Origin of the sequence: Agrobacterium sp. SORGH_AS_0440, assembly GCF_031453135.1 — a bacterium.
GTDB classification, from domain to species: domain Bacteria; phylum Pseudomonadota; class Alphaproteobacteria; order Rhizobiales; family Rhizobiaceae; genus Agrobacterium; species Agrobacterium pusense.
The window spans coordinates 968358-1024847 of record NZ_JAVIYR010000002.1 but is presented as its reverse complement, the minus strand read 5'-3'; the positions used below and the strand labels follow the sequence as shown (position 1 = coordinate 1024847).

The 56490-nt window shown below is 60.0% G+C and carries 56 protein-coding genes (2 of these 56 running past the window's edge); 34 read left to right on the top strand and 22 right to left on the bottom strand.

What is annotated here, in order from left to right:
* The 11 genes from QE453_RS14325 to rarD form a co-directional block, all read left to right on the top strand.
* Window positions 1-192, top strand: the 3' portion of a protein-coding gene (locus tag QE453_RS14325) for a type II toxin-antitoxin system RelE/ParE family toxin (RefSeq protein ID WP_309778169.1). Its footprint begins 123 nt before the window's first position; 192 of the gene's 315 nt are visible here — the last part of the coding sequence; its start codon lies beyond the left edge, outside the window; its stop codon occupies window positions 190-192.
* A 5-nt stretch (window positions 193-197) separates the two neighbouring features.
* Window positions 198-1604: a DNA repair protein RadA gene (gene radA / locus QE453_RS14320; protein ID WP_004441018.1), complete on the top strand. Its 1407-nt coding sequence runs from the start codon at window positions 198-200 to the stop codon at window positions 1602-1604.
* Between the two features lie 89 nt (window positions 1605-1693).
* Window positions 1694-2281, top strand: coding sequence for a CvpA family protein (locus QE453_RS14315; protein ID WP_004441017.1), 588 nt, complete (start codon window positions 1694-1696; stop codon window positions 2279-2281).
* 138 nt (window positions 2282-2419) lie between these two features.
* Complete coding sequence (gene purF / locus QE453_RS14310) at window positions 2420-3928, top strand: amidophosphoribosyltransferase (protein ID WP_006700146.1); 1509 nt, start codon at window positions 2420-2422, stop codon at window positions 3926-3928.
* 145 nt (window positions 3929-4073) lie between these two features.
* Window positions 4074-4814, top strand: coding sequence for an SDR family NAD(P)-dependent oxidoreductase (locus QE453_RS14305; protein ID WP_006700145.1), 741 nt, complete (start codon window positions 4074-4076; stop codon window positions 4812-4814).
* A gap of 211 nt (window positions 4815-5025) precedes the next feature.
* The gene (gene cysS, locus QE453_RS14300; RefSeq protein ID WP_309777330.1) at window positions 5026-6411 is read left to right on the top strand and encodes a cysteine--tRNA ligase; all 1386 of its coding nucleotides are present in this window, start codon (window positions 5026-5028) and stop codon (window positions 6409-6411) included.
* A gap of 274 nt (window positions 6412-6685) precedes the next feature.
* Window positions 6686-7054: an endonuclease domain-containing protein gene (locus tag QE453_RS14295; RefSeq protein ID WP_004441009.1), complete on the top strand. Its 369-nt coding sequence runs from the start codon at window positions 6686-6688 to the stop codon at window positions 7052-7054.
* On the top strand, window positions 7051-7527 hold the full coding sequence (locus QE453_RS14290; RefSeq protein ID WP_072494242.1) for a GFA family protein: 477 nt from the start codon (window positions 7051-7053) through the stop codon (window positions 7525-7527). The genes QE453_RS14295 and QE453_RS14290 overlap by 4 nt, the downstream gene beginning before the upstream one ends.
* Window positions 7524-7982 carry a GFA family protein gene (locus QE453_RS14285; RefSeq protein ID WP_142181597.1) on the top strand — a complete coding sequence of 153 codons (459 nt, stop codon included), beginning with the start codon at window positions 7524-7526 and terminating at the stop codon, window positions 7980-7982. Before QE453_RS14290 ends, QE453_RS14285 begins: the two co-directional genes overlap by 4 nt.
* A gap of 3 nt (window positions 7983-7985) precedes the next feature.
* Window positions 7986-8942 (top strand): prolyl aminopeptidase, encoded by a 957-nt coding sequence (gene pip, locus QE453_RS14280; RefSeq protein WP_309777329.1) that lies wholly within the window; start codon window positions 7986-7988, stop codon window positions 8940-8942.
* Between the two features lie 212 nt (window positions 8943-9154).
* Window positions 9155-10063 carry an EamA family transporter RarD gene (rarD, locus tag QE453_RS14275; RefSeq protein ID WP_244405081.1) on the top strand — a complete coding sequence of 303 codons (909 nt, stop codon included), beginning with the start codon at window positions 9155-9157 and terminating at the stop codon, window positions 10061-10063.
* Between the two features lie 52 nt (window positions 10064-10115).
* Here the strand turns inward: rarD and QE453_RS14270 are convergent, their stop codons facing one another.
* Both QE453_RS14270 and QE453_RS14265 read right to left on the bottom strand, forming a co-directional pair.
* Window positions 10116-11876, bottom strand: coding sequence for a penicillin-binding protein 2 (locus tag QE453_RS14270; RefSeq protein WP_244405082.1), 1761 nt, complete (start codon window positions 11874-11876; stop codon window positions 10116-10118).
* Between the two features lie 187 nt (window positions 11877-12063).
* Window positions 12064-12684 (bottom strand): TIGR00730 family Rossman fold protein, encoded by a 621-nt coding sequence (locus QE453_RS14265; RefSeq protein ID WP_006700139.1) that lies wholly within the window; start codon window positions 12682-12684, stop codon window positions 12064-12066.
* A gap of 156 nt (window positions 12685-12840) precedes the next feature.
* Between QE453_RS14265 and QE453_RS14260 the strand changes: the two genes are divergently transcribed.
* From QE453_RS14260 to QE453_RS14235, 6 genes are all read left to right on the top strand, one after another.
* Window positions 12841-14838 carry a LysM peptidoglycan-binding domain-containing protein gene (locus QE453_RS14260; RefSeq protein ID WP_309777328.1) on the top strand — a complete coding sequence of 666 codons (1998 nt, stop codon included), beginning with the start codon at window positions 12841-12843 and terminating at the stop codon, window positions 14836-14838.
* 110 nt (window positions 14839-14948) lie between these two features.
* Complete coding sequence (locus tag QE453_RS14255; protein ID WP_037088933.1) at window positions 14949-16835, top strand: ABC transporter ATP-binding protein/permease; 1887 nt, start codon at window positions 14949-14951, stop codon at window positions 16833-16835.
* A gap of 101 nt (window positions 16836-16936) precedes the next feature.
* The gene (locus tag QE453_RS14250; protein ID WP_309777327.1) at window positions 16937-17698 is read left to right on the top strand and encodes a phosphatidylserine decarboxylase; all 762 of its coding nucleotides are present in this window, start codon (window positions 16937-16939) and stop codon (window positions 17696-17698) included.
* 24 nt (window positions 17699-17722) lie between these two features.
* Complete coding sequence (gene pssA / locus QE453_RS14245) at window positions 17723-18592, top strand: CDP-diacylglycerol--serine O-phosphatidyltransferase (RefSeq protein WP_004440987.1); 870 nt, start codon at window positions 17723-17725, stop codon at window positions 18590-18592.
* Window positions 18593-18761: 169 nt separating this feature from the next.
* On the top strand, window positions 18762-18893 hold the full coding sequence (locus tag QE453_RS14240; protein ID WP_004440985.1) for a hypothetical protein: 132 nt from the start codon (window positions 18762-18764) through the stop codon (window positions 18891-18893).
* A gap of 386 nt (window positions 18894-19279) precedes the next feature.
* Entirely contained in the window at window positions 19280-20572 is a 1293-nt protein-coding gene (locus QE453_RS14235) for a PleD family two-component system response regulator (RefSeq protein ID WP_034496256.1), read from the top strand.
* 217 nt (window positions 20573-20789) lie between these two features.
* On the opposite strand, the gene QE453_RS14230 is transcribed toward QE453_RS14235, so the two are convergent.
* Both QE453_RS14230 and QE453_RS14225 read right to left on the bottom strand, forming a co-directional pair.
* Window positions 20790-21551: an SOS response-associated peptidase gene (locus QE453_RS14230; RefSeq protein WP_045534179.1), complete on the bottom strand. Its 762-nt coding sequence runs from the start codon at window positions 21549-21551 to the stop codon at window positions 20790-20792.
* Window positions 21552-21561: 10 nt separating this feature from the next.
* Window positions 21562-21885, bottom strand: coding sequence for a YnfA family protein (locus QE453_RS14225; RefSeq protein WP_006699408.1), 324 nt, complete (start codon window positions 21883-21885; stop codon window positions 21562-21564).
* A gap of 108 nt (window positions 21886-21993) precedes the next feature.
* On the opposite strand from QE453_RS14225, the gene QE453_RS14220 reads away from it, so the two are divergent.
* From QE453_RS14220 to QE453_RS14180, 9 genes are all read left to right on the top strand, one after another.
* A complete protein-coding gene (locus tag QE453_RS14220) occupies window positions 21994-22410 on the top strand; it encodes an NUDIX hydrolase (RefSeq protein ID WP_037088931.1) in 417 nt (138 codons plus the stop codon).
* An 82-nt stretch (window positions 22411-22492) separates the two neighbouring features.
* The gene (locus QE453_RS14215; protein ID WP_037088929.1) at window positions 22493-22927 is read left to right on the top strand and encodes a TIGR02301 family protein; all 435 of its coding nucleotides are present in this window, start codon (window positions 22493-22495) and stop codon (window positions 22925-22927) included.
* Between the two features lie 105 nt (window positions 22928-23032).
* Window positions 23033-23290, top strand: coding sequence for a hypothetical protein (locus QE453_RS14210; RefSeq protein WP_003501987.1), 258 nt, complete (start codon window positions 23033-23035; stop codon window positions 23288-23290).
* A 14-nt stretch (window positions 23291-23304) separates the two neighbouring features.
* On the top strand, window positions 23305-24072 hold the full coding sequence (locus QE453_RS14205; RefSeq protein WP_309777326.1) for a hypothetical protein: 768 nt from the start codon (window positions 23305-23307) through the stop codon (window positions 24070-24072).
* 119 nt (window positions 24073-24191) lie between these two features.
* Window positions 24192-25040, top strand: a complete 849-nt coding sequence (locus tag QE453_RS14200) for a folate-binding protein YgfZ (RefSeq protein WP_309777325.1) — start codon at window positions 24192-24194, stop codon at window positions 25038-25040.
* Between the two features lie 38 nt (window positions 25041-25078).
* Entirely contained in the window at window positions 25079-25666 is a 588-nt protein-coding gene (locus QE453_RS14195; RefSeq protein WP_112766985.1) for a YfbR-like 5'-deoxynucleotidase, read from the top strand.
* On the top strand, window positions 25663-26181 hold the full coding sequence (locus tag QE453_RS14190) for a tyrosine phosphatase family protein (protein WP_004440958.1): 519 nt from the start codon (window positions 25663-25665) through the stop codon (window positions 26179-26181). Before QE453_RS14195 ends, QE453_RS14190 begins: the two co-directional genes overlap by 4 nt.
* A 76-nt stretch (window positions 26182-26257) precedes the next feature.
* The gene (locus tag QE453_RS14185) at window positions 26258-27079 is read left to right on the top strand and encodes a mechanosensitive ion channel family protein (RefSeq protein ID WP_004440955.1); all 822 of its coding nucleotides are present in this window, start codon (window positions 26258-26260) and stop codon (window positions 27077-27079) included.
* A 157-nt stretch (window positions 27080-27236) separates the two neighbouring features.
* A complete protein-coding gene (locus tag QE453_RS14180; protein ID WP_004440952.1) occupies window positions 27237-27923 on the top strand; it encodes a metal-binding protein ZinT in 687 nt (228 codons plus the stop codon).
* Between the two features lie 184 nt (window positions 27924-28107).
* On the opposite strand, the gene QE453_RS14175 is transcribed toward QE453_RS14180, so the two are convergent.
* From QE453_RS14175 to QE453_RS14165, 3 genes are all read right to left on the bottom strand, one after another.
* Window positions 28108-28926 (bottom strand): ABC transporter permease, encoded by an 819-nt coding sequence (locus tag QE453_RS14175; protein ID WP_004440949.1) that lies wholly within the window; start codon window positions 28924-28926, stop codon window positions 28108-28110.
* Complete coding sequence (locus QE453_RS14170) at window positions 28923-29711, bottom strand: ABC transporter ATP-binding protein (protein ID WP_004440947.1); 789 nt, start codon at window positions 29709-29711, stop codon at window positions 28923-28925. The genes QE453_RS14175 and QE453_RS14170 overlap by 4 nt, the downstream gene beginning before the upstream one ends.
* A gap of 247 nt (window positions 29712-29958) precedes the next feature.
* Complete coding sequence (locus QE453_RS14165; protein WP_107339821.1) at window positions 29959-31002, bottom strand: ABC transporter substrate-binding protein; 1044 nt, start codon at window positions 31000-31002, stop codon at window positions 29959-29961.
* Between the two features lie 288 nt (window positions 31003-31290).
* On the opposite strand from QE453_RS14165, the gene QE453_RS14160 reads away from it, so the two are divergent.
* The 4 genes from QE453_RS14160 to QE453_RS14145 all read left to right on the top strand — a co-directional run bounded on the left by QE453_RS14160 (window position 31291) and on the right by QE453_RS14145 (window position 37404).
* On the top strand, window positions 31291-32850 hold the full coding sequence (locus QE453_RS14160) for a VOC family protein (protein WP_112553572.1): 1560 nt from the start codon (window positions 31291-31293) through the stop codon (window positions 32848-32850).
* A gap of 265 nt (window positions 32851-33115) precedes the next feature.
* Window positions 33116-35911 (top strand): DUF2339 domain-containing protein, encoded by a 2796-nt coding sequence (locus QE453_RS14155; protein WP_309777324.1) that lies wholly within the window; start codon window positions 33116-33118, stop codon window positions 35909-35911.
* Window positions 35908-36552 carry an HD domain-containing protein gene (locus tag QE453_RS14150; protein WP_309777323.1) on the top strand — a complete coding sequence of 215 codons (645 nt, stop codon included), beginning with the start codon at window positions 35908-35910 and terminating at the stop codon, window positions 36550-36552. Before QE453_RS14155 ends, QE453_RS14150 begins: the two co-directional genes overlap by 4 nt.
* Before the next feature lie 9 nt (window positions 36553-36561).
* Window positions 36562-37404, top strand: a complete 843-nt coding sequence (locus QE453_RS14145; protein WP_309778166.1) for an MOSC domain-containing protein — start codon at window positions 36562-36564, stop codon at window positions 37402-37404.
* A gap of 276 nt (window positions 37405-37680) precedes the next feature.
* Here the strand turns inward: QE453_RS14145 and QE453_RS14140 are convergent, their stop codons facing one another.
* Window positions 37681-38415 carry a class I SAM-dependent methyltransferase gene (locus tag QE453_RS14140; protein WP_309777322.1) on the bottom strand — a complete coding sequence of 245 codons (735 nt, stop codon included), beginning with the start codon at window positions 38413-38415 and terminating at the stop codon, window positions 37681-37683.
* 164 nt (window positions 38416-38579) lie between these two features.
* Here QE453_RS14140 and QE453_RS14135 point away from each other — a divergent pair, with 164 nt between their 5' ends.
* Window positions 38580-39797 carry an MFS transporter gene (locus QE453_RS14135; protein WP_309777321.1) on the top strand — a complete coding sequence of 406 codons (1218 nt, stop codon included), beginning with the start codon at window positions 38580-38582 and terminating at the stop codon, window positions 39795-39797.
* Window positions 39798-39810: 13 nt separating this feature from the next.
* Here QE453_RS14135 and recO read toward each other — a convergent pair whose 3' ends face one another.
* The 11 genes from recO to rpoZ all read right to left on the bottom strand — a co-directional run bounded on the left by recO (window position 39811) and on the right by rpoZ (window position 49066).
* Window positions 39811-40575 carry a DNA repair protein RecO gene (gene recO, locus QE453_RS14130; RefSeq protein ID WP_006699397.1) on the bottom strand — a complete coding sequence of 255 codons (765 nt, stop codon included), beginning with the start codon at window positions 40573-40575 and terminating at the stop codon, window positions 39811-39813.
* Between the two features lie 56 nt (window positions 40576-40631).
* Window positions 40632-41009: a response regulator gene (locus QE453_RS14125; protein WP_004440922.1), complete on the bottom strand. Its 378-nt coding sequence runs from the start codon at window positions 41007-41009 to the stop codon at window positions 40632-40634.
* 131 nt (window positions 41010-41140) lie between these two features.
* On the bottom strand, window positions 41141-41893 hold the full coding sequence (locus QE453_RS14120; protein ID WP_004440919.1) for a Crp/Fnr family transcriptional regulator: 753 nt from the start codon (window positions 41891-41893) through the stop codon (window positions 41141-41143).
* 146 nt (window positions 41894-42039) lie between these two features.
* Window positions 42040-42990, bottom strand: coding sequence for a GTPase Era (gene era / locus QE453_RS14115; protein WP_309777319.1), 951 nt, complete (start codon window positions 42988-42990; stop codon window positions 42040-42042).
* A gap of 82 nt (window positions 42991-43072) precedes the next feature.
* Complete coding sequence (rnc, locus tag QE453_RS14110) at window positions 43073-43786, bottom strand: ribonuclease III (protein WP_004440914.1); 714 nt, start codon at window positions 43784-43786, stop codon at window positions 43073-43075.
* On the bottom strand, window positions 43783-44529 hold the full coding sequence (gene lepB, locus QE453_RS14105) for a signal peptidase I (protein WP_003509951.1): 747 nt from the start codon (window positions 44527-44529) through the stop codon (window positions 43783-43785). Before lepB ends, rnc begins: the two co-directional genes overlap by 4 nt.
* A 207-nt stretch (window positions 44530-44736) precedes the next feature.
* Window positions 44737-45141, bottom strand: coding sequence for a holo-ACP synthase (gene acpS, locus QE453_RS14100; protein WP_004440912.1), 405 nt, complete (start codon window positions 45139-45141; stop codon window positions 44737-44739).
* Window positions 45138-45716: a DUF2062 domain-containing protein gene (locus QE453_RS14095; protein ID WP_309777318.1), complete on the bottom strand. Its 579-nt coding sequence runs from the start codon at window positions 45714-45716 to the stop codon at window positions 45138-45140. Before QE453_RS14095 ends, acpS begins: the two co-directional genes overlap by 4 nt.
* A gap of 249 nt (window positions 45717-45965) precedes the next feature.
* On the bottom strand, window positions 45966-46112 hold the full coding sequence (locus QE453_RS14090; protein WP_003496944.1) for a hypothetical protein: 147 nt from the start codon (window positions 46110-46112) through the stop codon (window positions 45966-45968).
* Between the two features lie 197 nt (window positions 46113-46309).
* Window positions 46310-48544 (bottom strand): bifunctional (p)ppGpp synthetase/guanosine-3',5'-bis(diphosphate) 3'-pyrophosphohydrolase, encoded by a 2235-nt coding sequence (locus QE453_RS14085; protein ID WP_004440906.1) that lies wholly within the window; start codon window positions 48542-48544, stop codon window positions 46310-46312.
* Between the two features lie 132 nt (window positions 48545-48676).
* Complete coding sequence (gene rpoZ, locus QE453_RS14080) at window positions 48677-49066, bottom strand: DNA-directed RNA polymerase subunit omega (RefSeq protein ID WP_003521126.1); 390 nt, start codon at window positions 49064-49066, stop codon at window positions 48677-48679.
* A gap of 393 nt (window positions 49067-49459) precedes the next feature.
* Between rpoZ and QE453_RS14075 the strand changes: the two genes are divergently transcribed.
* On the top strand, window positions 49460-50029 hold the full coding sequence (locus QE453_RS14075; RefSeq protein ID WP_004440903.1) for an NYN domain-containing protein: 570 nt from the start codon (window positions 49460-49462) through the stop codon (window positions 50027-50029).
* A gap of 215 nt (window positions 50030-50244) precedes the next feature.
* Window positions 50245-51744 carry a globin-coupled sensor protein gene (locus QE453_RS14070; RefSeq protein WP_309777316.1) on the top strand — a complete coding sequence of 500 codons (1500 nt, stop codon included), beginning with the start codon at window positions 50245-50247 and terminating at the stop codon, window positions 51742-51744.
* A gap of 168 nt (window positions 51745-51912) precedes the next feature.
* Here QE453_RS14070 and smpB read toward each other — a convergent pair whose 3' ends face one another.
* On the bottom strand, window positions 51913-52395 hold the full coding sequence (gene smpB, locus QE453_RS14065) for an SsrA-binding protein SmpB (protein WP_004440898.1): 483 nt from the start codon (window positions 52393-52395) through the stop codon (window positions 51913-51915).
* Between the two features lie 161 nt (window positions 52396-52556).
* Window positions 52557-53441 carry a 4-hydroxy-tetrahydrodipicolinate synthase gene (gene dapA, locus QE453_RS14060; RefSeq protein ID WP_004440897.1) on the bottom strand — a complete coding sequence of 295 codons (885 nt, stop codon included), beginning with the start codon at window positions 53439-53441 and terminating at the stop codon, window positions 52557-52559.
* Window positions 53442-53804: 363 nt separating this feature from the next.
* Here dapA and QE453_RS14055 point away from each other — a divergent pair, with 363 nt between their 5' ends.
* Entirely contained in the window at window positions 53805-55877 is a 2073-nt protein-coding gene (locus QE453_RS14055) for a transglycosylase SLT domain-containing protein (RefSeq protein ID WP_309777315.1), read from the top strand.
* 168 nt (window positions 55878-56045) lie between these two features.
* Here the strand turns inward: QE453_RS14055 and QE453_RS14050 are convergent, their stop codons facing one another.
* Window positions 56046-56490 carry the end of a porin gene (locus tag QE453_RS14050; RefSeq protein ID WP_022555897.1) on the bottom strand. The gene runs 647 nt beyond the window's last position, so only the last 445 of its 1092 coding nucleotides appear in the window; the start codon falls outside the window, past its right edge — the gene reads right to left on this strand; its stop codon occupies window positions 56046-56048.

The window sequence follows — 56490 nt, the reverse complement described above, 5'->3', positions numbered from 1 at the left end:
AAGGTCGAATCGCTAGCGGCGCTCGGCCTGTCCGGCGTCTCACGAAGCAGCTATGGAGCAGGGCTTCGCAGCATCGCCTATCGGGACCGCGTGATTTTCTTCCGCGTCAACGAGAATGAGCTTACGGTCCTGCGCGTCCTCCACGGCCACCAAGACATCTCCGCAGATCATTTCAAACAAGAAGAAAACTGACATAGATGGCCAAAGCCAAGACTCAATTCGTGTGCCAGAACTGCGGCACGGTTCATACCCGATGGGCGGGAAAATGCGAAGGCTGCGGCGAGTGGAATACCATCGTCGAGGAAGACCCGATGGGCGGCATCGGATCCGGCCCGGGCAAGGCTCCCAAGAAGGGCCGACCCGTGACGCTCACCTCACTATCAGGTGAAATCGAAGAAGCCCCCCGCATCCCAACCGGCATCAGCGAACTTGATCGGGCGACCGGCGGCGGTTTCGTGCGCGGTTCCGCCGTTCTGATCGGTGGGGATCCCGGTATCGGCAAATCGACGCTTCTCATGCAGGCGGCTGCCGCCCTTTCGCGGCGCGGCCATCGCATCATCTATGTCTCCGGCGAAGAGGCGGTGGCGCAGGTGCGTCTGCGTGCGCAACGTCTGGGGGCTGCGGAAACCGATGTGCTTCTGGCGGCGGAAACCAATGTCGAGGATATTCTGGCGACGATTTCCGAAGGCAAGCGGCCCGATCTTGTCATCATCGATTCCATCCAGACATTGTGGAGCGATACCGCCGATTCCGCCCCCGGCACGGTGACACAGGTGCGCACCGGCGTGCAGGCGATGATCCGTTTCGCCAAGCAGACAGGCGCGACCATGGTGCTTGTCGGCCATGTCACCAAGGAAGGCCAGATCGCTGGCCCGCGCGTGGTGGAGCACATGGTCGATGCCGTCCTTTATTTCGAAGGTGACCGCGGCCACCATTACCGCATTCTTCGAACCGTCAAGAACCGCTTCGGGCCGACCGATGAAATCGGCGTGTTCGAAATGTCGGATCGCGGCCTCAGGGAAGTGTCCAATCCATCCGAACTGTTTCTGGGAGAACGCAACGAAAAATCACCGGGCGCTGCGGTTTTTGCCGGCATCGAGGGGACACGCCCCGTGCTCGTTGAAGTGCAGGCGCTGGTCGCGCCAACCTCGCTCGGCACACCACGCCGCGCGGTGGTCGGCTGGGATTCGTCGCGACTCGCCATGATCCTCGCCGTACTGGAGGCCCATTGCGGCGTGAAGCTCGGTCAGCACGATGTCTATCTCAACGTCGCCGGCGGCTACCGGATTTCCGAACCGGCCGCCGATATGGCTATTGCTTCTGCGCTGGTTTCCTCGCTTGCCGGTCTTGCCCTGCCAGCCGATTGCGTCTATTTCGGCGAAATCAGCCTGTCGGGCGCGGTGCGCCCGGTCTCGCATACGGGCCAGCGATTGAAAGAAGCTGAAAAACTCGGCTTTTCCGCCGCACTTCTGCCTTCTGCTTCGGCTGAATTGCCGAAAGGCGGCAAGGGGCGCTGGACGGAAATCGAAAGCCTTCCGGACCTAGTGGCCCGCATCGCCGGCTCCGGCAACCGGTTCAAACAGGTTGAGGACGACGAATATTGATCCTTTCGCCAAAGGAAACAGTGGTGTAAGAGGATCGCAAAATTGGCAAGGCAGCGCCTGACAGGGCGTCGCACCTCCGGAGTTGGTATATGCCCATTACAATTTTCGACGGCATCGTCATCGCCGTTGTTCTTTTCTCCGCCATTCTCGCGATGGTCCGCGGTTTTTCCCGCGAAATCCTGTCGATTGCGAGCTGGGCCGGTTCGGTCGCCGCCGCCTATTATCTTTATCCGGTCCTGCTGCCCTATGCGCGCAACTATACCGATGACGACAAGATCGCCATTGCCGGTTCGGCGGGCGTCGTTTTCCTCGTCTCGCTGATCGTGATTTCCTTCATCACCTCGCGTATTGCCGATTTCATCATCGACAGCCGCATCGGCGCACTGGATCGCACGCTGGGCTTCCTGTTCGGCGCGGCGCGCGGCATCCTGCTTCTAGTGGTCGCCGTCGCCTTCTGGAACTGGCTGGTGGATGTGAAGACACAGCCGGAATGGGTGACGCAGGCGAAGTCCAAGCCCTTCCTTGACGGGCTGGTTGGCAAGCTGGAGGCGGTTCTGCCTGACGATATCGAGCCGCAGATCCGCGCTCGCATCCTTGGAAAACCGCAGGAACAGACGACCACGCAGGCGCCTGCCGAAGATGTGCCGGCAACAAATCCGCCGGCAACGAATAATTGACACAGTGTCGCGTCTTGCAATGCATGCAAGGCGCGCTATTTGTGCTAAATATCAAGCACGACACAGACGGACCGACCGGGGGAAACACTCACCGGAATGGTCTTTCTTTTTTCTCGGTAGAGAGCAAGGGCAAGCCGGATGATTGAGCCGCTTTCGCATTCCAAGTTTCCTGAGGCCACTTTCAAGGAAGAGATCGACGGCGATACGCTGCATGAAGAATGCGGCGTTTTCGGCATTCTCGGCCATGCCGACGCCTCGGCGCTGACCGCGCTTGGCCTGCATGCCCTGCAGCATCGCGGCCAGGAAGCAGCCGGCATCGTCTCCTTCGATGGCAAGCGCTTTCATCAGGAACGCCATATGGGCCTCGTCGGTGATCATTACACCGATCCGGCAACGCTTGCCCGCCTGCCCGGCTCCATCGCCATCGGCCACACCCGTTATTCCACCACGGGCGAAGTGGCGATGCGCAACGTACAGCCGCTGTTTGCCGAACTGGAAGAAGGCGGTATTTCGATTGCCCATAACGGCAACTTCACCAACGGCCTGACACTGCGCCGCCAGATCATCGCGACAGGCGCCATCTGTCAGTCGACCTCCGATACCGAAGTCGTGCTGCACCTCATCGCCCGCTCCCGTCATTCCTCCACCGCCGACCGTTTCATCGATGCCATCAGGCAGATGGAAGGCGGTTACTCGATGCTGGCGATGACCCGCACCAAGCTGATTGCCGCGCGTGACCCGATCGGTATCCGCCCGCTGGTCATGGGCGAGCTGGACGGCAAGCCTATCTTCTGCTCGGAGACCTGTGCTCTCGATATCATCGGCGCGAAATTCGTGCGCGACGTTGAAAACGGCGAAGTCATCATCTGCGAGATCCAGCCTGACGGTTCGATCACCATCGACGCGCGCAAGCCCTCGAAACCGCAGCCGGAGCGTCTCTGCCTGTTCGAATATGTCTATTTCGCCCGTCCCGATTCCGTCGTCGGCGGCCGCAACGTCTACACGACGCGCAAGAACATGGGCATGAACCTTGCCAAGGAAGCACCGCTCGAAGCCGATGTGGTGGTGCCCGTTCCCGATGGCGGCACGCCCGCAGCGCTCGGTTTTGCGCAGGAAAGCGGCATTCCCTTCGAATACGGTATCATCCGCAACCATTATGTCGGCCGCACCTTCATCGAGCCGACCCAGCAGATCCGCGCCTTCGGCGTCAAGCTCAAGCATTCCGCCAACCGGGCGATGATCGAAGGCAAGCGCGTGGTGCTGGTGGATGATTCCATCGTGCGCGGCACGACCTCGGTCAAGATCGTGCAGATGATCCGCGAGGCCGGCGCCAAGGAAGTTCATATCCGCGTTGCCAGCCCGATGATCTTCCATCCGGACTTCTACGGCATCGACACGCCTGATGCCGACAAGCTGCTGGCGAACCAGTATGCGGATGTCGAGGCGATGGCGAAATACATCGGCGCCGATTCGCTGGCGTTCCTGTCGATAGACGGGCTTTATCGCGCGGTGGGCGGTGAAAACCGCAATCCGGCGCGGCCGCAGTTCACCGACCACTATTTCACCGGCGATTATCCGACCCGCCTCCTCGACAAGAACGGCGAGGCGATGGGCAGCAAGATTTCCATGCTGGCCAGCAACGGCTGATAATCCCGACAGAACAAGCGGCCACCGGTCTCCGGTGGCCGCTTTTTTCTTGCCTTTTATCAGCCCGCGAGCTGCGGCAATTTAATTGCTTGCAGCAGGCGGCTGCGGCTTCGTACAAGGAAGCGCAATCATTTCGGGGGAGACCATGACTATCGATCTCAAGGGCCGCATCGCTCTCGTCACCGGCGCGTCGCGCGGCATCGGCTATTTCACGGCGCTGGAACTCGCCAGGGCCGGCGCGCATGTTATCGCCTGCGCCCGAACGGTGGGCGGCCTTGAGGAACTGGACGACGCCATCAAGGCCGTCGGCGGCACCGCGACGCTGGTTCCCTTCGATCTCTCCGACATGAAAGCCATCGATGCGCTGGGCGCCAATATCTACGAGCGCTGGGGCAAGCTGGATATTCTGGTCGCCAATGCCGGTGTCCTCGGCGTCATCTCGCCGGTCGGCCATATCGAGGCAAAGGTTTTCGAAAGGGTCATGACCATCAACGTCACCGCCACCTGGCGGCTGATCCGCTCGGTCGAGCCGCTGCTTCTCAAATCTGACGCCGGTCGGGCATTGATCCTGTCCTCGGGTGCCGCTCATAGCTGTCGTCCCTTCTGGGGCGTCTACTCCACCTCCAAGGCAGCTGTGGAAGCACTTGCCCGCACCTGGGCGGCGGAGACGCAGAAGAGCGCGCTTCGCGTCAACAGCATCAATCCCGGCGCCACGCGCACGGCAATGCGCGCGCAGGCCATGCCCGGCGAAGATCCCGCCACCGTGCCGCATCCGTCAGAGGTGGCCGCAGCCATCCTGCCGCTTGCTTCGCCCGATCTCAAAGAGACCGGCAAGCTCTTCCTGGTCCGGGAAAACCGGTTCGTGGATTACCGTCCGCCGGAGTGATGCCGGTCGGCGGGTCAGCCAACGTCACGAGAGAAACGCTTGACCGCGCATGACCGCCGCGCCATAACGCAAGTCATGAAAACGACGATCTGCACCTGCTGCTGAAATAATTTTGCTGGTTCGCCACCGGCCGGCTCGTTTTCGTCTCCCGCAAGGTCTTACAGACAAACGGCCCGGTCAGGACAACTGACTGCCTCTAGGGAATTGCCGCATGTCCTTGCGCCTGAAACTTCACAACACGCTGACCCGCGAAAAGGCGGAATTTGCGCCCATCGATCCTGAAAACGTGCGCATGTATGTCTGCGGCCCGACGGTCTATGATTTCGCCCATATCGGCAACGCGCGACCCGTCATCGTGTTCGATGTTCTCTTCCGGCTGCTGCGCCATGTCTATGGCGAAAATCACGTCACCTATGCCCGCAACATCACTGACGTTGATGACAAGATCAATGCGCGGGCGCTGCGGGACTATCCGCATCTGCCGCTCAACGATGCCATCCACGCCGTGACGGAAAAGACGGCTGACCAGTTCCATGCGGACGTCGCGGCGCTGGGCTGCCTTCAGCCAAGTGTCGAACCGCGCGCGACCGACAATATCGCACAGATGATCGACATCATCGAGAAACTGATCACACGCGGCCACGCCTATACGGCCGGTGGCGAGGTCTTGTTCGACACTCGCTCCATGGCCGATTACGGGCAGCTTTCGAAGCGTCCGCTGGACGAGCAGCAGGCGGGCGCGCGCGTGGCGGTGGATGCCCACAAGAAGAACCCCGGCGATTTCGTGCTGTGGAAGCTTTCCTCCCACAACGAACCCGGCTGGGAAAGCCCCTGGGGCCGCGGCCGTCCCGGCTGGCATATCGAATGCTCGGCTATGTCCGGCCGCTACCTCGGTGACGTTTTCGACATTCACGGCGGCGGGCTCGACCTCATCTTCCCACATCACGAGAACGAAATCGCCCAGTCCCGTTGCGCACACGGCACGCATGTCATGGCGAACGTGTGGATGCATAACGGCTTTGTGCAGGTGGAAGGCCGCAAGATGTCGAAGTCCGAGGGCAACTTCGTGACGATCTACGAATTGCTGCACACGGAGAAATTCGGCGGCCGGAAATGGCCGGGCGAGGTTCTGCGTCTTGCGATGCTGATGACGCATTATAGAGAGCCGATCGATTTTTCGGTAAAGCGTCTGGAAGAGGCCGAACGCCTGCTCGCCAAATGGCCGGCGGCGGAAGCCTCCGATGCCGCGCCGGATGAAACCGTGCTCGAGGCGCTTGCCGACGATCTCAACACCGTTGCGGCCGTGCAGGCGCTGCACGCATTGGCGCACGCGGCCAATACGGACCCATCCAAGCTGCCGGCCTTCGCGGCGAGTGCTGCTCTCTTGGGCGTGCTGCCGAAGAAAACTGAAATGGACGAGGCCATCGTTTCGGCCGTCAACGCTCTGGTGGAATTGCGTCTGGAAATGCTGAAGGCGAAGAACTTTGCAGAGGCTGATCGGTTGCGCGATGAGCTTTCGGAGAAGGGCATTCAGTTGAAGGATGGCAAGGACAAGGAGACCGGGGAGCGGACGACGACCTGGGAGTTGAAGCGGTAGGGCTTGCGTCCAGCGCTTGAGGCTGCGGCTTGCGGTTTACCCCCCTCTGCCCTGCCGGGCATCTCCCCCACAGGTGGGGAGATCGACTCGTTGTTAGGCCCCGCATTTCTCTTCGGTCGAAATGGAGCGACGCAGGCGCGTCATGCCGATCTCCCTCCTTGTGGGGGAGATGCCCGGCAGGGCAGAGGGGGGTATCCTCGCCCACCACAATACGCTTGCGATTTTAAGTTCCCTCAACCAATCTAAGGCGAGGCACTAAACGGCGAGCCACATCATGCCGCATGCAGATGTAGACCCAATGCATCGCAAATACGCGAAGCAGATGCGGAAAGTAATGACGGATGCCGAGCTGAAACTCTGGAACGCAATTCGCGCCCATCGCCTTGAAGGCTTGAGTTTCCGCAGACAAATGCCGATTGCCGGTTTTATCGTCGATTTCGCCTGTTCCGATCATCGACTTATTATCGAGATCGATGGCTCTCAACATACATCCGAGGCAGCATTACACTACGATCATGAAAGAACCGTGCGGCTTGAAAAAGACGGCTGGACCATCCTCCGCTTCTGGAACCATGACGTCCTCACAGACTTAGATAATGTCTGTCTCCACATTATCAGAACGATCCGGGAGGACCGAAGATGACGACATATACCGGCGGATGCCAATGCGGCGCGGTCCGTTTTCGCGCCACTGGCGACCTGAAAGACAGTTCCATCTGCCATTGCCGCATGTGCCAGAAGGCTTTCGGGGCTTATTACGCGCCACTGGTTTCAGTTCGCAATGTGGAGTTCACATGGACGCGCGGCGAGCCGAAACGCTTCCAGTCCTCCAGCGTCGTGAAGCGCGGCTTTTGCCCCGAATGCGGCACGCCGCTAACCTATGAGGCCCCGGATGGCATTGCGGTGGCGGCCGGCGCCTTCGACGATCCCGCCGCGCTGCCGCCAACCATCCAGTGGGGCGTGGAGCGGAAGATCGATTTTGTCGACAACCTCCACACCCTGCCCGCCGTTGCGACCGAGGACGACCTGACGCAGGTCGACTACCTTGCCAATCTCGTTTCTTATCAACACCCCGACCACGACACCGAAAACTGGCCACCGGAGAACAGACAATGAGCGAAACGGGTTTTTCCGGGGGTTGCCAGTGCGGCGCCGTGCGGTTCCATGCGGGCAAGCTCGGCAGGGCCTCCATCTGCCACTGCCGCATGTGCCAGAAACATTTCGGCAATTTCTTTGGCGCGCTGGTCAGCGCCGATCAGGCGCATCTCACCTGGACACGCGGCCAGCCTGCCCTCTTCCGCTCGTCGCAGAAAATCCATCGCGGTTTCTGCAACAAGTGCGGCACACCGCTGACCTATCATTATCCCGGCGGCGTGGAGATCGCGATCGGCGCTTTCGACCATCCCGAGAAGATAGAGCCGCAGGTGCAGGTGAACATCCACAAGCGTATGCCGTGGATCGAGCAGCTCTTCGCCAAACCGGCAGTCGAACAGGGCGTCGATGAGGCCGAGATCACCTCCTACCAACACCCGGATCATGACACGGCCGAATGGCCGCCTGAGGAACGATAAAACATGACTGAAGAACTGCGCGGCTTTTATCCAGAGATCGAACCCTTCGAGACCGGCATGCTCGACGTGGGTGACGGCCACACGATCTATTGGGAGCGGGTGGGCACACGCGGCGCTAAGCCGGCGGTCTTCCTGCACGGGGGCCCGGGCGGCGGAGTGAATCCCACCCATCGCCGGGTATTCGATCCCGATCTTTACGATGTCATCCTGTTCGATCAGCGCGGCTGCGGTCGCTCCACGCCACACGCGGAACTCAAAGCCAACACCACATGGCATCTGGTTGCCGATATTGAACGGCTGCGTGAACTCTGCGGCTTCGAGAAATGGCTGGTGTTCGGCGGCTCCTGGGGTTCGACGCTGGCGCTCGCCTATGCCGAAACCCATCCGGACCGCGTCAGCGAACTGGTCCTGCGCGGTATCTACACCGTCACCCGGCCGGAACTCGACTGGTACTACCAGTTCGGCGTCTCTGAAATCTATCCGGATCAATGGGAAAAATTCATCGCACCCATTCCCGAAGCCGAACGCAGCGAGATGATGCAGGCCTATAATCGCTATCTCACAGGCACTGACGAAACGAAGAAGCTGGAATGCGCGAAAGCATGGAGCCAATGGGAGGGCGCGACCATTGCACTCGTCACCGATCCCGACCGCGTCGAGGATTTCGGTCAAGACAAATACGCGATTGCCTTCGCCCGCATCGAAAACCACTTCTTCGTTAATGGCGGCTGGCTTGAGGAAGGACAATTGCTGCGCGATGCCGGCAAGCTCAGGAATATTCCCGGTGTCATCGTGCATGGACGTTACGACATGCCCTGCCCGCTGAAATATGCCTGGCAGCTGGCCAAGGCCTGGCCAGACGCGGATTTCCACATTATCGAGGCCGCGGGACATGCGATGAGCGAGCCCGGCATTCTCGACCAGCTGATCCGCGCCAACGACCGTTTTGCCGGGAAATAGTATTTATTTCAGCACGTTGTGGCGGCAGGATAAGATGATGATTCACGCAGGGTTTCCTGCGGGGATCATCTACCCGGCGCTGATCAGCACGTTTGAAAGGCAAAGCGCCTCTTATTCATGCAGTTTTTCTCATGAACCCTTCACGGAAATGAATTGGCCGCCATTGTGCCGATCCGTTATAAAACGCCATCCGAACAATTGGCGGTACTCCCATGGCACTCGACAAAACGCTTCCAGCCCAAGAGGGCGGCGACAGCGCGCGCGGTTTTGCTTTCGCGCTTTCCGCATATCTTTTGTGGGGTTTCCTGCCCTTCTACATGAAGGCGGTTGCACATATTTCACCGATCGAGGTCATCGTGCATCGCGTCGTATGGTCGGTGCCGATCGCAGCGGTGGTGCTGATCGTGCTCGGGCGTACGGCTGAAATCCGTACGGCGCTGAGAAGTCCGAAGATGCTTGCGATGGCGAGTCTTACGGCTGCGCTCATCAGCATCAACTGGGGCGTCTACATCTGGTCGATCGGCGCGGGCCGCGCACTTGATGCCGCGCTCGGCTATTTCATCAATCCGCTGTTCAGCATCTTCCTCGGTGCCGTACTGCTGAAGGAAAAACTCTATCCGGCGCAGATCGCCGCCATCAGCCTCGTGGCGGTTGCGGTGGCCATCCTCACCTGGCATGCGGGCAGCCTGCCATGGGTTTCCATCGCGCTCACCGTTTCCTGGGGCTTTTACGCCTTTTTCCGCAAAACCCTGCCCATAGGCGCGACGCAGGGCTTCCTGCTGGAAGTCATGCTGCTGTCTATTCCCGCCGTGCTGGTCATGATCTGGCTTGCGTTCAGCGGACAGGCGCATTTCATGGGCGGCAATTCCGCCGATACCTGGCTTCTGGCGGCAAGCGGTCTCATCACCGCCGTTCCCCTCATTCTCTATGGCAATGGTGCGAAACTGCTGAAGCTCTCCACCATCGGCATCATGCAATATATCGCGCCGACGATGATCTTCCTGATAGCCATTTTCATCTTCAAGGAACCGTTCGACATGGTGCGTCTGGCGGCTTTCGCAATGATCTGGGTGGCGCTTGCGATCTACACCGGCTCAAGCCTGCTGCGGCTCAACCGATGACCAAATCCTTTCTCACTCCTGCTCCCTGAAACGGGAGTGAGGTAACCAGGCGTCAGTAATCCACCAGCAATTGCGGGTTTCCCTCATAGCCGAAGCGCGGTTTGACACCCAGAAGGCCCGCCGTCTGGGCGATGATCTCGCGCGTCATGGGGGCCGCTGTCGAGGCTGCCGTGCGGCCGCCGTTCACGCCGGTCCTTGGCGCATCGATCATGGTCAGCACGACATATTTCGGCTTGTGCATGGGAAAACCGGCCACGAAGGCGTTGAAATTGATGTCCTTGGCGTAACGGCCATTGATCACCTTGTCTGCCGTCCCCGTCTTGCCGCCGACATGAAACCCCTCCACCTGTGCGCCACGGCCGGAACCCTTGATGCCGTTCCAGTTGAACAGGTAACGCATGTCGGCGCTCGTCCTGTCGTTGATGACGCTGCGCGCGAGCGATGCCGCAGCCTCTTTCGAACGCGGCAGGAAGGTCGGAGAGATCAGGCTTCCGCCATTGATAAGGGCTGCAGCGGCCACCGCCGTCTGCAACGGAGTGGTAGCAACGCCATGGCCGAAGGAGATGGTGACGGAATTGATCTTCTTCCAGTTTCTCGGCTGGGTCGGCGTGGCAACGCCGGGCATTTCCGTGTCCATTCTGGTCAGCAGACCAAGCTTCGTCAGGAATTGTTGATGGCCCTCGACACCGACCCTGTCAGCCACCGCCGCCGTGCCGATATTCGATGAAAATTGAAACACTTCCGGAATGGAGAGCGGCCGGTTTCTTCCCTTGAAATCCCTGATGGTGAAGCCGCCCATGCGGATCGGCCGAGACGCATCCACCACCGAATTGAGCGTAATCGCCCCGGCATCCAGACCCATGGCGAGCGTGAAGCTCTTGAATGTGGAGCCCATCTCGAAGGTGGCGTTGCTCATCCTGTTGAACCAGCCTTTTTCATACTCCTTGTCGACGCTGCCATCGGCGAGGGTGCGGGAAGGTTCGTTCGGATCGTAATCCGGGACGGAAGCCATGGCCAGCACTTCGCCCGTCTCCACATCGAGGATCACCGAACCGGCGGCTTCGGCCTGATAGGCACTTTTCGCCTTCACGACCACGTCGCGAACGATGTTCTGTACCCTGAGATCGATGGACAGCCGCACCGGTTCCAGTGGCGTGCCGCTGGCAAGACCCAAAGCGCGCAGATCGGCCAGCCCCTGCTGGTCCAGGTAACGCTCCATGCCGGCGAGACCCTGATTGTCGACATTGACGTGGCCGATAATATGCGAAGCGGTTGGGCCGCCCGGATAAAACCGCCGTTTTTCCGGGCGGAAACCGATACCCGGTATGCCGAGATTGAGAATATCCGCCTGCTGCCGCGGTGTCAGCTGGCGTCGCAACCACTGGAAGCCTGTATCCGAACGCAATCTACGATGCGTCTCGCGCCAGTCCAGATTGGGAATAACGGTCGCGAGTTTTTCCACCACCTCGTCCGGATCGACGATCCTGCGCGGATCCGCATAAAGCGATACCATGTTGAGATCGGTCGCCAGAAGCGTGCCGTTGCGGTCCACGATGTCAGGCCGTGAGGCGATGGCGTTGACGCCGGAATTGATCCATGCGGTGGAAACGGGTTCGGCGAGCCCATATTGAACGAGGCGCGCAGCGGCAACGCCATAGATCGCAATGAAGACGGCGATGACGATTGCAAGCCGCGTCTTTGCCTCCGCCCGGCGGCGGGCGACGGAACCGAAGACGACCTCCCTGCCCCGCAGCGGGTTTCTCTTGATAATGAAATGCGTCCGGCTCTTCAGCCGCATCACGAAAGCAATCATTGTCGATGACACCCACCCGAGGCGGCGGAGCAAAATTCCGCGATAACCAACGCCTGGGAAACGGTGACACAGGATCACTCGCCGGGCCACGAAAAGGACGGGCGGAAGGATGCCGCCGTTAAATCTATATTAATATACATTTAAAATTGTAACGAGCCGCCCGAGCGGCCGTTAACAATCGCCGGGCCTACAGGCGCGAAATCACCGAAGGGTCGCCTTCAGGGTTCTGCTGCGCCAGCGCGCGGTCGATGATGGCGGGCACGATATCCTTCACCTCGTCAATGATGAGCGGGTTGAGAAGATGCGCGCGGTGGATGAAGCCCTGGTCGCGCATATGTTGCACGAGTTCCAGCATCGGGTTCCAGAAACCGTTGATATTGGCAAAGACCATTGGCTTCGCGTGACGGCCGAGCTGCGCCCAGGTCATGATCTCGACGATCTCTTCCAGCGTGCCGACACCGCCCGGCAGGGTGACGAAAGCATCGGAGCGCTCGAACATCATGTGTTTGCGCTCGTGCATGTCCTTGGTGATGACAAGCTCGTTCAATTGTCCGAGAGAATGGCGTGTTGCCTCCATGTCGACCAGAAATTCCGGTATGATGCCCGTCACTTCGCCGCCATTGGAAAGAACGCCGCTGGCAACTGCGCCCATGATGCCCTTGGTGCCGCCACCATAAACCAGGCGAATGCCGTTTTCGGCAATGGATTTCCCAAGCGCACGGCCTGCTTCCATGTGGGCGGGATCACGCCCGGGCTGGGAGCCGCAATAAACGCAGATGGATCGAATCGCTGTATTTTTGTCCGTCATGAAGGGAAGGAACTATGTGCGATGCGGCACGTCAAGAAAATTTGGGAAATCCCTTGCAAATATGGCCTTTTGGCCACTCACCGCTTGTCTGGCGCTAGGTAAGACGCTAGCAATCTCAACTCGTGTGAAAAGCTTGAATTATCCGGAGCACCCAGGATGAAAAACAATAAAGCCGGTTTGCTGGCGCTGATCGTGTTGGGGATTGCATCCCTGCTCATGATCTTTTTCGTCCTGCCGCGGATTTCAAACGACGGCAAGCCGATCGGCGACGCCATCAACGAGGCGGGCAACGCCGTGAAGAACAGCGTGGAAATGGGCGCCGACAAGGCGGGCGACATCCTGTCCGATGCGGCAGAAGAAACCGCCAATATCGCCGACAAGGTCGGCCGTCTGGCGGCTTCCGCCACACAGTCGATCAAGGATCTGACCACGCTTTTCGCCGACAGCAAGGTTCCCTCCGACGCCGATTTCGCAGCGGCGCGCAAGAAGGTCGAGACCTCGCTCAAGGAACTGACGAATATCGAAATTCCCGAGTCGCTGGATGAAACGACGTCGCGGCTCATCACCACGGCCCGCACCGCCGCCGAGCGCACCACGGCCTTCCTGCGCGGCCTGCCTGACAATGCGGCGGCAGCGGCGGCGCAGGTGCGTCGTCTCGCGGGCGTCTTCGCCGGCACCGACGATGGCGCGCCCGAAGCGGCGAAGCCGGCGGCGGCGCCAGCCGATGCCACGCAGACCTCTTCCGGCGCGCCGACTTTCGACGTCCTGCGCGTCGAGCCTGATGGTTCGGCGGTTGTTGCCGGCAAGGCGCAGCCGGGTGCGAAACTTGAAATCCTGAGCAACGGCAAGGTCGTCGCCCAGACGACGATCGACGGCTCCGGCGATTTCGCAGCCGTTTTCGACAATCCCCTGCCGCCCGGCGACCATGAACTGGTGCTGCGTTCGACCGATACCGCCGGCAAGGCGACGCAGTCTGAGGAAGTGGCGACGGTTTCCGTTCCGGAAGGCAAGGCCGGCGAGCTTCTGGCCATGGTTTCAAAGCCCGGCAAGGCAAGCCGGGTCCTCGCCATGCCGGAGGCGGCCCCTCCGGCGCTTCAGCCGCAAACGCCATCACAACAGCCTGCGGCAACGGCTGCGACCAACGCCAATGCTGCCTCCGTACCGCTTGCCGGCGCGGCCGCTGCCGCCGCTCCGTTGACGTCGAGCGTCCAGGTCACTGCCGTCGAGTTCGAGGGATCGAAGATTTTCGTCGCGGGTTCCGCGCCCGCCGGTTCGACGGTTCGCGCGCTGGTCGATGACAGGGAAATCGGCAAGGCCACAACAGAAGCCTCCGGGCATTTTGTCATCGAAGGCGACGTCGATCTCGCCGTTGGCAGCCACATCATCACCATCGAGGAGCTGAATGCCGACGGCACCGCGAAAGTGCGCGTGCGCGTTCCGTTCGAAAGGCCGCAGACCGACCAGGCAACCGTCGCGATGCAGACGCCGTCTGCTTCTTCGTCAGCGGCAACGACCGCAGTGCCGGCCGAAAACCAGAGCACGGCAAGCGACCGCGCCGCTTTCGAAAAGCTGCGCACCGATGTCGCCAAGGCCTTTGGCATCCTCTCCAATCTCTACAGGGACCAGCCGACACCGGCGCTCGATCAGGCAATAGCCGGCCGCTCTGCCGTGGTGATTGCGCTGAAATCGCTTTCGGAGTTCCGCACCGCGGCAGCCACCGAGCCGGACTTCACAGCCTTCGCCGGCGACATCGCCGCCAAGGCGCGCCAGCTGCTGACATCGGTCGAAGCCTGGCCGAATGACGTGGCGGCAATCGGCAAGGGGCTGGCTTCGCTGGCCAGCAGGCTTGCCGAACTCCACATCACCGCGCCGCCCGCTCCCACGCCACAGGCGCCAGCCGGTCCGCAGACCTTCGAGCAGGCGCCGCTGGCCGAAAGCCAGAACAGCGTCATCATCCGCCGTGGTGACACGCTGTGGCAGATTTCGCGCCGCGTCTATGGCCAGGGCGTCCGTTATACCACGATCTATCTCGCCAATGAGGACCAGATCAAAAACCCTGACCTGATCGAGCCCGGCCAGATTTTCGGGGTGCCGAAAGAGGCCCTGCCGAATGCGGAAGAACTTCACCGCAAGCGGTTGAAAGGTGGCTCTTGAGCAACTGAACCGTTGCGGTAAATCCGCAACGATCCTATCTGTGACGCGCGCGGCGGCTTGACCAAAGCCGCCGTCATGCTGTCGGCTTCCGGCAGTGACCGGAGAGTATGATGGCCACGAAGAAAAAAACCATTTCTGCGGATTCCAGCAATCCCACCCAGACGCTGATCAATCTCTGGCCCTATATGTGGCCGGAGGGGCGGTGGGATCTGAAGATGCGGGTGGTCTGGGCCACCGTATACCTTGTTGTCGCCAAGCTGGTTCTCATCTCCGTCCCCTATTTCTTCAAATGGGCGACGGACGCGCTGAATGGCAAGCTCGATATGGCGGGGCTGGTCCCGGCCTTCCTGCTGGGCGCGGTCGCCCTTGTCATCGCCTATAATCTGACGCGGCTGATACAGGTCGGGCTTAACCAGCTGCGCGATTCGCTTTTCGCCAGCGTCGGTCAGCACGCGGTCCGCCAGCTGGCCTACAGAACATTCGTACACATGCACCGGCTTTCGCTGCGCTTCCATCTGGAGCGCAAGACCGGCGGGCTCTCGCGGGTTATCGAGCGTGGCACCAAGGGCATCGAAACCATTGTCCGCTTCACCATCCTCAACACCGCGCCGACCTTCATCGAATTCCTGCTGACGGCAATCATCTTCTGGGCGTCCTACGGCTTTTCCTACGTTCTCGTCACGGTCATCACCGTCTGGGCCTATATCTGGTTCACTGTCCGGGCCAGCAACTGGCGAATCTCCATCCGCCGCGCGATGAACGACAGCGACACCGATGCCAATACCAAGGCAATCGACTCGCTGCTGAATTTCGAGACCGTCAAATATTTCGGCAATGAAGAGATGGAGGCGCAGCGCTTCGATGTCGCAATGGCGCGTTACGAAAAATCGGCGATCTCGATCTGGACCTCGCTCGGCTGGCTGAACTTCGGTCAGGGTGTGATTTTCGGCCTTGGCTCCACCGTCATGATGGTGATGTCGGCGCTTGCCGTGCAGCGCGGCGAACAGACGATCGGTGATTTCGTCTTCATCAATGCACTTTTGCTGCAGCTCTCCGTGCCGCTCAATTTCATCGGTTTCGTCTATCGCGAAATCCGCCAGGGCCTCGCCGATATCGAGCAGATGTTCGAGCTTCTGGAAGTGGAAGCCGAGGTTACCGACAGGCCGGGTGCGACGCCGCTCGCCGCCGGTCCCGGCGCGATCTCGTTCCGCGACGTGCATTTTGCCTATGATGCCGAGAGACCGATCCTGAAGGGCATTTCCTTCGACGTGCCGGCGGGCAAGACAGTCGCCATTGTCGGGCCTTCGGGTGCAGGAAAATCAACGATCTCGCGGCTGCTCTACCGTTTCTACGATATCCAGGAAGGGGCGATCACGATTGACGGGCAGGATGTCCGCGACGTGACGCAAAAGAGCCTCCGTTCCGTCATCGGCATGGTTCCGCAGGATACGGTGCTGTTCAACGATACACTGGCCTACAATATCCGTTACGGTCGCCCTTCGGCGAATGACGAAGACATCACGGCGGCAGCGGATGCAGCCCAGATCAGCGCCTTCATCGGAAAGCTTCCGGATGGCTACGCCACCATGGTCGGGGAGCGCGGGCTGAAGCTCTCCGGTGGCGAAAAGCAGCGTGTGGCGATTGCCCGGACGATCCTCAAGGCACCGCCGATCCTGATCCTCGACGAGGCGACCTCGGCGCTCGATACGCATACGGAGCAGGAAATCCAGAGCGCGCTTGATATCGTTTCGAAAAACCGCACCACACTGGTCATCGCCCACCGGCTCTCGACGGTGATCGGCGCAGATGAAATCATCGTGCTGAAGGAAGGGCTGATCGCGGAGCGCGGCACGCATACATCCCTGATGGCCCAGAACGGTCTTTACGCCTCGATGTGGAGCCGCCAGCGCGAAGCTATCCGGGCAGAAGAGATGCTGCGCCATGTTCGCGAAACCGACGATCTCGGTGTCGTGGACCGCGGCGAACCAGCGCATTGAGGCGCATAAACGCCTGATAACGGCCCCCGCATGGCAAGGGGACCATTGCCGGGCGGTCCGTTTGGCTGTAACCAGCGAGGCAAAATTTGTCGCACGTCCGTATGGATCATGTCGTATCACGACCACATATAGACGCGACAGACAAAACCGGAGCAAGGAACCATATGAATCTGTTCGACACCATTCGCAACACCATCGTACCGATCCACAAGGAAGGTTATGTCTTCGTAGCCGCTTTCTTCGTGGCATCGCTGGTGCTCGGCTGGATCGCCGAACCGCTGTTCTGGGTCGGCCTGGTGCTGACGGCCTGGTGCGCCTATTTCTTCCGCGATCCCGAGCGCGTGACGCCGCAGGATGACGACCTGATCATCAGCCCCGCCGATGGCAGGGTTTCCGCCGTACAGACCGTCATCCCGCCGCTGGAACTGGAGCTGGGCAAGGAGCCGATGGTGCGCATCTCGGTGTTCATGAACGTCTTCAACTGCCACGTGAACCGTTCGCCGGTCCGCGGCCGCATCGTCAATGTTGCCTACCGTCCCGGCCTGTTTCTCAATGCCGAGGTGGACAAGGCTTCCGAGGACAATGAGCGCAACGGCCTCGTCATCGAAACGTCGCATGGCAAGGTCGGCGTGGTGCAGATCGCCGGCATGGTCGCTCGGCGCATCGTCTGCTGGGTCAAGCCAAACGAGCCCGTCGATGCCGGCGAGCGTTTCGGCCTTATCCGCTTCGGCTCGCGCCTTGACATCTTCCTCCCGGAAGGCTTCCAGCCGCGTGTATCCGTGGGTCAGACGGCAATCGCCGGCGAGACCGTGCTGGCAGAGTTCGGTTCCGCCAATGGTCCGCTCCTCAGCCGCCGCGGCTGATGACGATCAGGAAAGACATGCGCCATGGAAACGCCGATCGCCGAACCGCCGCAGAACGGAAAACATGAGGGCAGAAAGGATAGCGGCCGCGGGCCGCGCCTGAGAGAAATTCCCTTTCGCCTGCTTGTTCCCAATCTCATCACCGTTCTGGCCATCTGCGCCGGCCTCAGCGGCGTGCGGCTGGCCATCGAAGGGCGTTTCGAACTCGCCGTTGGCATGGTGCTGCTCGCGGCCTTTCTCGACGGCATAGACGGGCGCATCGCCCGCATGATGAAAGCGACGTCCAAATTCGGCGAACAGATGGATAGTCTGGCCGATATCGTCAATTTCGGTGTCGCGCCCGCGCTGGTGGTCTATGCCTATCTTCTCGATCAGGCACGGTCGATCGGCTGGATCGCCGCCCTCATCTATGTCATCGCCGCGGGTCTGCGCCTGGCGCGCTTCAACGTGATGATCGAACGGCCTGTCAAGGCGCCATGGCAGAACGAGTTTTTCGTCGGCGTCCCTGCCCCGATGGGTGCCATGCTGGTGCTGCTGCCGGTCTATCTCGGCTTCCTCGGCGTCGAGCCGGACAAGCCATTTGCTTATGTCGCTGCCGCCTACACCGTGCTGATCGGTTATCTCCTTATCAGCCGCCTCCCGGTCTGGTCGGGAAAATCAGGCACAAGCCGTATCCGCCGCGATCTCGTGCTGCCGATGATCCTCGTCGTCGTTCTCTATGTGGCCATGCTGATGAGCTTCACCTGGGAGGTGCTGGTTCTCACCGTTGCCGCCTATCTCGTCTTCATTCCCATCAGCGCGCGGCTCTGGCACCGCCGATACGGGACGCTGACGATCGAAGAGGACGCGCATGACGACGGAAATGGCGGCAATGGCCTCGATCGCAGCATTTAAAACCGCAGGTATCATTTTTCTTGCTTCACCTATCTGCGCCGTGGCGCAAAATGTCGCACCCTGAACGGCCGGCTTCGCGTTTTCCGCCTCGAATCCGTCAAGATTAGCCGCGAAAGAAGGGGCTCACACGCATCGCAACGGCGTTTGGCGTGAATTGTGGAGAGAGAAAATGACGAACGAGACGAAGGCACAGCCGCAGGCAAAGCCGGACCTCAAAAGCCACTACCGCCCGCTCGGGCTGAAGGCTGTCGCGGCCGCAGCGCTGATGTTGAAGCGCAAGCCCGCAGCCAAAACCGCTTGAAAATAAACGATTTTTCTTAAATCGGACAGGTCGGCGCGTGATAGGTCAGCTGACCGAAGACGGTCAATCCGGGATAACCGAGCACAACACGGCGCTATGAATGGCGCCGTTTTCTTTTGCTGCCGTCACGCGCCATTCCGGCCAGGACCATGGGACCAATCCGTTATAGTGTAACGTGACTGCAACAAAGCCATGCTAAAGTATTCGACTTCCACGAGACGACTGTACGGACAGTCTCGCATCAATTACTGAGAAATTACAAATTTTCTACTTTAGAGATTCATTCCTCTGCGGTTACCAAGATTTTCAATACCGTGACGTGCGGTGGCGAAAGAATGAAGTTTCGTGGAGACATCATGAAGACGGCCATGGGGGGCTTGGGCGGCATGCAGGATAAAATCCTTCTGATTGAAGATTCCGTTGCTCTGTCCATGCTGCTGAAGACGCGCCTTTCGGAAGAGACGCAAGCCGAGGTGATCCATTGCGACAGCATGGCCGCGGCCGATACCCTGCTGCGCGCCCATGATTTCACGCTGGCGCTGACGGGTCTCAATCTTCCCGACGCTCCGAAGGGTGAAATTCTGGCGCTGCTCTCCGAACGCAAAGTGCCCGCCATCGTCTTCACCGCGACAGTGGATGAGGAGGCACGCAAGCGTTATGCCGAGAAGAAGATCATCGACTATATCGTCAAGGACGGTCACCGTACCGTCGACGCGGTGGTCAAAACCGTCGACAGGATTCTGACCAACAGGCAGTTTTCCGTTCTGGTGGTCGATGATGCGCGGACCGCGCGCTCCGGCCTCGTGGAAATTCTGGAACGGCAGAACTTCAAGGTCAGCGAGGCGCATTCGGGCAATCGCGCGCTGGAAATCCTGGCGCAGGACCCGTCCATCCAGCTCGTCATCACCGATTATCACATGCCCGATATGGACGGCTACGAACTTACGCGCCGCATTCGCGACAGCCGCTCCTCGGAGGATCTGCGCGTGATCGGCATATCATCCTCCACGGACCGGCTGCTTTCAGCAAGCTTCCTGAAGGCGGGCGCGTCGGATTTCGTCTATCGCCCCTTCGTGCCGGAAGAGTTGCAGTGCCGTATCGACAACAACATAGAAACGCTGAAACAGCTCAAGCGCCTGCGCGAACTGGCCGAGCGCGATCATCTGACAGGCTTGCCGAACCGCCGCTCCTTCTTCGAGCGCACCCGTGCACTCATGGACGTTATCAATGACAATGACGAAAATGGCGCCGTCGCCATCCTCGACATCGATCACTTCAAGAAGATCAACGACACGCTGGGGCACGATGCGGGCGACCGGGCTCTAAAAAAGCTGGCGGAGCTTCTGCATGACAAGTGCGACGCGCACCGCCACATTCCCGCCCGTCTGGGCGGCGAGGAATTCGCGGTCTTCCTGCGCGGCCTGGATGCCCACGCCGCCTATGCATTCTGCGAAGAATTACGCGCCCATGTGGAAAAAAGCGGCCGACAATTGAGCGGCAGCAGCCTCGCACTGACGATTTCGCTCGGCGTCGTAGAGATCGAGAAGGGCGAGCCCTTCGACAACCAGTTGAATGCCGCCGATCAGCTGCTCTATCTCGCCAAGGCGAACGGCCGCAACCGCGTCTATTCCGATATCATGATCCAGGAAGGTTTGCAGAAGATCGGGCGGAACGGCTGAGTTTCTTCCGGAACTGAGGCATGGGGAGCGAGCGGATGAGGCTTGTTCTTCTCCCCGCCGGGGAGAAGCCCGCGGCAGCGGGATGAGGGGCAAGTCCACCGTATATCTCTGCCGTAGCCCCTCATCCGACCCTTCGGCCACCTTCTCCCCCTCGGGGAGAAGAATTGGCGGCAATGTCAGAGCTTAGATAACCAGCCTCACACGCTGCGCAAAGACGTCAAAACAGCGACATCTGCCCCTCGTCCTTCGCCGGTTTGATCTTTGCCAGCGGCACGCTTTCCGGCACTGGCTCGATGAGATCGGCGCCGACATTGGCGACCTTGTTGACCTTGTCCGAGACGGGAATCATCTCAAAGAAATCATCCTGAACCGGCCGCATCAGATCGGCGACCTCGCGTGGTTCCTGGGTCTTGCAGTCGAGCCAACGGCTGAAATCCTCAGGCGCGATGACAACGGGCATGCGGTCGTGAATGCGCCCGATGGCGGCATTGGCGGCCGTGGTGAGGATAACGCCGGTATCGACCTCCGAACCATCGGCCGAAGACCATGTCTCCATGAGACCGGCGAAGGCGACGATGCCGCCTTTCTTCGGGCGAATGAAATAGGGCTGGGGTTTGCCGCCCTCTTCCTTCGGCGGACGTCGCCATTCATAAAAGCCGGTCGCAGGCACGAGCACACGGCGATGGCGCATGGCGGCGCGGAAGGAGGCCTTGCCGATTGCCGTTTCCGAACGCGCGTTGATGAGCAGCGGAAAATCCTTCGGGTCCTTGACCCATCCGGGCAGGAAACCCCACCGAACCAGCACTGCCCGGCGATTGGGCAGGTTGCTGCCGCGCTCCTGCCGTTCACCCTCCATGACAATCAGTATCGGCTGCGTGGGCGCGATATTGAAGCGGGCGGGGAAATCCTCTAGCCCGATCAGGTCAAGATAATCGGCAATCTCTTCCGGCGTCGCTTTCAGGACGAAACGTCCGCACATATGTTTCTCCTCAACCCCGCGGCCCGAACAGGATGATGGTGGCCCCTGCGAGACAGACGGCGCCGCCGGCGATATCCCATTTGTCCGGCGCGTGGCCCTCGACGCCCCAGAGCCACAAAAGCGAAGCGGCAATATAGATGCCGCCATAAGCGGCATACGCCCTGCCTGCGGCCTCCGCTGGCACCAGCGTCAGGAGCCAGGCAAAGGCGGCCAGCGACAACATGCCCGGCAACAATATCCACGCCGTTCTGCCAAGTTTCAGCCAGGCCCAGAAGGAAAAACAGCCGGCAATTTCGGCAAGAGCCGCCAACGCATAGATAAGATAGATCTTCATTCCACCGTCTTCTGCCTGCACAATCGAACCGATTCTGGACTATAACATCGGCGCAGAAACCGGAATCGATTTTTCCAGACCGTCCGACCGAGACACGCGAAACCTTACATGACCGTTCGTATCAAGCCCCGCCTCGCCTCCTCCGCCATCGTCAGAAATGGCGACCGGCTTTTGCTCGTGCGCCGCATCAATCCGCCCTCGAAGGACATGTTCGCCTTTCCCGGCGGACGGGCCGAGGAAGGCGAAACGCCGGCCGAGACGGCGCTACGTGAACTGCACGAGGAAACCGGCATTGTCGCACGCCATCCGCAACTTTTCGCGACCTACGATCTTCCCTCGCACGATGCAAATGGGACCCTGACGAGCCATTTTTTGCTCTCCGTCTTCACCGTGGAAACGGATGCCGATCCGCTTGTGACCGTCGGTGATGACGCAGCGGACGCAGGCTGGTACACGCTTGCGGAAATCCGCCGGCTGCCGGCCCCAGAAAGCGTGGTGGATTGCGCCGAGCGGCTGCTAGCATGATTGCCAGCAGGGCAGAATCGCGATTATCTAGACCCGTCCGCCCGCCGGATGTTCACGAGTATGTGTGGGGCAGAATAAAATTTTGATACGACCAACCATTTTCCTGTCTCTTTTCCTGACCATGCTGCCGACCGGGCAAAACGGCGCCGTTTACGCGCAGCCTTCCAAGGCAGCATCCGAGGCACGTCCTGCGGAAACGGCACCTCCCAAACCCGCGCCCTATGACGACAAGCTGGCACGGCTGTCGGAAATATTGGGTGCGGTGCAATATCTGAGAACGCTGTGCCCTTCTTCCGGACCGGAGGACTGGCGCAAATCGATGGGCGACCTTCTGGCTGCGGACACGGCCAACGAACCTGAACGACGTCAGCGCATGACGGCTGCATTCAACCGTGGATACCGCTCCTTTGCGGCCATCCACACCAGTTGCACACGCGCCGCCATCATGGCAGAAGAGAACTACCGTAACGAAGGGGCAACACTCGCTCAGGAAATCGCGTCCAGGTTCGGAAATTAGAGGATTATTAACCTCTTTTCGCCGCAGCCCGTGCCGTTTTGATAAAAGGCTGCTAGTGTTGTTAACAGGGTGGTAAGGACTTGCCCGCCCTGTCGAGGATGAAAAATGCAGACAAGCCGTAACGAAATCGACGATATGATCGTGCATGAAAAGATGCAGGTCGCTCTGGAACACCAGAACGAGGCATGGGCTGACGGCATGGCCGACGGCATCGAGCCGGAGATCATCGCCGATGCTGCAATCGCTCTGGCCATGCGCGAAACCATCCGGATCCACGGCGAGGCTGGCGCGGAAGCAATGCTGGAATCGCTGCGTCAGCGCATGCTTCAAGGCGAATTTTCTCCGCAGCGGGTGATACAGTAAAGCCGGGGTCTATCATGTCTTGCCTGAGCAAGGGGCTTTTGCGCTCTTCCGCCCTGCTATCCATCGTGCTCGCTCTGACCGCCGGGTCGATTGGCCTGCCGGGCCAAGCCTTTGCGCTTTCCGAGCTGAAGCCGGCCCAGAACAACGAAGGCGAGCCACAGGCTCAGAAGGGCGAACAGCCTGAGCAGACCGCGCCCGCCGAGCCGAACGAAATCGAGGGCGATTCGGAAGGCATCCCCCTGCCCGACCCTCTGGTCGACCGATCTGCCGCCCAGACGAACCAGCAATCTTCCAAGCCGGACAATACCCCCGAAATGTCAGTGGTCATCGAACACGATATTTCCAAGGCACCGGAAGCCGTACGCAAGCTGCGCCAACAGATCATCGACGCGGCAGCGACGGGCGATATTGAAAAGTTGCGGCCATTCATCGCTGCCGGCCAGAAAGAATTCCGCATCGACGGCAATGACGGCGAAGACCCGATCGCAGCACTGAAAAGCTATTCAGGAGATACCGACGGGCTGGAAGTGCTGGCGATCATCATCGACCTCCTGTCGACCGGTTACGCCCATATTGATGCCGGCACGCCGGACGAAGCCTATGTTTTCCCCTATTTCGCCGGAAAGCCGCTCAACACGCTGACGCCGCCGGAAAAAGTGGAGCTGCTGCGCATCATCACCGCCGGCGACCTAGCGGATATGCAGGAATACGGCAATTACAGCTTCTATCGCATCGGAATCTCGCCTGATGGCAAGTGGAAGTTCTTCACCGCCGGCGATTGATCCTATCCCGGCGCTTGCCGTTCTTTTCCAAAAATCCTAACTGTGCGGAATGAGCGTCCGGCACCGGTACATGTGCTGTTGCCCAGACGCATAGTCTCGACGAACCGAACGGTGACGCCATGCCTTCCGCTTTTCTTGCCGACCGCCGCCTGATCCGGGTTTCCGGCACCGGCGCCGAGGAGTTTCTGAACAATCTCATTACCACCGATGTGGAGCATCTGCCTGAAGGGGAAGCCCGCGCCAGCGCCCTTTTGACCCCTCAGGGCAAGATTCTGTTCGATTTCCTCATCGCGCGCGACGGAACGGACTATCTCATCGAGATCACCGCTTCCGAACAGGAAGCGCTGTTGCGCCGCCTGACGATGTACAAGCTGCGCGCTCCCGTCGATCTGAAAGCGGAAGCCGCCGAAGGTGTGAGCGTTTTCTGGGGGGAACAGGCACCTCAGCCGGCGTTAAGGGACGGGCGTTTCGCCAAGGCGGGTCTCGATCTATTCCGCATTCCGGGCGCAACTGCCGCTGGCGACGCAGCCGTCTATGATGAGCTGCGTGTCGAATACGGCATTGCCGAAGCTGGCCGTGACTATGCGCTGCAGGATGCTTTTCCGCATGACGTGCTGATGGATGTGAACGACGGGGTGTCATTCAAGAAGGGCTGCTTTGTCGGCCAGGAAGTTGTATCGCGCATGAAACATCGCGGCACGGCAAGGCGGCGTGTTGTCCTTGTTTCAGCGCAGGACGCCCTCCCCGGCAGCGGCGTGGACATTACCGCACAGGGCAAATCCGTCGGCACGCTCGGCACCGTCTGCGGCAACAAGGCACTCGCCGTCGCGCGCATCGACCGCATTGCCGAGGCGCTCGCGTCCGGCACGCCGCTTCTCGCGGAAACTGTTCCCGTCGCCGTTGCCCTGCCCGCCTGGAGCGGTCTTTCCTTCCCGGCGGCCGATCCGGCGGCACAGGCGGAGGAATAGAGGTGGCCTCCGTCATAGGCCCGCGCGCCTGGCAGCGCATGCTGTCCGGACGGCGGCTCGATCTGCTCGACCCTTCGCCGCTCGACGTGGAAATCGCCGATATTGCCCATGGGCTTGCCCGCGTTGCCCGCTGGAACGGCCAGACGCGTGGCGACCACGCCTTTTCAGTCGCTCAGCACTGCCTCATCGTCGAGACGATCTTCTGCCGCATGTGCACGGCCGCGACCCCCGATGAAATGCAGATGGCGCTTCTGCACGATGCGCCGGAATATGTGATCGGCGACATGATCTCTCCGTTCAAATCCGTGGTCGGCGGCGGTTACAAGACTGTGGAAAAGCGGCTTGAGGCCGCCGTGCATCTGCGCTTCGGCCTGCCGCCGCATGCATCGCGCGAGTTGAAGGACCGCATCAAGAAGGCCGACACGGTCGCCGCCTTTTTCGAGGCGACGGAGCTTGCCGGTTTTTCCACGGCCGAGGCGCAAAAATTTTTCGGCCTGCCACGCGGTATTACCCGCGACATGTTCGACATCACGCCGCTTCCCTCCACGGAAGCGCAAAAGCTGTTCATCCAGCGTTTTGAGGCCATCGAGGCCATGCGCGTGACGAACCCTGGGGGTGCCAAATGACGGCCATCGTGGTTTCACCGCTCGGACGGATCGCGGAAATGGCCGTGAAGCACAAGGCCCGGGAAATGGTGACATTGATCGCCAGGGAGCAGACATTTCACCGCCCCGCGGTCATTGCCGCCGAACGTCATCTGACGCTTGCGATGAACGACATCTCCTTCAAGGGCACCGGCAATCTTATCGCCCCTGACGATGCGCATGTGCTGAAGCTCATCGAGTTCGCGCATGAATGGGATCAGACGGCCCCGTTGCTTATCCATTGCTGGATGGGCGTTTCGCGCTCGCCTGCGGCTGCCGTCATCGCCGCGCTCAGTCTTTACCCTGATCAGGATGAGACTGAACTTGCGCTGCGTCTGCGCGCCGCCTCGCCCTATGCCACTCCGAATGCCCGCATCATCGCCATCGGCGACCGGCTGCTCGGCCGGAAGGGTCGTCTGGAGGCGGCTATCAAGGCGATAGGCAGGGGCGCGGACACCGACGGCAATGTGCCTTTCGTGCTGCCACTTCGCAGTTGACAACCGGTTTTGGCGGAACCCCTTCGGAACGCAGTCGTTACCAACCCTGAACGCAAATAAAATCACGGGACGATTCATGGAACAACAGGCAACGGATATCATTGTCGCATCGCAAGCGGCCGTAAGACAGGCGAGCGCACTGGCGGTGCAATATTCCTTTTCGGTGATCGGTGCACTTCTGCTGTTAATCGTCGGCTGGCTGGCCGCTGCCTTTCTTCAACGCTGGGCCTTTCAGGGCCTGTCGCGCATTCGCGGCTTCGATGCGACGCTCGCCGGATTCTTCGCGGGCGCCATTCGTTATGTCGTCCTCATTCTCGTCATCGTGATGGTGCTGGGCCAGTTCGGGGTGCAGACGGCCTCAATTCTGGCGGCCCTCGGCGCCGCCGGTCTTGCCATTGGCCTCGCGCTTCAGGGAACGCTGCAGAACATTGCCGCCGGCATCATGCTGCTGGTGCTGCGTCCCTTCCGGGTCGGGGAATATATCGAAACCAGCAGCGTCAGCGGGACGATCATCGAGATCGGGCTGTTTGCGACCGAGCTGAAGACCAGCGACGGCCTTTACCGTCTGGCGCCCAACTCGACGCTCTGGAACGTGCCGATCACCAATTTCAGCCGCTTTCCTTCTCGCCGACACGAATTGAGCCTGACGGTGAAAAACGATGAGAATCTTGCCGCTGCGCAGGACATGCTGATGAATGTCGTACGTTCGGAAAGCCGGGTGCTGCTTGACCCAGCCCCTGTCACCTTTGTCGATTCTGTGAGCGCCGACAGCGCCACCGTCAAGTTGCGTTACTGGGTGCGTAGCGACAGCTATTTCGCGACGACCCGCGATGTGACGAAAGCGATGAAACTCGCGTTCGACGAGCGTAAGGCGGAAGTGAGCGCACAGCCGGCCTGAGACGTCACCCCCATTTTTCTGCAAGCGCGATGGCTGCAAGAGCCGTCGCGCTTTTTCGTTGCTTCGCCCTGTAGCGCACTTGCATCCGGCTGATGCGATCTCTATAGCTTCATACGTAATGTTATTACGTAACTTGTCTTAGGAGAGAGCCGAAACAATGCAGAAGACAATCACCCGCCTCACCGGCGCTGTCGCACTTGGTTCCATGCTGTTGGCGGCGACCACGGCAATGGCTGCCGGTGGCGACAAATCCGCAGCCCACAGCCATGAGCACGGGCACGATCACGGCCATCAGATGACCGAAGCTGAAAAGCAGATCTACAAGGGTTATTTCGAGGATGCCCAGGTGAAACCACGCACACTTTCCGATTGGGAAGGCGACTGGCAATCCGTTTATCCCTACCTGCTAAACGGCTCGCTCGATCCCGTCATGGCGGAAAAGGCGGCTCATGGCGACAAGACGGCCGCCGAATACCGCGCCTATTACGAGGTCGGCTACAAGACCGACGTGAACCGTATCGTCATCAAGAGCGACAGCGTGGCGTTTTATAAAGATGGCAAACCCGCTGAAGGCACCTATGTCAGCGACGGCCACGAAATCCTGACCTACAAGAAGGGCAATCGTGGTGTCCGCTACATCTTCAAGAAAACCGGCGGCGATGAGGCCGCACCGCAATTCATCCAGTTCAGCGATCACTCCATCGCCCCGGTCAAGGCCGGCCATTACCATCTCTATTGGGGCAACGACCGCAAGGCATTGCTGGACGAAGTGACCAATTGGCCAACCTATTATCCGTTCCTGATGGACGGCGCCGATATCGTCAAGGAAATGGCGGCGCATTGAGCTATAGCAGGCTCGCGGCTTTCCGGAGCGTGAGGAATGCCGAGCAAGCACGTCTTTCGCCTTCTCCCCGCCGGGGAGAAGGTCGCGGCAGCGGGTTGAGGGGCAAGCTCTCCGCATATCTGTGCCGTCGCCCCCTTGATCTGGCCCTTCGGGCCACCGTCTCCCCGGCGGGGAAAAGAAAGACTCACTGCCCCATGGTGGAGCGATGCGCCCAGCCCGTCATGCGCTTTTCGAGCCAGGCCATGATGGCATACATGGCGATGCCTTCCACCGCGAGCATCAGCAGGCCGGCAAAGACCAGCGGCACATTGAACTGGCTCTGCGCCGAACTCATCATGTTACCGAGGCCATAATTGGAGGCGACGGTTTCCGAGACGACCGAGCCGACGAAGGCGAGCGTGATGGCGATTTTGAGCGAGCCGAAGAAATAGGGCATGGACCGCGGAATACCGACCTTCAACATGATGTCCATCTTCTTGGCACCGAGTGCCCGCAGCACGTCTTCGGTTTCCGGCTCAATGGTGGCAAGCCCGGTCGCCACATTAACGACGATCGGGAAGAAGGAGATCAAAAAGGCGGTCAGAACGGCGGGAACCGTGCCGATGCCGAACCAGATGACGAGGATGGGCACCAGCGCCACCTTGGGGATGGCGTTGAAACCGATCATCAGCGGATAAAGCCCGGCATAGATGGTTTTCGACCAGCCAATGAACAGGCCAATAGCAAGACCGGCGACCACGGCAAGGGCAAAGCCCAGTGTCGTCGTATAAAGTGTCTGCAGCGAGTTTTTCCAGATCGGCGACCAATATTGCATGATGGCCTGGCCCACCCTTACCGGGGATGGCAGGATCGTGGGCGGCATTTTCAGCGCATGGACGAGCAGTTCCCACACCACGAAGAGCGCCAGCGTATAAAGCCAGGGAGCGGCTTTCACCCAGTTGACGCGGGCAATCAGCGGCTTCGGCGGTTCGGCCGCCACGGTGCTTTCCACGATCGCGCTCATGCCGCCACCCTCGCCTGCGCGATTTCGCCATGCAGTTCCTGCACCATGTCGTTAAAACCCTTGTCATACATGATGTCGAGCTGGCGCGGGCGTGCAAATGGCACGCGGTGTTCGGCGAGCACCCGGCCCGGCCTCGCACTCATCACGAAAATCTTGTCGGCCAGAAATGTCGCCTCGCGCAGATCGTGGGTCACCAGGATGATCGTGACGCGCTGCGCGGCGTGCAGGTCGCGTATGACGCACCACAATTCCTCGCGGGTGAAGGCATCGAGCGCACCGAAAGGTTCGTCCAGCATCAGCAGTTCCGGTTCGTGAATCAGCGCACGGCAAAGATTGGCGCGCTGCTGCATGCCGCCGGAAAGCTGCCACGGATACTTCGAGCCAAAACCTTTGAGGCCGACGATTTCCAGAAGGCGCTCGGCTTTCGCGACATATTCCGCCTTGTGGGCGCGCAGACGTCGGCGATGTTTTTCGACGATCTCCAGCGGCAGCAGGATATTTTCGAGCGTCGTGCGCCAGGGCAGCATCGTCGGGTTCTGAAACGCCATGCCGACAATGGAAACCGGCTCCGTGACCTGCCGTCCGGCGACGATGACATTGCCCTTCTGCGGAATATGCAGCCCCGTCACCAGTTTCATCAGGGTCGACTTACCGCAGCCAGACGGGCCGACCACGGCCGCGAATTCACCCTTGTCGACCGTCAGGTTCAAGCCGGAGACGGCCAGCGTGCCGGCCGACCCGCCGTAGCGCATGTCGACATTATCTATTTCCACGAGATGTGACATCGCGATCCCCGTTTTCAGGCTGGAACGGGCGCTTATGGCCTTCGTTACTCCCGCCGCAATTCCTTAGGCTGCCGGCCATACCCGGCGTTGCCGCTTGTTTCTTCTCCCCGAGGGGGGGAAGGTGGCCCGAAGGGGCGGATGAGGGGGAAACGTCAGCGGTAGACCGAGAGCTTGCCTCCTCATCCCGCTACCGCGGACTTCTCCCCGGCGGGGAGAAGAAACCTGCGGCACCCACTCATTTTACCCATCAGGGAAGCATGCGTTCTGCCTTGGCCGGCAGGTAGGTCGCGTCGAAGACCTGCTCCGCCTTGACGTTGCCCTTCAGGCCCATGGACACCTTGAGCGTCTCCAGCGAGGCGGCAAGCCGGCTTGGCTCGACGCCGCCCATGCCGTTTTCCACCACATAGGGCGTCTTGATGTTCATGCTGTTGGCCATGTTTAGGCGTTCAAGCTCAATGGCGCTGTCGAGTGTCTCGTTGCGCTTGAGAACAGCAGCCACGCCCTCTTCGGGGTTCTTGACGGAATCAGCAAAGCCCTTGGCCAGCGCTTTCAGGAAACCTTTCACCGCTTCAGGGTTTTTCTCAGCGAAATCAGTGTTTACCAGCACTGCATTGCCATAGAGATTCAAGCCGTGCTCGGCCATCAGAATGGTCGAGATATCATCGTCACCGATGCCCTGCTTCTTGAGATTAAGGATCACCGAAAAGGCAAAACCGAAAACCGCATCGACATCACCCTTGGCGAGCATCGGCTCACGCACCGGAAAACCGATCGATTCGATCTTGATCTTGCTGTCATCGAGACCGGCGACCTGCTTGAAAGCCGGCCATTGCGCAAAAGCGCCATCCGGCGGCGGGGCGCCGAGCTTCTTGCCTTCCAGCGATTTGGGATCGCCGGTGACGCCAAGCGACTTGCGGCCAACAACGGCAAAAGTGGGCCGCTCATAAACCATATAGACGGCCTTGACCTTCTGGCTCGGATCCTCATCGAGGAACTTCATCACCGAGTTGATGTCGCCGAAACCCATCTGGTAGGCGCCGGTCGCGACACGCGGAATGGCTTCGACCGAGCCGTTGCCGCTGTCGATGGTGACGTCGAGGCCCTCGGCCTTGAAGTACCCCTTGTCGAGTGCCAGCAGGAAACCGGCGGCCGGACCTTCGAACTTCCAGTCGAGCGTGAATTTCACCGGCGTTTCTGCCCGCGCCTCCCCCGCTGGCAGCGAAAAGCCGGCGGATACACCGATGGCGGTAATGGCCAGAGCTCTGGTCAACAACCTGCGCGTTAAAATCATCTGTTCCCCCTGATGGTTTTGTTGGATTGGTTGCATAAGACCCAATTCCGACCTGCAAGGCAAGATAAAATTGCATACAAAATAGCCGTTATTTTGTATGCTTATTTTATACGCACAAATGCTCGCGAGCCAGGCAAAAAGCCGGCATTCTGCCCATCGCGCATGCAACGAAGCGAGAGCAGCATCGTTCACGCAGAGAACACAGCGTTCTCATTTGCCGGGGTTGCGGATCAGGGGCAGCGTGAGACAAATAGGCCACGAACAGCAGGCGGCTACAGCGGGGGCAAGATGAATTCTGCACTGGGCATACACCACATCACGATGATCACCCGAAAGGTGCAGGCGAATGTGGATTTTTACGCCGGCTTTCTGGGCATGCGGCTGGCCAAACGCACGGCGGGCTTCGAAGACGCCATGCAGCTTCATCTGCTCTACGGCGATGATATCGCCTCGCCCGGTTCCCTGCTGACTTTTCTGGTGTGGGAGGACGGTGGCCAAGGCCGTGTGGGTTATGGCCAGACGCTGGAAATTTCCGTGGCGATCGATCCTGCCGCCATCGGCTTCTGGCTGACGCGGGCGCTGAGATTCGGCATCCGGGCGGAAGGTCCCTCCGACGAATTCGGGGAGCCAGTCATTCGGCTGAAAGACCCTGACGGCCTGATCGTCAAGCTGGTCGGCACTCAGGCGTTTGACGACGCTACGCCGCACGTGACGAAAGACATTTCCGAAGAGGACGCCATTCGCCGCATCTACGGTGCAACCGTGCTGAGCGAAGTGCCGGAAGAAACCGTGGCTTTTCTCGAAAAACACTTCGGATATAGGCAGGTAAGCCAGACGGGCGCAATTCGCCGGCTCGTTTCCGATAGCGGCGACATTATCGATGTGCGCGACGCCACGGGCTTCTGGTCCAGCGCGCCGGGCACCGGCACGGTTGATCACATAGCCTTCCGCGCGAAAGACATGGATGAGCTGAACTCGGTTCTAACCGGGCTGAAATCACTGAATTCCAGCACCACCAACGCCCATGACCGTAAATATTTCCATTCGCTCTACGTCCGCGAACCGGGCGGGGTATTGATCGAAATGGCGACCGACGGGCCGGGTATGACAGTGGACGAACCGCTGGAATCGCTCGGCGAAAAACTGTTCATCCCGCCGCTCTTCATGAAGGATGAGGCGGATGTGCGTGTCGCCCTGCCGCAATTTGCGATGCCTGGCGAAGAGCGCATCGTCTATCGCGACCTGCCCTTTGTACACCGTTTCTACACGCCCGAAGAGCCTGATGGCAGCACCATGATTCTGCTGCACGGTTCCGGCGGAAGTGAAACAAGCCTGATGCCGCTGGCGCACCGGGCAGCACCGGGCGCGACGCTTCTCGGCGTCCGTGGCCGCAGTACGGAAGAAGGGATTGCCCGGTGGTTCCGGCGTTATCCCGATTTCAGCTTCGACCAGAAGGATATCGTCTCGGAAGCGGAAGCCTTCGCCGCATTTGTGGAAGGGGCAATCCGCTCCTATGGGCTCGATCGTTCGAAACTGCGGTTTATCGGCCATTCCAATGGGGCGAACTTCTATGCGGCCTTTGCCGCGCTTTATCCGGAGCTTGCCGGGGACGCCCTGCTGTACCGCCCGATGCCTGTTCTCGAAACATGGCCGGAGAGTGATCTTTCCGGCCGCAGCTTCATGCTTGTTGCGGGAGAACGCGACAAATACCGCGACGGGGCGAGCGTGTTGCGGGACAGGCTTGCGGCAAACGGCGCAAGGGTTGAGGTGGAAACGCTGGAAGATGGGCACGAACTCGGGCTCACGGATATCGAAGTGGCGCGGCGCTGGCTGGCGGATGTTCCCTGATTTTCGGGGGATGCGCATAAGCCGAGCCGATGCCGCCCATTTCTTCTCGCCCAGGGAAGAAAGTGGTCTGAAGGGTCGGTTGAGGGGGCAAGCTCTCGGTTTATTTCTACCCTCGCCCCCTCATCCCACTGCCGCAGATTTCCCCCTCGGGGAGAAGAAGCGGATGCGAGCGCTCGCTCCCCCGTTACCCACAACCTCATCAACCGGGCCTTGCATAAATTCACCAAAAGGGCTTTAAAAACAGCTTCATAATTGGAGAGTCCGTTTGGAAATCCCGCTGTTTATCCTCGCCCTTGTCGCGGCCTTCATCTACACGCTGGTCGCAAGCATCCGCAATTCAAGCCGCATCAAGTCGCTCGAACGGGAGGTTCACAGCCTCAAGCGGCTGATGGCGGCGGGCGTGGCCGCTCCTGCTGCGGCACTGGCAGAAAACGCGGAAACCGCCGAAAAGACTGATTTCGCAGCAGAGACGGAAGGCCAAACGGCGCTGGAACCAGCGGGCATCCGGGATGAAGACGCCTTCGAGCGTTCAGAAGCCAGCACCGCTGCGGCGGATCAAGACGTGGCGCGCGAAGACGCCCCCGCTGCGCCACTCGCCGATGCCGTATCCGTGGCGGCTTCTGATACCGCGTCTGCCCCGGCAGCGAAAGAAAGCTTCGAAAGCCTGCTCGGCGCGCGCTGGGCGGTTTGGGCGGGCGGGCTGGCGCTGGCGCTCGGCGGCATTTTCCTCGTCAAATATTCGATCGAATCAGGCCTGCTCAGCCCGGCGGTCAGGCTGTCGCTCGCCGCCATTTTCGGCCTCTTTCTCGGGCTTGCCGGTGAAGCGATCCGCCGCAAGGCGGTGCCAGGCATCGCCACCACCTACTCCAACGCCATGATACCGGGTGTGCTCACCGCGGCCGGTGCATTGACGCTGTTCGGTGTGGTTTATGCGGCTTATGGCATCTACGACTATATCGGTCCCGGCACGGCCTTTATCCTGCTTGGCCTCGTCGCCTTCGCCACCATCGGCCTGTCGTTGTTGCACGGACAGGCGCTCGCCGGTCTCGGACTTCTCGGTTCGATGCTGACGCCGGCGCTGATTTCCACCGAAACGCCGAACATCTGGGCGCTCTTCGTCTTCCTCACCGTCTCTTGGCTCGCAACCGCGGCAGCGGCGCGCCGGCAGGGCTGGACGGTGGTCCCGTCGCTTGCCAATGCCGGACTTGGCCTCTGGGCTCTCGGATATATCGGCTTTTCGGATGCAATCAGTGCCGAACCGCCGACTCTTGCCCTGCTAATCATGCTGGCTGGCACGATCTTCCTTTGGCCCGGAAAACAATACGACACCACGCCTTCGGAAGCTGTTGAAACGGCAGCTCCCGAGCGGCGCGCGATTCGCATCATGCGGCTTTTGCTGCGCCCGTCGCTCGCCCTCAACCTCACCGTATCGATGGCGGTGATCCTGCCGGCCATCGGCTTCCTCTTTGCCGAAGGCAGCGTCGATACTCACCCGGCGCTCATCGTTTCAGCGCTTATTGCAGCTCTTGCAGCACTCGGCGCTGCCCGTCACTATGCCGTCTGGCCGGCCATCATCGCCGCGCTCGGCGCGCAGTCTGCGGTGTCGCTCATGTCGCGGCGTGGCATCGATTTTATTGGTCTCGTGAATGATACCGGCGTGACGCTTCCGCCCGTGGGCACAGGCTACGCTGCGGAAATTGCCATGGCGCTCGGCCTTGGGGCTATCTTCGTGCTGTGCGCCTTTTCCTTCCTGAAACGCAAGGGCGCAGAAGATGCGGATTTCGCCCAGTTCTGGGCTGGCATTGCCGCCCTGTTCCCTGTCTGGCTCGCGACGGCGAGCTTCGTCGAATATGGCAATCTCGGCCGCGACTGGCTGCACGCGGCCTATGGTCTCGGCCTTGGCTTCGTGCTGCTTGCCGGTGCTGAATGGCTGCACCGGCGCAACAGTGAGGCCTATCGCAAGCCGCTGAACATCCTTGTGCTCGGCTCCTTCGCCGCCTTCGCGCTCTGCCTGCACACGCTGACGGAAGGGCTCGCGACGACAGTGCTGCTGTCCGTCATCGGCTTCCTTTACGTGCTGGCGAGCCGCTACCGCAACTGGGATATACTGCCCTGGGTCATGGCTGTCGCAAGTGTTGCCGTTCTTGGCCGGATCGCCTGGGAGCCGACAATCGTCGGGCCGCAAAATCTCGGCACGACGCCGGTCTTCAACGCGCTGCTGCCGGGCTATGGCATCCCTGCCTTGCTGGCCATCGTCTCCGCGTGGCTGTTGCGCGACTGGCCGGGCATGCGGATCAAGAACTTCCTGCAGGCCATCGCCAGCGTCATGGGACTTCTGGCCGTGGCCATCCTCGTTCGCCACGCAATGAATGGCGGTACGCTCGACAGCAATGTGCCGACGCTCGGCGAGCAGTCGATCTACACGCTGCTGACCATCGGCTTCTCCGGTGTCCTGATGACGCTGGATTTGAAAAGCCCCAGCCCCGTCTTCCGTTACGGCTCGATGATCGCCGGCGTCATCGCCGTCATCAACGTGCTGACGATGCATTTCTTCACGCTCAACCCCTATTTCACCGGCGAGAATACCGGCCGCATCCCGGTCCTCAACCTGCTGCTGATCGGTTACCTTTTGCCGGCATTCGCTTATGGCGGCCTCGCCTATTACGCGCGCGGAAAACGTCCGCCGCCCTATGTCAGCATGCTGGCGGTGGCGGGTGCAGCGCTCGGTTTTGCCTGGGCCACGCTTTCGGTGCGCCGTTTCTGGCAGGGCGAGAACATTGCTGACTGGAAGGGCTTTATGCAGGGCGAGACCTACAGCTATTCGGTGGTCTGGCTGCTGATCGGCGTCCTGCTGCTCGTGCTTGGCTCGCGCTTTAATGCCCGCAGCCTGCGTCTGGCATCGGCCGCCTTCGTGCTGATCTCGGTTGCCAAAGCCTTCCTGATCGACATGAGCAACCTCGAAGGCGTGCTCCGGGCGCTGTCCTTCATCGGGCTCGGCGCGGTGCTCATCGGCATCGGCCTGTTCTACCAGAAAATCCTCACCCGGAAGCCGCAGGCATGATCGCGGCGGAGGCTTTCGCGCCCCATGCGGCGCTTGCGCAGGATTTGATCCCGCACGCCGCCGATGCGGGCGACGGCTCGCATGATCTGGCCCATATTCACCGTGTCTTCCGCAATGCCATGCGCATCCATGCGGGTGAAGGCGGCGATGGCACCGTGCTGGCGGCCAGCGTGCTGCTGCATGATTGTGTGGCCGTGGAGAAAAACTCGCCCTTGCGGGCACAGGCATCACGACTGGCGGCAGAAAAGGCTTCAGGCATTCTGGCCGGCCTCAGCTGGAAGAAGCAGGATATCGACGCCGTCACGCATGCGATCATCACCCACAGCTTTTCCGCCAATATCGAACCGCAGACACTGGAAGCGAAAATCCTTCAGGATGCCGACAGGCTGGACGCCATCGGCATGGTGGGAGCGGCGCGCTGCTTTTATATTGCCGGCCGCATAGGATCCGCACTTTACGATCCGGTCGACCCCTTGGCGAAGGAACGGCCGCTTGATGACCGCGCTTTTGCCATCGACCATTTCGAGACCAAGCTGTTCAAGCTGGCAGATGGTTTTCGCACAGAGACCGGCAGGCAGATGGCCAGAGCCCGCCATGAGCGGCTGAAACAGGTGCTGGACCTGTTTCTCGATGAAATATGAGGAAGCATGATGCGTGTGACAGAGCTTAATATCTACCCGCTGAAAAGCGCGCGCGGCATTTCCCTCTCGGACAGCGCCGTGTCGGCCGAGGGTCTGCCGGGTGACCGTCGCGCCATGCTTGTGGACCCGTCGGGCCACTTCATCACCCAGCGTGAATTGCCTGCCATTGCCACGGTTCTGGCGCGGCACGAGGACGGGGGCATGTTGCTTTCGCGCGACCGGCATGGCGAGATCGTCGCAAGGCCATCCGGCGAGCGCATGGATGTGGCGGTATGGAAATCGATCGTCAGCGCCAATATGGCTGACGCTGTGACCAATGACACGCTCTCGGCATGGCTCGGACGCGAAGTGAAGCTCGCCTTTTTCGATAACGCTTCCAAACGCATCGCGAGCCTCGAGTGGACAGGCGATGAAACGCCCGTCACCTTTGCCGACGGCTACCAGATCCTTGTCACCACCACCGCCTCGCTTGCCGCGCTGAACGACAACATGCGCGAAAATGGCGAAGACGACGTTGGCATGGAGCGGTTCCGGCCCAATATCGTGCTTGAGACGGACGAACCATGGGCGGAAGACGCCTGGGCGGCCATCGAGATCGGCGGCATTCGCTTCGATCTCGTCAAACCCTGCGCCCGCTGCATCATGACCACGCAGGATCAGACGACCGGCTCCCGCGATGTGCCCTCTCCCATGAAGGCCATGGGCCGCATCCGTATGTCCGCAGACCGGCGCGTGCCCGGCCCGCTGTTCGGCTGGAACGTGACGCCGCGCGGTGAAGGCAGGCTGTCTGTCGGCGACGTCGCAAAGGTGATCGAGGAAAGGCCCGAAGGCTGGGCGATCAAGAGGCGCTAAGTCAGTCCGGTTCAAACGGAATCCTCTGGGCATCAGGCAGCGCTTTAACCTGCCGTCAAACCCTCGCTCCCCTCATTCCTGTGCTTGTCACAGGAATCCAGCCGATACGCGTCTGCGCGGCAAAACAATCCCTCAGCCCAAAGACTTGGGCTGGCTGGATCTCTGTGACAAGCACACAGATGAGGAGGGACGGAGCACTGTGAACAAGGCAAGCTTCGAGCCTGACGCGCCGATCTCAATCTTTGTGCACCCCGGCGATACAACGCACGGGTCATGTCACGACTTCTTCACACCGACGATCAAAAAGATCGGGCGGCGGTCTTCATGCTTCAGCTCCGGGCGCTCGGCCACCAAAGCCGGATCCGGTCGTGGTTCCGCCAGACGCGTCAGGGTGAAACCAGCGGACAGGAGGCCATTGACGATAGCTGACACGGTGCGGTGATATTTCACCACATCGTCCGCCATCCAGTTGGAGTGGCGCACGCCCTCGTTCTGGTAGTTGTCGAGTGGCCAGTGCAGGATTTCGCCGTCCTCGCCGTAAAACCAGTCCTGTTTTTCCAGCGCCGTAAAAACGGGATGCTCGATGGAAAAAATGAAATCGCCGCCCGACTTCAGCACGGCGAAAATCCCTGCGAATGCCACGTCGAGATCGCGGACGTAATGCAGGGCAAGGGAACTCAGTACCACATCGAAACTCTGCCGCGGAAAATCGATGTCTTCGATAGCCGCGCGGCGATATTCGATGCCGGGCCCACCATTGATCTCGGCAGCGCGGCGCAACATGTTCTCCGAGAGATCGACGCCGACGACATGGCGTGCGCCCTGCTCCGCGGCAAAGCGGCAATGCCAGCCGAAACCGCAACCGAGGTCGAGAAAGGACTTGTCTTTCAGCGGGGGCAGCATGGAGCGCAATTCGTGCCACTCACCGGCTTGACGCAGACCTTCCACGGAACGCGGCATGGCGCTGTAGCGCTCGAAAAACCCGGGATCGTCGTAGATATTCTGTTTCATCGTCGCCTCTTAGGCCGCGTTCCATCAATCGCATGAATAATGGCCGTCAAGAAAAGTCGCTAGTGGGGCCGGCTGACAAAAGATAATATTCCTCCCATCATTGTGGAATCCGCGGCATGCTTTGCGCTCCTTTCAGAGGCGGGCGCTGCGAGGGGGGAATATTCATGTCGCAAGCCACTCGCCGGAGTATGCCCTGGCTGATTATCGCGGCCGGGTCGCTGATTGCGGTCATGACGTTCGGCCCCCGCTCCGCCATGGGCTTTTTCCAGTTGCCGATGCTGGCCGATACCGGCTGGGATCGTTCAACCTTCGGTCTTGCCATGGCGCTGCAGAACCTCTTCTGGGGTCTCGGCCAACCCTTCTTCGGCGCCATCGCCGATAAGTTCGGTACGGGCCGCGTGCTCGTGCTCTCCGGCTTTCTTTATGCGACGGGCCTCATCTGCATGTCCTTCGGCACATCGCCCTTCTGGCTGCATTTCGGCGGCGGCGTTCTCGTGGGGCTTGGCATTGCCGCAGGGTCGTTCAGCGTCATCCTTTCCGCCTTCGCCCGCCATGTCACGCCGCAGCAGCGTTCATTCGCCTTTGGTATCGGCACGGCGGCGGGTTCGGCAGGCATGTTCCTGTTTGCACCTATCAGCCAGGGGTTGATTTCCACCTATGGCTGGTCGGACAGTCTCGTCTGGCTCGCCGCCATGATGATGCTGGTGCCGCTGCTCGCCTTTTTCATGCGCGGAAACTCGTCCTCCGGCACCCAGTCGCAGGCGCAGTTCCAGCAGACCGCGGGCGAAGCGCTGAAGGAAGCGCTTGGCCACAAGAGCTATCTGCTGCTGACGACGGGCTTCTTCGTCTGTGGTTTCCAGGTGGCCTTCATCACCGCGCATTTCCCGGCCTATCTCGGCGATATCGGTATCGAACCACGATACGCGGTGATTGCCATGGCGCTCATCGGCTTCTTCAACATCATCGGATCGCTGGCCGCCGGCGTCATCGCACAGCGTTATTCCAAGCCCTATTTCCTGGCCTATATCTATATTGCCCGTTCCGTGGTCGTGACTGCCTTTCTGCTTTTGCCGCAATCGCCGCTTTCAGTCATTCTCTTTGCTTCCGTCATGGGCATACTCTGGCTCTCCACCGTGCCGCCCACAAATGCGCTGGTGGCCATCATGTTCGGCACGCGCCATCTCGGCATGCTCGGCGGCGTCGTGTTCCTCACCCACCAGATCGGCTCGTTCCTTGGCGTCTGGCTGGGCGGCTTTCTTTATGACAGGTTCGGTTCTTACGACCTCGTCTGGTGGCTTGGCGTCGGCATGGGGATTTTTGCGGCCGTCGTGCACTGGCCCATTGAAGAACGCCCCGCCCCACGGCCGGCCTTCGCCCAATAGCGATGGCCCGGAACTAACCGGCCCTGTCCAGTGCGGGCGGCGATCCCCTGCGCTCCAAAGCCTTCAGCGCCGCCTGCACGAAACCGTCGCGGGCGGCGTTTTCATTGAGCCCGCGCGGATCGTAGACATGGCGGTTGAGAAAATGGGCGGTCAGGCGAAAAGCTGCCGCAAGGCTCTCGGGATCAGCGGCTTTCGACTGGCCTTCGCCGAGAAAAGCCGGAAGCGACAGCATCCGGTCCGCATAGGGCGCTCCCGCCGTGCGGCAGACCGCCCTTCCCGTTTTCGGCGACACATAGATGAGATCGTTGCGCAGCCCCGTCGCCGCACATTCGGTAAGATCAAGCCCGAAACCGAGATCATTCAGCACCGCCAACTCGAAGCGCACGAAAAGTTCGCCTGCATCGGCCGGGTCGTGGAGATTATCGAGAATGATATCGAGCGCCTGATAAAGATGCGGATGCGGATCGCGCTCCGGCAAAAGCCTCAGCAGCGCGCCCATGGCCTGGACGCCGTATACGGCGGTGGCCGTTTCCATCAATTGCGCCGCGCGCAGTTGCAGGGGCTCGATGCGGTATTCTCCGAGATGATCGTCAAGGCGAGCGCGCCAGACGACGTCTACCCGGTTTCCGGCCTGCAGCACCGGCTGCATGCTACGGGAGCGCCCGGAGCGCACCATGCCGAGATGGCGGCCGCGTGTGCGGGTCATCACCTCGGCGATGACACTCGTTTCGCCATGGCGCTTTACGCCGAGAATGATCGCCTCATCCTGCCACTGCATGAAACCTGTCCGAATTTCGATTCAAGCCCGATCATAACCGATCCGGCGGCGAAACGTTATTCTTTTACGGTAACACGCGCCGCATCGACGAGGCGGAGGACGAAATCGGTGATTTCGTTTTCTCCGAAAGGCTTGCCGAGCAAGGGCGCATGCAGGAGATCTTCGGGGAATCCGGTCGTGTCGCCGTAACCGCTGACAAAACCGAAAGGAATGGACGCAGACCGCAAGTGGCGTGCAAAATCATAGCTTTTACCGTCAGAAAGGCTGACATCGAGAAGCACGCAATCGGCGCCATCCTCTTCGAGAGCCTTCCTCGCCTGCGCAAGCGTCGTGGCGATGATAACGGTCTCCACACCCATCGACTGGAGAACCGCCTCAACATCGAGCGCCACCAGATATTCATCCTCAACGATGATAACCCGTTGTGGCACCATATTTTTCTTCCTAACAAAAGAGAGCCGTCAGGCTCGAAGCCGTCGTCTTCGAAACGATTCTCCAGTGAGATATCATGGGAGCAGTCGCAAATTGCGGCTCGCCCGTCATTTAAAAAAGACATGTCGGAAGATCAGATAAACGGTCTCTGCCGCTTGCCGTCGCTTTCCCAGCCCGCAACTTGTGCCAGTCCGGCGTCATCCAGCACCAGACAGCCCTTGTCCGTCCAGCGGATAAGCCCGCGATCGACGAGCTTTCTCAGCGTCTTGTTGGTGTGGACGATGGAGAGGCCGAGCGTATCGGCCACGTGCTGCTGGGTGACAGGAATCGTCGCCTCGCCCTGCAGCAGCGCGACTGCTTTCGCCCTGCTGTAAAGGAAAGCGATAAGGTAGGCCGCGCGCTCAAGCGCCGTGCGACGGCCGATGCTGAGCAGATGACTGTCGAGCATGCGCTCTTCGCTCGCCGCAATCCATGTCAGATCATAGGCAAGCGTCGGGTGGTCGGTAAAGAGATTGTTGAGGCGCGATCGCTCGAAGACGCATAGCGTGACCGGCGACAAGGCCTCAACCGAGTGCTGCATCTCCCCCATCACCGTGCCCTGCAGGCCGACGAGGTCGCCCGGCATCACGTAATTCAGGATCTGCCGCCGGCCGTCCTCCAAAGTCTTGTAGCGAAATGCCCAGCCCGCAAGAACCGTGTAGAGGTGAGCGCTGTGTGAGCCTTCCATCAGGATGACGGAGCCGCTCTCCACCGCCAATTCCCCCGTCTTGAAACGGGACACGAAATCCAGTTCCGAAGAAGAAAAGTCCCTGAAATGCGGTAGATCGCGCAGCGGGCATTGCTGGCAGGGGGTGGTGGAAATCCCGTTCGGTTTTTTGGGTGACATGATTATCCATCATGAAAAAAGGTTGCGCCCAATTGTTTTTGGAACAACCCGTTCCAAGGATATTCGGTTCCCTGCCGGGAACAAAGACATCGCGCTCCTCCCACCGCGTTTCTGTATCCTCACAGAAACGCGGGAATGACGCGCTTTCAGCCTCGCGGGAATTCCAGCCCCATTTCGCGGAAACGCTCCGGGTCGTCGCCCCAGTTCTCGCGCACCTTGACGAACAGGAAGAGATGCACCGGCTGTTCGAGTATTTCCGAGAGTTCCTTGCGCGAGGCGGTGGAGATCGCCTTGATGGCATCGCCGTTCTTGCCGAGCGCAATCTTTTTCTGGCTGTCGCGCTCGACATAGATCACCTGCTCGATGCGCACTGAGCCATCCTTGCGCTCTTCCCACTTTTCCGTCTCGACATGCGAGGCATAGGGAAGTTCCTGGTGCAGGCGCAGGAACAGCTTTTCGCGGGTGATTTCGGCGGCAAGCTGGCGCATAGGCAGGTCGGAGATCTGGTCTTCCGGATAATACCATGGGCCTTCCGGCAATTCGGCAGCCAGATAGTTCATCAGGTCTTCACAACCGGAGCCATTGGTCGCCGAGATCATGAAGGTGCGGTCGAAGGCGACCGTCTCATTGGCGGCGGCGGCGAGCTTCAGGAGGTCTTCGCGCTTTACCTGGTCGATCTTGTTGAGGCAGAGGATTTTCTTCTGGGGGACGTCCTTCAGGCCTTCGAGAATCGCCTCAGCGTCGCCCTTCAGGCCGCGCTCGCTGTCGATCAAAAGAAGAATGAGATCGGCGTCCTTCGCGCCGCCCCAGGCGGAGGTGACCATGGCGCGGTCCAGCCGACGGCGCGGCTTGAAGATACCGGGCGTGTCCATGAACACGATCTGCGCGTTGTCGTGAATGGCGATGCCGCGCATGACCGCACGCGTCGTCTGCACCTTGTGGCTGACGATGGAAACCTTGGCGCCCACCAGCCGGTTTACCAGCGTCGACTTACCGGCATTTGTAGGGCCAATGAGGGCAACGAAGCCGGAGCGGGTCGAAAGGGCATTGTCTTCGCCTGTCGAGGCGGGGTTTTCGTGATCGGTCATGATATCCATTCAAGGTCAGAGGTATTCAACATGCGGCCAGAGGGCTCGCCATGCGCTTGATAGTCAGCTGCCGTCGCCGGTCAGCTCAGTTTCAGGTAGAGCTTTTCTGCCAAACGCCTTCGCGTTCCAGCAATCTGGTTGCCGCCACCTGCTCGGCCGCGCGCTTGGAACGCTCGACGCCGGTTTCCGGCTTTACGCCGGGAATTTCAACAGTCACCGTAAAGCGGGGATCGTGATCCGGTCCGGAGCGATCGTCAACCCGGTAAGATGGGGTGACCGCAAACTTTGCGTGCGCCCATTCCTGCAGTTCCGTTTTCGCGTCACGCCGTCCGGCATCCACGCTCGTGGCACGGCCCTGCCAATATTTCAGAATGAATTTGCGCGACGCATCGAGGCCGCCATCCAGATAGATGGTGGCAATCAGGCTTTCGACGACATCGGCGCGCACGTTCAGCATCGCCTTGCCGGTGAGTTTCTTGACGTCGGATCCGGTGCGGATGAAATTGTGCAGGCCCATCTCGTCAGCGATCGACGCGCAGGATTCGGCGCTGACCAGTTGGTTCAAACGCACCGAAAGCTCACCTTCGGACGCATTGCGGAAGATGGAGAACAGAAGCTCTGCAACGCAGAGACCCAGAACGCGGTCGCCCAGAAACTCCAGACGTTCGTAATTGCCCGCCGCGGCGGAGCGGGCGCTGGCATGGGTCAAGGCCCGGTCGAGCCGGGCCTTTTCCTTGAACTCATATCCGATCAACGCTTCCAGACGGGAAATCTCGTCCGCGGAAAGCGGCTTGGTCTTGCTCATCCCACAACCTTGAACAGGCGGTCCCAACGCATGTTGGCCGGCCATTCCCAAATGCGGCTGAACGGCGTGTCGTTGCCCAAAGAGAAGAAGATGACGCTGGCGCGGCCAATCAGGTTTTCTTCCGGCACGAAACCGACATCGAAGCGGCTATCCAGCGAATTGTCTCTGTTGTCGCCCATCATGAAATAATGGCCTTCGGGGACCACGAATTCGCGGGTGTTGTCGCCGCGCGAGTCGGGCGACTGATCGAGCGTGTCGTAGGTAACGCCATTGTCAAGCGTTTCGCGGAAAACCGGTACGTTGGCGCCCGGATCGGCGCGATAATCCGACGTGAAGGTGCCGTCGGGCTGCTTGGGCACCGGCTGGCCGTTGATGAACAGCACGCCGTTCGTGACCTGAATTCGGTCGCCCGGCAGGCCGACCAGACGCTTGATGTAATCCACTTCAGGATTGGGCGGCAGGCGGAAGACCACGACATCGCCGCGCTTCGGCTTGCTGAATTCCAGAATGCGGCCCGAAAACAGGTTCGGCGAGAAAGGCAGCGAATATTTAGAATAGCCGTAGGAGAACTTGTTGACGAAAAGATAGTCGCCGACCAGCAGCGTCGGCATCATCGAGCCCGACGGGATGGTGAAGGGCTGAAACAGCACGGTGCGGATGACCATCGCCAGCAGCAGCGCCTGAATGATGACCTTGACGTTCTCCCAAAGGGCGTTCTGCTTCTTTTCCGCTTTTTCCGACACTTAAAGACCTGCCTGATTGTTTCCCGGCTTCTTCGATCCAAGAAGCTGACGGGCCGTTGCTTATCGCGCCTGGGGCGGGTGATGCTGTTTCACGCGGCCCGCAACGCTTTCATATTTCTGCGACTTCTCTAGAACCTTTCCAGCCCGAAGGGAAGCGCTTCTGTGACAGCGGTGCAAATAGAGCGCGCCCAACGGTGCCCCCAGGCGTCAATCGATCACGGGAAGCGCCTCGATGATCACAAATGCCTGAGCGTAAGGGTGGTCATCCGTGATCGTCAGGTGAATATTGGCGCGATGGCCTGCGGGCAGCATGGCCGCCAGTCGCTCCCCTGCCCCGTTTGTCAGCACCATGGTGGGCTTGCCGCCCGGAAGGTTGACGACGCCCATGTCCTTCCAGAAAACGCCGTTCGCAAGGCCGGTGCCAAGCGCCTTGGAACAGGCCTCCTTGGCGGCGAAACGCTTGGCATAGGACGCGGCGCGGTTCTTGCGGCCATCGGATTTGGCGCGCTCGATATCGGTAAAACACCGATGAGTGAAACGCTCGCCGAAGCGCTCGATCGATTTTTCAACGCGCCGGATGTCTATCAGGTCGCTTCCCAATCCAATGATCATTTCAACATCTCCAGAGAAGCATTCTTGTTGGCGGCGCGATGCGCGAGATTTTCCATCTTGCGGCGCTGAAAGCCGTTGATGAGCCCATAAACGGCGATATAGGCGATGACCGCGCTGATGATGGCAGGCGGAACCGCACCAATGGTCATGGGTTCCAGCACCGGCGTCCATATCTGCCGGAATTCAAGATGGCTAAACAGCGCCACCAAATCCACATGCGCAGCACTTTCCGACGTCTTTCGCCCGAGAATGACATGTCCCAGCTCCCAGGTGGAGGCCCAGATGAAAGGAAATGTCAGCGGATTGGCGAAAGTCGTACCGAGTGCCGCCGCCACGAGGTTGACGCGCATGAGGAAACCGAGCGCCATGGCAATGATGATGTGAACACCGAGAAACGGCATCCACGCCACACCCACACCGATGGCGACACCGGCGGCAATGGAATGGGGAGAGGCGGAAAGCCTGAGCAGGCGCAACTTCATATAGCGCAACGAACGGGAAAAACCCGTTCGCGGCCAGAAGAGGTCGCGAATCTTCTCTGAAAAACCAACGGGTTCACGGCGGCGAAACGGCATGGGGGCAGTCTATTTCATCACCCCGGCCGAGCCAAGAGCGTGGTAGGCAACAAAGAACTTTTGCCCGGTTATCCCACGCTGATCATTGCAGATGCAGCATACCCGATCAGTCACACTGGACAGCGGCATGGAGGAGACGCGCTGAGGCGCGTATCTCCTGGGCTTGCGGTGCACAGGAAAACACAGGCCATTACCGCCGCGCTTTCCGTGTCCATACGCATGGCGATTGGCTGCCATGCGCTGAGCGCATTACCGGCGGAACAGGCCGCGGTCGATTTCGCGCTGACGGAACTCGAGGTCGACATTCGATACCGAGCCGCTGAGATATTCGAATTCGCGTTCCTGGGTGGTCTTGCCACGAACGGCGCGGGCGATCTTGCGAAGCGGAGTAAACATGATTTTCGGTCCTTTCGGTTTGGAACTGGCGTTTCTCATCGGTGTCCATCCACCGGCACGCCGCGTTTCCTTCTCTTCAATTTCTGAGAGGAAAATAGTCGCAAACCGCATTAACCACCAGAGACAGGAAAAGGCCGCTGCCATGCGCAGAACGCATAACAGCGGCCTTCCGCTATCTCAAAGGCATCAAAAATGCCTCAATCAAAGGCACGCGTGACCGTGGAGACGCAATCCAGATCCTTGAGCTGCGACAGAAGCTGGTTCAGCTGCCTGAGATCCCAGACTTCCACGTCCAGCGCCAACTCGGAGAAGTCGGTACCGATGCGGACCATGTTCAGCCCGCGAATATTGACGTCGAGCGTTGCGATCGACTGCGCGACTGAGGCGAGCGTGCCCGGCTCGTTCAACGCATTGATCATCACCCGCGCCATGAAGCGCGACTTGTTCGCTTCGTCCAGATCCCACCGCACATCGATCCAGCGTTCCGGCTCGTCGTCGAAGCGCTGAAGCGCCGGCGCCTGGATTGGATAGATGGTGATGCCCTTGCCCTTTTCCATGATGCCGACGATGCGGTCCCCCGGAACGGCGCCGGCCGGCCCGAAATGCACATCGACATTGCCGGAAAGGCCACGAATGGGCAGCGGGTCAGGCCCGTCGAGCATTTCGGCCGCACCGTCATCCTCCAGCGCCGAACGGGACTTGCCCGGTATCTTGAAGACCATGCCCGAGGCGCTGCGCATGTTGAACCAGCCGTCGTCACCGGTCATCTTCACCGTCACGCGCTCGTCCTGATAATCCGGGAATACCGCGCGCAGCACATCGAGCGAGGAAACCTCGCCACGGCCGACAGCCGCGATGGCGTCCTCGACATCCTTCTGCGCCAGCCGATGCAGGACCGGCTTCAGTGCCTCCTTGGAGAAGGCCTTGCCGGCGCGTTCGAAGGTGCGCTCGAGAATGCGATAACCAAGGCCGGAATATTGTTTGCGGATGGCCATACGGGTGGCGCGGCGGATGGCCGAGCGGGCCTTGCCCGTCACCACCACCTCTTCCCATGCGGCGGGCGGCACCTGCACGCCGGAGCGGATGATCTCCACCTCGTCGCCATTGTTCAGCCGGGTGACGAGCGGCATGATCCGGCCGTTGATCTTGGCGCCAACGGTGGTGTCGCCGATATTGGTGTGCACCGCATAGGCAAAATCGATGGGCGTCGCGCCGCGCGGCAGGGCAATCAGCTTGCCCTTGGGCGTGAAGCAGAACACCTGATCCTGAAAGAGTTCCAGCTTGGTATGCTCAAGGAATTCTTCCGGGCTGTCGCCTTCCGCCAGCGATTCGATGGTGTGGCGCAGCCAGGAATAGGCGTTGCTTTCCGGCGAAAGCAGATCGCCCTCCCCGTTTTCGCCGTCCTTGTAGAGCGCGTGGGCGGCAATACCGAATTCGGCGATCTCATGCATGCGCTTGGTGCGGATCTGCAGCTCGATACGCTGGCGCGACGGGCCAACGATGGTGGTGTGGATGGAGCGATAGTCGTTCTGCTTCGGCGTGGAGATGTAATCCTTGAAGCGGCCCGGCACCACACGCCAGCGTGTGTGCACGATGCCGAGCGCCCGATAGCAGGAGGGAATGTCGTCGACCAGAATGCGGAAACCGTAGACGTCAGACAGCTGCTCGAAAGAGAGCGACTTCGACTGCATCTTGCGAAACACCGAATAAGGCTTTTTCTGCCGACCCTTGACGCCCGCGCCGATGAGGCCGTTCGCCACGAGCAATTCACGCAGCTCGTCCTCGATCTTCTTGATGAGGCCTTCATTGCGCGTTTCCAGTTCCTGCAAACGGTTTGTCACCGTCTCATAGGCTTCCGGATTGAGATAACGGAAGGACAGGTCCTCCAGCTCGTCGCGCATGTCCTGCATGCCCATGCGGCCGGCGAGCGGCGCATAGATTTCCATCGTCTCTTCGGAAATGCGGCTGCGCTTGTCGGCCGGCATGTATTCCATGGTACGCATGTTGTGCAGGCGGTCGGCGAGCTTCACCAGGAGAACGCGCACGTCATCGGAAATGGCGAGCAGCAGCTTGCGCAGGTTCTCCGCCTGTTTCGCCTTGCGGGTGACGAGATCAAGCTTCTTGAGTTTGGTCAGCCCTTCCACCAGCCGGCCGATGTCTTCGCCGAATAATTCGTCGATTTCAGCGCGAGTTGCGGTGGTGTCCTCGATCGTATCGTGCAGCAACGCCACCGCGATGGTCGATTCGTCGAGATGCATTTCAGTGAGGATTGCGGCAACTTCCAGCGGATGCGAGATGTAGGGGTCGCCATTGGCCCGCTTCTGCTGGCCGTGTTTCTGCATCGCGTAAACATAGGCCTTGTTCAGCAGGGCCTCATTCGCATCCGGTTTATATTTTTGAACCCGCTCAACGAGTTCGTATTGCCGCATCATGCGATATTCCACAAAAAGAAAGCGCGCCAACCTTGGGGTCGGCGCACAATGCTGCATCAATAAGGATCAGATTATGACGGCAACTATTGACAGACGGTAACCGCCATCTGCCAAAGGCGTCATAAAACCGGATCAATAATCGTCATTTTTTTCCGGCGGCACAAGGCCTTCGATACCGGCCAGCAGTTCTTCTTCCGACATCTGGTCGAAGGTGACGGTCTCCGGCTGGTCGTCTTCTTCGCTGTCGGCAGCGGCGGCGGCAAGCGTGACCGGATCGGGCTCGGGCTCGTCCACTTCCACGTGCTTCTGCAGCGAATGGATGAGGTCTTCCTTCAGATCGTCGGGAGACAGCGTCTCGTCGGCGATTTCACGCAGCGCAACGACGGGGTTCTTGTCATTATCGCGGTCAACCGTGATGGAAGAGCCCTGAGAAATCTGGCGCGCACGGTGGCTGGCGAGAAGCACCAGCTCGAAACGGTTGTCTACTTTATCAATGCAATCTTCAACTGTGACGCGGGCCATTGCCTGTCCTTTGCGGGTCGTGATGTCGTGGATCAGAGCGCCGTGCGGTCTTCAGGATGCACAAGGGTTGCTCTAACCTATTGAATCTGCGCTTCGTGCCTTGCGGAAAACACCTGGAATTTCTCGCGACGAAGCTTTCCAGCTTCCGATACAGCCATTGGCCGCGGAATTCAAGTTTTTCCTGTCTTTGGCGTCTTTTGGCACCTTATCCTCGATGTTTGGCGCCTGATGAACAAAATGTCTAGAAGAATTGTCTTGGAATAAGGGGGAAGGTAGCTTACTTAAAACGCAACGGCGGTACGCAAAGCGCGTTGATACGACATGATATTTAGCGCTATCGACCGGATATAAAAGCCAGATAATGGCCTTTCCAAAAAAAAGGAATGGGATGGAATGTTCGATCCACGGGAGAAAATTGCGCTCTTCATAGATGGAGCCAATCTTTATGCAGCATCGAAAAGCCTGGGATTCGATATCGACTACCGCAAGCTTCTGAAGGCGTTTCAAAAGCGCGGCTATCTGCTGCGCGCCTATTATTACACGGCCCTGATCGAAGATCAGGAATATTCCTCGATCCGCCCGCTGATCGACTGGCTAGACTATAACGGTTACAAGGTCGTGACGAAGCCGGCGAAGGAATTTACCGACGCGCTCGGCCGCCGCAAGATCAAGGGTAACATGGATATCGAACTGGCGGTCGACGCCATGGAGCAGTCCGAAACGGTCGATCACCTGGTGCTGTTTTCCGGCGACGGCGATTTCACCACGCTGGTGGACGCGCTGCAGCGCAAGGGCCGCAAGGTTTCCGTGGTTTCCACCATGGCCACCCAGCCCGCGATGATCGCCGACGACCTGCGCCGCCAGGCCGATCACTTCATCGACCTGATGACGCTGAAAGCCGAAATCGGACGCGATCCGAATGAGCGCCCTGCCCGGCACGCGGAAGGCCCCGAGACGGTCTGATCCCGATTTCGCAATCACCGATATTTCAAGAACGCGTCCGTCTCAAAGACTGACGCGTTTTTGTTTACCCCCTATCGGCAGGGAAAAATTCCCGCTGAAATTAACAACCGTCAAATCCGGCCGGGGAAAATTATATCTTGGTTAATTTTAGACGTGTCTAAATCAAGTAACGGCACCAAAGACATGATTTGGGTGCCAAAGCAGGATGACTAGACATGCATGGCCAAGAAAAAACCGACCGACAGCTCGAAGAAAGACTGAATTTTCTGGGGCTCGGCCACGAGCAGCGACAGAATCTCTCAGACATGAAGGGCGTCATCACCGGCTCTCTCGATGCGTCGCTGGACCGCTTCTATGCGAAAGTGCGCTCGGTGCCGGAGACGGCGAAGTTCTTTGCCAATGACGCACATGTGCAGCACGCCAAGGGCATGCAACTCAAACACTGGACGAGAATCGCCTCCGGTACATTCAACGCGGACTATACAAATGCCGTGACCGCGATCGGCCGCACCCATGCCAGACTGGGGCTGGAGCCGCGATGGTACATTGGCGGTTATGCGCTGATGCTTGACGGCATCGTCAAGGCCCTGATCGAGTCGGAGTTGAAGGGCCTATTCATGGAGAAGAAGGCCAGGAAGGTGAAGGACGCCTTGTCCGCCACCATCAAGGCCGCCCTTCTGGACATGGACTATTCGATTTCCGTCTATCTCGACGTGCTCGCCGCCGAGCGGCATAAGGTAGAGGCCGAACAGGCGCAGATGAAGAAGGAGCAGGACCATATTCTCACGCTCCTCAACAGTGCCCTCGACCGGCTGGCCAACGGCGACCTCACCTCCAGCATCAACGAAAAGACCGCGCCGCAATTCGAAGGGCTGATCGCCAATTTCAACACCGCCGTCGGCAATCTCGCCGGTGCATTCGCCCAGATCGTGGAGGAAGCGAACAAGATTTCCGGCAATACGCGCGAGCTCACCTCCGCCACCGATGACATGGCCCGCCGGACGGAGCAGCAGGCGGCCGCGCTTGAGGAAACCGCCGCAGCCGTTGAGGAAATCACCACCATTTCCAGATTGTCGGCGCAACGTTCCGAGGAGGCCAAGGCCATCGTCGAAAGTTCGGCCATCGAAGCAGCACGCTCTCGCAATGTGGTGACGGATGCGGTGAAAGCGATGGGCGCCATCGAGGACTCGTCGCAGAAGATCACCCAGATTATTTCCGTCATTGATGAGATTTCGTTCCAGACCAATCTATTGGCGTTGAACGCCGGCGTGGAAGCCGCGCGCGCCGGCGAGGCTGGCAAGGGTTTCGCCGTCGTCGCCCAGGAAGTGCGTGAACTGGCGCAACGCTCCGCCACCGCCGCAAAGGAAATCAAGACACTGATCGCCAAGTCTTCCGAGGATGTGATGCAGGGCGTTTCGCTGGTGAACAAAACGGGTGAATCCCTGAATACGATCGGCAGCAAGGTCGATCACATCAAGGATCACATCACCTCGCTCACCAAGGCGGCGCAGGAACAATCCGTCGGCATTCAGGAAATCAGTGCGGCGATCAACAGCATGGACAATCTGACGCAGAAAAATGCGGCGATGGTGGAAGAGACCAATGCCGCCACGCACAATCTGAGCGATGTCAGCGCCAACCTCGCGGCGCTTGTCAGCCGGTTCAGCGTTTCGACGACGAAGACGCATGTGGAGCAGACGTACCGGGCGGCGTGACGGGCGCAGCGGACAGTAACACACTCCCGTCATCCGGGCCTTGAGCCGGGATCCAGCCAGCCCAAGTCCTTGGGCTGAAAAAGCTCTTCTCACAGCGCAGACGCGTTGCGACTGGATGCTGGATCAAGTCCGGCGTGACGGAGGAGCATGCTGCGAAAGGCGGCGAACTTAGGCCGCCCCACCCTTCAACAACCGCGACTTCTGCCGGTTCCAGTCGCGTTCCTTCTCCGTCTCGCGCTTGTCGTGCAGCTTCTTGCCCTTGGCGAGCGCCAGTTCCAGCTTCGCACGGCCCCTGTCGTTGAAGTAGATCTTGAGCGGCACCAGCGTCATGCCTTCGCGGTTGATGCCGGCGCGCAGGCGGTTGATCTCGCGCTTGCTCAGGAGCAGCTTGCGGCGGCGGCGCGGCTCATGGTTGAAACGGTTGGCCTGCAGATATTCCGGCAGGTGGGAATTAATGAGCCAGATTTCATCGCCCTCGTCCGACGCGTAGGATTCGGCAATGTTCGCCTTGCCTTCGCGCAGCGACTTGACCTCGGTGCCGGTCAGCACCAGTCCTGCCTCATAGGTGTCGACGATTTCGTAGTTGAAACGGGCCTTGCGGTTTTCCGCAACGATCTTGTTCACCACGCGCTGGCTGCCTTTGGGGGCCATGATATTTCAATCCCTTGTTTTTCTTATTGCGCCTTCGGCCTGCCGCCGAGAGCGGTTTTCGAACCTCTATTTAGTATCGTCGCCACGAAAAGAAAAGGCGCGCGGGACGGCTTCTGCTGCGAAGCGGTCCATTGCGCGCCTTCCGGCTTTTCAGACCTGTCTCAGTTCATCAGGCCGGCATGCTTCAGCGCCGCATCGATGGCTGCTTCGGTTGCCGGTTCCAGCGTGCTCATCAAGGGCGAACGCACACGGCGGTTGCCGCCGCGCGTCTTCGACAGCGCATATTTTGTGCCGCAGACGCCTGGCTCCATGAAGATGGCCTTATGCAGCGGCATCAGGCGATCCTGGTACTCCAGCGCCTTGGCATAATCGCCGGCAAGCATCGCCGCCTGGAATTCCGAACAGAGGCGCGGTGCCACGTTGGCCGTGACGGAAATGCAGCCGACACCGCCATGGGCGTTGAAGCCGAGAGCGGTACCGTCTTCACCCGAGAGCTGGACGAAATCCTTGCCGCAGGAAATGCGCTGTTCGGAAACACGGTCGATCTTGCCCGTCGCGTCCTTGACGCCAACGATGTTCTTATGGGCCTTGACAAGGGCGCCCATGGTTTCCGGCAACATATCCACCACCGAGCGCGGCGGAATATTGTAGATGACGATGGGCAGCTTCACCGCTTCCGCGACGGCGGAGAAATGGGCGAACAGGCCCTTCTGGGTCGGCTTGTTGTAATAGGGGGTAACCACCAGCAGCGCATCCGCACCCGCTTCCTGCGCATGCAGGGCCAGCTCGATCGCTTCATCGGTATTGTTGGAGCCTGCACCCGCAATGACCGGAACCCGTTTCGCCGCAACCTCGATGCACAGTTCAACGACACGTTTGTGCTCGTCGTGGGAAAGCGTCGGGGATTCCCCCGTCGTGCCCACCGGCACAAGTCCGTTACTGCCTTCGGCGATCTGCCATTCCACATGGGCGGCGAAAGCCTTTTCGTCCACGGCGCCATTGTCCGTGAACGGGGTAATGAGGGCGGGAATTGATCCCTTGAACATGCAAAGCTCCTGGCGCCGAGCCGGTTCATGCTTCGGCCGCATTCGATGGTTAAAACCGGCACACATTAGTGCCAGCCCTTGGCGCCGACAAGCGCAAAGGCAGCGTATTTTGTCCGAAATTGTCGGAAGTGTGACAGTGTTCGGGCCGTGATCTGCAAGCGTTAAATGCACATAGCGAAAAGCGACATTGCTCGCGGGCCGGTGAATAAAAGTTGATTGAATTGCAGGGTCGCGCTTAACATTTCATTAAGCCTGAAATCCCAAGATTTCCAGGCGGGAGATCAGACCTTTTTTCGGCAATCCCGCTGCAATGTAGCGATATTAGAAGAAAGTCGGCAACTCCGTTACACGATGAAGAACGGCATGAAAAAAACAGTCTGGGGATTGATGGCGGCGGGCCTTGCCGCAACCGTGTGGAACGCGCTGGCCGGGCCGCTGCCCGAGGGCGCCGCGCCGCTTCCCTATGTGAAGCCGGATGCGCCCACCGTTCCCGCTTTCATGCCCGCTTCGCCAGAGGTTACCGGCGCCATTCCCCGCCTTAACCGGCCCGATGATGCGAGCCAGCTGAAGGCAGGCCTCGACGCGCTTTCCGGGCGCGATGCGGCGCGGGCCATCGCGCTGCGCAACGCCATGCCGACCGGCAGTCTGGACCGTCACATCCTCACATGGGCAATCGCCGTTTCGGGCCAGAAGGATGTGCCTTCAGCCGAAATCGCCGCAGCACAGCGGGAACTCGCCGGCTGGCCGGGCGCCGCGACTTTGCGGGCCAATTCCGAAAAAGCGCTTTATCGCGAGGACCCGCCGGCACAGCAGGTGCTTGCTGCATTCGGCGGCAGCAAGCCAGAAACGGCGGAGGGCACGGTGGTTCTCGCCAAGGCGCTGGCCGCCTCCGGCAAGGTCGTGGATTCGCAGCGCCTCATTCGCCAGCTGTGGGTGAGCGAAGGCATGGACAAGGATATGGAAGACCGCGTGCTGGCCGCCTTCCCTGCCTATCTGACGGCCGCGGACCACAAGGCGCGCATGGATTATCTGATGTATCGCAGCCGCATCAGCCAGGCGAAACGTTTCGGCGAACTCGGCAAGGCGCAGTCCCTTTACAATGCCTGGGCGGCTGTGCTGCAGCGTTCCGCCAATGCCGGCGCCCTGCTCGGCAAGGTGGATGCCGGCTGGCGCGATGATCCCGCATTCCTTTTCGCGCGCGTGGAGAACCTGCGCAACCAGCAGAAATATCCGGAAGCGGCGGCTCTTCTGCGGCAGGCGCCGAAGGATACTGCCAAGCTGGTCAATCCCGGCGAATGGTGGAACGAGCGGCGAATCATCGCGCGCGGTCTCGCCGATCTCGGCGATTTTGCCGAAGCCTATCGTATCGTCGCCAATCACAATGCCACATCAGCGGTGGATGTCGCCGATGCCGAGTTTCATGCCGGCTGGTATGCTCTGCGGGCGATGCGCGACCCGGCCACGGCTTCGCGTCATTTCAACGCCCTGCTCCAGACATCAAACCGGCCACTTTCGGCCTCCCGCGCCTATTACTGGCTCGGAAGGGCGGCCGAAGCCGGAGGACCCGGCGATGCACGCGACTTCTTTGCAAAGGCGGCAGCCCATCCCGGTACGTTTTACGGCCAGCTTGCCGCTGCACGGATCGGCACGAAGACGCTGAACGTGACCTATCCCAGCCCGAGCAATGGCGACCGAGAACGCTTTGCCGGCCGCGAAGCCGTGCGCGCCATAGACCGCCTCGAGGCGGCAGGTTACGGCTGGCGCGCCGACAGCCTTTACAGGTCGCTGGCCGAACAGCTCGACAGTCCCGGCGAGCTTGCCATTCTGGCGGCGCGGGCTGAGGGCAACGGTAATCATCAGGTCTCGCTGCAGATCGGCAAGACGGCCTTCAGCCGCGGTATCGATGCGGCAGCCCTTGCCTACCCGCTCGGCGTCATTCCCGCCAGCGCCAATATTGCCGGCTCCGGAAAGGCGCTTGCCTATGCGATCGCCCGACAGGAAAGCGCCTTCAACCCCGCCGCCGTCTCCGCCGCCAATGCCCGCGGCCTGCTGCAACTGCTGCCGGGAACCGCCAAGGGCGTGGCCGGCCGCCACGGCCTGCCCTACACGCAGGCGATGCTGACCAGCGATGCGGGCTATAACGCCACGCTCGGCGCCCATTATCTCGGCGAGCAGATCGACAGCTTCGGCGGCTCCTACATCCTCACCTTCATCGCCTATAATGCCGGCCCGAAACGTGTGCCGGAATGGATCGCCCGTTATGGCGACCCGCGCGGCAAGCCTATCGATGAGGTGGTCGACTGGATCGAGCGCATCCCGTTCCCCGAAACACGCAACTACGTGCAGCGGGTGATGGAAAATTATCAGGTCTACAAGACGAGGCTCGGCCAACAGGCCGATATCGTTGATGATCTGCGCCATGGGCGCTCCGGGTAAAGGCGTTAATCTTCCGCCAATCGGTGGTCATTCACAGAGCTTCAAGCACCGGTTCGCCCGGTGCTTTTTTGTTTGCGTCGTTGTTATTGCCGTTCAGCACCGGACCCACCAAACGGAAAACCCCGGCATTTCTGCCGGGGTTTCAATCACTGACAATGTCAGATCAGATTAGAAGTCACGCTGAAGACGGACAAAACCGGTAACCTGGTCGTCGCGCTCGTCCTCATCATAGTAATTGGCGGTGATCTTGGTGCTCAGACCGTCGGTGATTTTGTAGTCTACCGTCAGACCTGCAGTCCAGGCATCGCGATTCGACCAGTCGTTCGAAACGATGGCGCTTGCACCAGTATTTACGATGGTGATCTCATCAGAAACATTGCCGAGATACTGCACTGCCGGGGTGATCGTCAGGCGATCAGTTGCCTTGATGGCGTATTCGGCGGCAACTGTCCATTCGGACAGAGCGTAGTAAGCATTGGGGCCAGATGCCCAAACACCAGCAAGTCCAAGGGTGCCAGGTCCGATATCAGCGAATACCATTGCACGGATTGCGCCTTCTTCCTGATCAACGTCATAAGAACCGATCAACTGAAGAGTGGCAGCGCCGAACTTT

What these genes read in the sequence shown, in the direction of transcription:
- radA (WP_004441018.1), top strand. Translation starts at nt 198, where the DNA reads ATGGCCAAAGCCAAGACTCAATTCGTGTGCCAGAACTGCGGCACGGTT.
- QE453_RS14315 (WP_004441017.1), top strand. Translation starts at nt 1,694, where the DNA reads ATGCCCATTACAATTTTCGACGGCATCGTCATCGCCGTTGTTCTTTTC.
- purF (WP_006700146.1), top strand. Translation starts at nt 2,420, where the DNA reads ATGATTGAGCCGCTTTCGCATTCCAAGTTTCCTGAGGCCACTTTCAAG.
- QE453_RS14305 (WP_006700145.1), top strand. Translation starts at nt 4,074, where the DNA reads ATGACTATCGATCTCAAGGGCCGCATCGCTCTCGTCACCGGCGCGTCG.
- cysS (WP_309777330.1), top strand. Translation starts at nt 5,026, where the DNA reads ATGTCCTTGCGCCTGAAACTTCACAACACGCTGACCCGCGAAAAGGCG.
- QE453_RS14295 (WP_004441009.1), top strand. Translation starts at nt 6,686, where the DNA reads ATGCCGCATGCAGATGTAGACCCAATGCATCGCAAATACGCGAAGCAG.
- QE453_RS14290 (WP_072494242.1), top strand. Translation starts at nt 7,051, where the DNA reads ATGACGACATATACCGGCGGATGCCAATGCGGCGCGGTCCGTTTTCGC.
- QE453_RS14285 (WP_142181597.1), top strand. Translation starts at nt 7,524, where the DNA reads ATGAGCGAAACGGGTTTTTCCGGGGGTTGCCAGTGCGGCGCCGTGCGG.
- pip (WP_309777329.1), top strand. Translation starts at nt 7,986, where the DNA reads ATGACTGAAGAACTGCGCGGCTTTTATCCAGAGATCGAACCCTTCGAG.
- rarD (WP_244405081.1), top strand. Translation starts at nt 9,155, where the DNA reads ATGGCACTCGACAAAACGCTTCCAGCCCAAGAGGGCGGCGACAGCGCG.
- QE453_RS14270 (WP_244405082.1), bottom strand. Translation starts at nt 11,876, where the DNA reads ATGATTGCTTTCGTGATGCGGCTGAAGAGCCGGACGCATTTCATTATC.
- QE453_RS14265 (WP_006700139.1), bottom strand. Translation starts at nt 12,684, where the DNA reads ATGACGGACAAAAATACAGCGATTCGATCCATCTGCGTTTATTGCGGC.
- QE453_RS14260 (WP_309777328.1), top strand. Translation starts at nt 12,841, where the DNA reads ATGAAAAACAATAAAGCCGGTTTGCTGGCGCTGATCGTGTTGGGGATT.
- QE453_RS14255 (WP_037088933.1), top strand. Translation starts at nt 14,949, where the DNA reads ATGGCCACGAAGAAAAAAACCATTTCTGCGGATTCCAGCAATCCCACC.
- QE453_RS14250 (WP_309777327.1), top strand. Translation starts at nt 16,937, where the DNA reads ATGGATCATGTCGTATCACGACCACATATAGACGCGACAGACAAAACC.
- pssA (WP_004440987.1), top strand. Translation starts at nt 17,723, where the DNA reads ATGGAAACGCCGATCGCCGAACCGCCGCAGAACGGAAAACATGAGGGC.
- QE453_RS14240 (WP_004440985.1), top strand. Translation starts at nt 18,762, where the DNA reads ATGACGAACGAGACGAAGGCACAGCCGCAGGCAAAGCCGGACCTCAAA.
- QE453_RS14235 (WP_034496256.1), top strand. Translation starts at nt 19,280, where the DNA reads ATGCAGGATAAAATCCTTCTGATTGAAGATTCCGTTGCTCTGTCCATG.
- QE453_RS14230 (WP_045534179.1), bottom strand. Translation starts at nt 21,551, where the DNA reads ATGTGCGGACGTTTCGTCCTGAAAGCGACGCCGGAAGAGATTGCCGAT.
- QE453_RS14225 (WP_006699408.1), bottom strand. Translation starts at nt 21,885, where the DNA reads ATGAAGATCTATCTTATCTATGCGTTGGCGGCTCTTGCCGAAATTGCC.
- QE453_RS14220 (WP_037088931.1), top strand. Translation starts at nt 21,994, where the DNA reads ATGACCGTTCGTATCAAGCCCCGCCTCGCCTCCTCCGCCATCGTCAGA.
- QE453_RS14210 (WP_003501987.1), top strand. Translation starts at nt 23,033, where the DNA reads ATGCAGACAAGCCGTAACGAAATCGACGATATGATCGTGCATGAAAAG.
- QE453_RS14205 (WP_309777326.1), top strand. Translation starts at nt 23,305, where the DNA reads ATGTCTTGCCTGAGCAAGGGGCTTTTGCGCTCTTCCGCCCTGCTATCC.
- QE453_RS14200 (WP_309777325.1), top strand. Translation starts at nt 24,192, where the DNA reads ATGCCTTCCGCTTTTCTTGCCGACCGCCGCCTGATCCGGGTTTCCGGC.
- QE453_RS14195 (WP_112766985.1), top strand. Translation starts at nt 25,079, where the DNA reads ATGCTGTCCGGACGGCGGCTCGATCTGCTCGACCCTTCGCCGCTCGAC.
- QE453_RS14190 (WP_004440958.1), top strand. Translation starts at nt 25,663, where the DNA reads ATGACGGCCATCGTGGTTTCACCGCTCGGACGGATCGCGGAAATGGCC.
- QE453_RS14185 (WP_004440955.1), top strand. Translation starts at nt 26,258, where the DNA reads ATGGAACAACAGGCAACGGATATCATTGTCGCATCGCAAGCGGCCGTA.
- QE453_RS14180 (WP_004440952.1), top strand. Translation starts at nt 27,237, where the DNA reads ATGCAGAAGACAATCACCCGCCTCACCGGCGCTGTCGCACTTGGTTCC.
- QE453_RS14175 (WP_004440949.1), bottom strand. Translation starts at nt 28,926, where the DNA reads ATGAGCGCGATCGTGGAAAGCACCGTGGCGGCCGAACCGCCGAAGCCG.
- QE453_RS14170 (WP_004440947.1), bottom strand. Translation starts at nt 29,711, where the DNA reads ATGTCACATCTCGTGGAAATAGATAATGTCGACATGCGCTACGGCGGG.
- QE453_RS14165 (WP_107339821.1), bottom strand. Translation starts at nt 31,002, where the DNA reads ATGATTTTAACGCGCAGGTTGTTGACCAGAGCTCTGGCCATTACCGCC.
- QE453_RS14160 (WP_112553572.1), top strand. Translation starts at nt 31,291, where the DNA reads ATGAATTCTGCACTGGGCATACACCACATCACGATGATCACCCGAAAG.
- QE453_RS14150 (WP_309777323.1), top strand. Translation starts at nt 35,908, where the DNA reads ATGATCGCGGCGGAGGCTTTCGCGCCCCATGCGGCGCTTGCGCAGGAT.
- QE453_RS14145 (WP_309778166.1), top strand. Translation starts at nt 36,562, where the DNA reads ATGCGTGTGACAGAGCTTAATATCTACCCGCTGAAAAGCGCGCGCGGC.
- QE453_RS14140 (WP_309777322.1), bottom strand. Translation starts at nt 38,415, where the DNA reads ATGAAACAGAATATCTACGACGATCCCGGGTTTTTCGAGCGCTACAGC.
- QE453_RS14135 (WP_309777321.1), top strand. Translation starts at nt 38,580, where the DNA reads ATGTCGCAAGCCACTCGCCGGAGTATGCCCTGGCTGATTATCGCGGCC.
- recO (WP_006699397.1), bottom strand. Translation starts at nt 40,575, where the DNA reads ATGCAGTGGCAGGATGAGGCGATCATTCTCGGCGTAAAGCGCCATGGC.
- QE453_RS14125 (WP_004440922.1), bottom strand. Translation starts at nt 41,009, where the DNA reads ATGGTGCCACAACGGGTTATCATCGTTGAGGATGAATATCTGGTGGCG.
- QE453_RS14120 (WP_004440919.1), bottom strand. Translation starts at nt 41,893, where the DNA reads ATGTCACCCAAAAAACCGAACGGGATTTCCACCACCCCCTGCCAGCAA.
- era (WP_309777319.1), bottom strand. Translation starts at nt 42,990, where the DNA reads ATGGATATCATGACCGATCACGAAAACCCCGCCTCGACAGGCGAAGAC.
- rnc (WP_004440914.1), bottom strand. Translation starts at nt 43,786, where the DNA reads ATGAGCAAGACCAAGCCGCTTTCCGCGGACGAGATTTCCCGTCTGGAA.
- acpS (WP_004440912.1), bottom strand. Translation starts at nt 45,141, where the DNA reads ATGATCATTGGATTGGGAAGCGACCTGATAGACATCCGGCGCGTTGAA.
- QE453_RS14095 (WP_309777318.1), bottom strand. Translation starts at nt 45,716, where the DNA reads ATGCCGTTTCGCCGCCGTGAACCCGTTGGTTTTTCAGAGAAGATTCGC.
- QE453_RS14090 (WP_003496944.1), bottom strand. Translation starts at nt 46,112, where the DNA reads ATGTTTACTCCGCTTCGCAAGATCGCCCGCGCCGTTCGTGGCAAGACC.
- QE453_RS14085 (WP_004440906.1), bottom strand. Translation starts at nt 48,544, where the DNA reads ATGATGCGGCAATACGAACTCGTTGAGCGGGTTCAAAAATATAAACCG.
- rpoZ (WP_003521126.1), bottom strand. Translation starts at nt 49,066, where the DNA reads ATGGCCCGCGTCACAGTTGAAGATTGCATTGATAAAGTAGACAACCGT.
- QE453_RS14075 (WP_004440903.1), top strand. Translation starts at nt 49,460, where the DNA reads ATGTTCGATCCACGGGAGAAAATTGCGCTCTTCATAGATGGAGCCAAT.
- QE453_RS14070 (WP_309777316.1), top strand. Translation starts at nt 50,245, where the DNA reads ATGCATGGCCAAGAAAAAACCGACCGACAGCTCGAAGAAAGACTGAAT.
- smpB (WP_004440898.1), bottom strand. Translation starts at nt 52,395, where the DNA reads ATGGCCCCCAAAGGCAGCCAGCGCGTGGTGAACAAGATCGTTGCGGAA.
- dapA (WP_004440897.1), bottom strand. Translation starts at nt 53,441, where the DNA reads ATGTTCAAGGGATCAATTCCCGCCCTCATTACCCCGTTCACGGACAAT.
- QE453_RS14055 (WP_309777315.1), top strand. Translation starts at nt 53,805, where the DNA reads ATGAAAAAAACAGTCTGGGGATTGATGGCGGCGGGCCTTGCCGCAACC.